The following is a 49632-nucleotide window of genomic DNA, read 5'->3' on the forward strand; positions in this document are numbered from 1 at the left end:
CAGGAGGGCGACTACCGCTGGGCCGAGCACCTGCTCGACGACGCCGCCGGCACCAAGCGCTGGATCTCCGTGGAGGAGGACCCCGACCTGGAGCTGGTGCTCTGGACCGAGGTGCGGGGCGCGACCGTCACCCCGGGCGCGCCTAGCATCGACTTCGACGGCCGCCGTTACGCCAGCGACGAGTCCGGCAGCGCCCGCTTCACCGCAGTGGGGACGACCGGGCTGAACCCGAACGGCACCATCCGCTACCACGACTACTGCGCGCCGGACGACGCCCGGCTCTCCTTCGAGTCCTACGGCGGCGCCGGCTGGGAGGTCGGCCGCGGTGAGCGGCTGCACCGGGCCGAGGTGCAGATCTACCGGCAGTCCCGGGAGAGCAGCTGATGCTGGTCAGCCTCGACACGCCGTACGCCGACACCACCGCCGCCGACCTCAGCCTCGCGCTCGACGGTCCCGAACAACCCGCCCTGCACGTGCTCGAATGCCGCCTGCCGGGGGGCGCGACGGCGGTGCTGCGGCTGCTCGGCGCCTCCCACCAGGTCCTGCTGCGCGCCGGTGACCGGCGGATCAGCGAGACCGTCGCCTGCCTGCCCGGCCGCACCCCGCAACTGCCGGAGCAGGCCGGCGGACACGACGGCCGGTACGCCTTCCGCGCCGAGGTGTGCCGGCTGGACCGCGCCGGGCTCGGCGCGCGCATCGCCGAGCTGCGCAGCACGCTCGACGACGACCCGTACGCGCTGGTCGGGGTCTTCCCCGGCGACCCGGACGCGGTGACCGCGCTGCGACTCGCCCCGGTGGACGACGGCGCGGTGCGCTGGCAGACCTGGCACGCCTATCCGCAGACCGGGGAACTGGTCACCACCTCCACGACGGTGAATCTGACATGACCTATCGCAGATGGTTCGTCTTCGGCGCCGCCTTCGCGGTGATCGGGGCGCTGGTGGCGAGCTTCGCCATCTTCTACGGCAGCTTCTCCCCGCGCGGCTTCGTCGAGGACAGGTACAGCCGCACGTCGCGCCTGGACATCGGATCGCAGGCCAAGGCGTACACCTCGCCGAAGGCGCCGAGCGTCGTCTCCAAGGAGATCACCGACGCCTGGCAGCCGGCCGACCAGTACGTCGACGCCAGCGGCGTCTACCTGCGCTACGACGACGACGCGGTGGTGATCAAACCGAACAACACCGGTTCGGTGATCCTGGTCGAAGACGCCTCCAGCGCCTACCACCGCTACCACGCCTACGTCGGCAGCGGCTGGGGCTGGGGCCGGGGCACCACCGTACGGGGCGGCGGCCCCGGTAGCGGCAAGTAGCGCAGCACCTCTCACCTCACCCCTTCCTGGAGCCCGCTCATGTCCAAACTCGTCCTTGATCTGATGGTCTCGCTCGCCTACTGCGGCATCGGCGTGCTGCTGATGGCGATCGGCTACGTGCTGGTCGACGTCGCCACCCCCGGTCGGCTCAAGGAGCTGATCTGGGTGGACCGCAACCACAACGCGGCGCTGCTGCTCGCCTCCAACCTGGTCGGCGTCGGCATCATCGTCGTCGCGGCGATCTTCGCCAGCCCGGAGACCTTCGCGCTGGGTCTGGTCGGCACCGTCGCGTACGGACTGCTGGGCCTGGTCGTGATGGCCGTCGCCTTCGTGCTGCTCGACATCGCCACGCCCGGCAAGCTGGGCGTGATCCTGGTCGACCCGCAGCCGCACCCGGCGGTCTGGATCAACGCGGTCGTGCACGTGGCGACGGGCGCGGTCATCGCGGCGGCGATCATCTGATGTCCGCCTCGCGGGGACCCAGGGTCGCCAGGGCCCTGGTCGGTGCCGTGGCCGTCATTGTGCTCGGCGGCTGCGGTATCGGGGACAACAGCACGACGGTGCCGCCGCCCACCACGCAGCAGAGCGCCGACACCGTCGAGGTGCTGCAGCGCTCCGCTGCCGAGCACGGCATCTGCTACGGCTGGAAGCTGATCGGCAACGGCAGCACTCTCAGCGCCGGCTCCAACCTCGGCGAAGGGATCCTCGTCAGCGAATCCTCCAGGTGCCCGAGCTGGCTGGAGGTGAGCGCCACTGTCATCTACACGTCGTCGTCGAGCGAGTTCGAGGACAGCGCGTCGGTCACTGTCAGCAGCAACGGCGGCATTTCGTCGGAGCAGGACGCCTACCCCTGGTTGAGCCGCTTCGGCCTCGACAAGGCCGTCTTCATCGACGACCCCGGGTGGGCGATCACCCGCGCGGCCACGCTGCTGCCGCTGCTGGCGGTGGAGGAGGGCTACGTCACCCCCGGGCCCGCGGTGGCACCGACCGCTGCCGAACCGACTGCGGCGCCGTCGAACCTGCCGAGCGCGGGCAACGACTTCCTGCGGGACCGGTGGGGCTACCTGCTCGCCGCGTTCGTCGTGCTGGCGTCGGCCGCCGCGCTGATCGCCACCGGTATCTGGCAGCGGGCGAGCCAGCGCCGCACGGCCGCGCAGGCGGCAGCCCGTCGCGGGCCACCGAACCAGCAGCCGGGAGGCGGGCCGCGGCAGAACCCGTACCGCCGGCGATGACCAGCGCCGGTACATCGGCCGGGGTCGAGCAGGCGCAGGAAGCGCCGGCGGGTTCCCGGTGGCGGCTGCGCCGGGCGGCCGTGCTCGCCACGGTCTTCGTCTGCGCCGCCTGCGGGCTCGTCTACGAGCTGGCCCTGGTCGCGCTCGGCAGTTACCTGATCGGCGACACCGTCGGGCAGGCATCGATCGTGCTCGGCGTGATGGTCTTCGCCATGGGCGTCGGGGCGCTCGCCGCCAAGCCGCTGCAGCCCTGGGCCGCCGCCGCCTTCGCCGCGGTCGAGCTGGCCCTGGCGCTTCTCGGCGGCGTGTCGGTCCTCGGCCTCTACGCCGCCTTCGCCTGGCTGGACCTCTACGGCCCGGCTCTGGTGATCGTCGCGTTCGTGCTCGGTCTGCTGATCGGCGCCGAGATCCCGTTGCTGATGGTGCTCCTGCAGCAGATCCGCGCCCAGTCCGCAGGCAGCGCCGTCGCCGACCTCTTCGCCGCCGACTACGTCGGCGCGCTGCTCGGCGGGCTCGCCTTCCCGTTCCTGCTGATCCCGGTCTTCGGCCAGCTCAAAGGGGCGCTGGTGGTGGGGGCGGTGAACGCCGTCGCCGGGCTGATCCTGGTGCTCACCGTCTTCCGCAGGCAGCTCGCCCGGCGTACCCGGGTCGCGCTGACCGCCGGTTTCGTCGTGGTCGGACTCTGCCTCGGGTACGCCTACGTCACCGCCGAGGATTTCGAGCTCACCGCCCGCCAGCAGCTCTACCGCGACCCGGTGGTGCACGCCGAACGCAGCGTCTACCAGGAGATCGTGCTGACCCGGTCGATGGGCCGGGACGCCGCCGGCAACGAGGATCTGCGCCTCTACCTCAACGGGGACCTGCAGTTCAGCTCCGCCGACGAGTACCGCTACCACGAGGCGCTGGTGCATCCGGTCCTCAACGGCGGCCGCTCCAACGTGCTGATTCTGGGCGCCGGTGACGGGCTGGCGCTGCGGGAGGTGCTGCGCTACCCCGACGTGGAGTCGGTGACCCTGGTCGAGCTGGACCCGGCGGTGGTGCTGCTGGCGCGTACCGAACCCCGGTTGCGCGAACTCAACGCCGGGGCCTTCGACGACCCGCGGGTCCGCCTGGTGCACACCGACGCCTTCGGCTGGTTGCGGGACGCCGCCGACCGCTTCGACGCGGTGATCGTGGACCTGCCCGACCCGGACGAGACGGCGACGGCGAAGCTCTACTCGGTGGAGTTCTACACCCTGGTGCGGGCGGTGCTCGCCGACGACGCCCGGGTGGTGGTGCAGTCCGGCTCGCCGTACTTCGCACCGAGGTCGTACTGGTCGATCGAGGCGTCGCTGCGGGCGGCCGGGTTCGCGACCACGCCGTACCACGTGGACGTCCCCTCCTTCGGTGACTGGGGTTTCCTGCTGGCGGCGACCGGCCCGCAGGCGCCGCCACTCGGCCTGTCGCCGCAGGCGCCGCCGCGGCGCTTCCTCGACGAGGCGACGCTCGCCCAGGCCGCGACGTTCCCCCCGGACCGGGCCCGGGTCGAGGTCTCCGCCTCGACGCTGATGTCACCGAAGGTTCTGGAGTACGCCCGCGGGGAGTGGCGCGGCTACTGAGGCCGCCGAACGGATCGAAGGGAAACCATGAACCAGGCAGGACCACCGGCGCGGCCACGACCTGGCGTCGTGAGCGCCTCCAGCTATCTGCTCTACCTGTACGCCCTGATCCAGGTGATCTCACTGGCCCTGGCGATCCCCGCGATGAACGCCACCGAGGAGGCGCTCAAGGAACTCTCCGTCGGGATGGAGAGTCTCTATACGCCGACGGTCTATCTGACGGCCGGTTGCACGATGGTCTTCGTGGTGGCGCTGGTGGTGCTGGCGGCCCTCAACAGCCGAGGGGCGAACGGCGCCAGAATCACGACCTGGGTGCTCGTGGGTCTGATGTCCTGCTGCGGTGGCCTGACCCTGACGAACTCGCTGGGCGGTGGCGTCGGACCGGTCACCGTCTCTGCCTCTGCCAATGGGCAGGAGGTCGATCCGTTGGCGGACAGGCTGCCCTGGTACCTGCCGGTCAGCACGGCGCTGGCGGCCGTCGCCCTGATCGCGCTCCTGACCGCCGCGATTCTGCTGGCCACGCCGACCGCGAACGCGTTCTTCCGCAAGCCGGGCAACGCCGCGACGCCGACCGGTAACGGCTACCCGGCGGGTGGGCAGTACCCGGGCTACCCGCAGCCGGGCTCGCCCGCACCGAGTTTCCCGCCAGCGCAGGGTTATCCGCCGGCTCAGGGCCATCCACCCGCGCAGGGTTACCCGCCCGCGCAGGGTTACCCACCGGCTCAGGGTTACCCGCCCGCTCAGGGTTACCCGTCGGCTCAGGGGCAGCAGGGTTATCCGCAGGCTGAGCCGCCGCAGGGTCCGTGGGGCGGCCCGGGCGACCAGCGGTAGTCCGGCGGCAGTGCCGGTGAGGTTGCGGCGGCCGGGCGTCCGCCGGGGTGTTGGACGGCGACGGCTAGCGTTGTCGGCCTGAAGCACCGACCAGGGAGTCAACCGTGACCGCACCACTGCATCCAGCCGCGCTGCCGGCGAACCCTCGCCCGACCGTCGTGACCATCTCCAGCTATCTGCTCTTCTTCTACGCCGTACTCCAAGTGATCTCCGTGGGCGTGTCGATCCCCATGGTGACCGCCACCCAGGAGGTCACCGAGGAGCTCTACGCGGGTACGGCGATGGAGGGCGCCGCCGTCGGTGGCGTCATCGGTTCCGTGCTGGGCATCGGGATCAGCCTGCTCTTCGCGGCCGGCGTGGTGGTCCTTGCCATCTTCAACAACCGTGGCAAGAACCCGTCGCGGATCGTCACCTGGGTCGCCGCCGGTCTCACGCTCTGCTGCACCGGGCTGGGCCTGCTGGCAACCGCGGCCAGCGGGGCGCTCTCCGGCGTCGAGACCGGCGATCCCAACCTGCCCACTCAGGCGGAGCTGCAGGAGCGAATCGAGGCGGCGCTGCCCGGTTGGTACGAGCCGGCAAGCCTGGCGATCGGCATCCTCGGCATGCTGGCGATGCTGGCCGCTGCGATTCTGCTTGCCCTGCCCGCGGCGAACGAGTTCTTCCGCAAGCCGCCGGCGATGTGGGAGCCGCCGCTGCCGGGCACCGGATACCCGATGGGCGGGCAGTACCCGGGCTACCCGCAGGCGGGCGCCGGGCAGTACCCGGGCCAGCCTCAGCAGCACCCGGCCCAGCCGCCCGCGGGCCCCGCGAATCCGGCGGATCCCGCCAACCCCGCTGATCCGACGAATCCGACGCCGCCGGCCGGCTGACGTCGTAGCGGCCACGACCGATCCTCCGGCTAGTAGGTTCCTTGAGGTACCTACCGGAAGGATCGGTCGTGGCATATCAGGACCCGGTCGCGCCCCCGGCGCCGCCGCGCCCGACGACGGTCACCCTCGCGGTGGTCGTGCTGGCGGTGCTGGCCCTCGGCGGGACGGCGTACGCGATCGTCGGGCTGGCGGTCGTCGGTGGCGTCCTCGACCGCTACCGCGAACTCGCGGCGGCCGCCGGCGCCACCGCGGCCGAGATCGACAGCCTGGCGGTGCTCCCGGTCGGGCTGGCCGTGCTCGCGACGATCCTGGCGCTGGCCGTGGCGGGGCTGCTGCTGGTGCTGGCCCGAGGGCTCGCGCGCCGCCAGGCGGTGGCCCGGCTGGTCACCTGGCTGGTCAGCGCGACCGGGCTGCTCTGCGGCGGCGTCACCCTCGCGGTGGTGGTGGCCCAGCGGGCGGTGTCGCCGGACTTCGTCTTCGACCCTGTCGACACCACCGTTGTCACCGCGCTCGCCGAGGCGTATCCCCGGTGGTGGCTGCCGCTCGGCGCGGCACTTCCGGTGGCCCAGGTACTCGGCTACCTTGTGGTGGCTCTGCTGCTCTGCTCGCCGGCGGCGAACAGGTACTTCCGTCGCACCGCCCGGCCGGCGTCACCCGCCCCGGCCGCTGATGTGTGGAGATGAGATCCCCGTGGCCGAAACGCCGGAGCCCGTCCCCGGACCCGTGACCCCCCGCGCGCTGATCACCGGCGCCACCGCCGGAATCGGTGCGGCCTTCGCCCGCCGGCTCGCCGCCGACGGTCATCACCTGGTCCTGGTGGCCCGCGACGCCCGCCGGCTCGCCGAGCACGCCGCCGAGTTGACCGAACGGCACGGTGTCGGCGTCGAGGTGCTCCCGGCCGATCTGTCCACCGACGACGGGTGCGCGGTGGTGGAGCGGTGGCTGGCGCGCGACGACCGGATCGACCTGCTGGTTAACAACGCCGGCATCAGCCTGAACCGGCCGTTTCTGCGCTCCACCCCGGAGGACGAGGCCCGGCTGCTGCGGTTGAACGTCCACGCGGTGATGCGGTTGACCCTCGCCGCGCTGCGGCCGATGACCCAACAGCGCCGTGGGGCAGTGATTAATGTCTCTTCCGTTGCCGGCTTCGGTGCCGTGATGCCCGGTTCAACCTATTCGGCCTCCAAGGCGTGGGTGACGAACTTCAGTGAATCCGTCGGTCAGTCCGTCCGGCCGTACGGTGTGCGGGTGATGGCGCTCTGTCCGGGCTACACCCGGACCGAATTCCACGACCGGGCCGGCATCAACATGTCCGGCACCCCGGGGTGGCTCTGGCTCCAGGCTGACGATGTCGTCAACGACGCCCTGCGTGACCTGCATAAAGGCAAGTTGATCAGTGTGCCGGACTGGAAGTACAAGCTGGCGGTGGCCGGACTGCGGCACACCCCGCAGCGGTTGCTGCAGGCCATCGCCCGGGACACCCGTGGGCGGATCGGCCGAGACGAATCCGACCGCGGAGACCAGCCGTCCTAACCGGACGGATCATCGGCCCGGGCCGAGTGCCCAGTCCCTGGTCAACACGTAGCGCAGCGTGTTCATGATCTTTTGGTCACCTATCCCTCATCGGGCTGAACACCGCCGACCCTGAACGCGGCTCTCAGACTCGACCGCTACCCTTACCGGCCATGGGGGACACCGACGACCTGCGCAAATTCATCACCGACCTGGCTGTTGTCCACGGCCGCGTGGTGCTGTCATCGGGCCGTGAAGCCGACTGGTACGTCGATCTCCGCCGTGTCACGCTCCATCACGCGGCGGCACCATTGGTGGGTCGGGCGATGCTCGACCTGACCGCCGATCTGGAGTTCGACGCGGTCGGTGGACTGACGCTGGGCGCCGACCCGGTGGGGATCGCGATGCTGCACGCCGCCGCCGCACAAGGGCGGCAGCTCGACGCGTTCGTGGTCCGCAAGGCCGGCAAGGCCCATGGGCTCCAGCGTCGCATCGAGGGGCCTGATGTGGCGGGCCGTCGGGTGTTGGCTGTGGAAGACACCTCGACCACGGGAAGCAGCGTGCTCTCCGCAGTCGAGGCATTGCAAGAGGTTGGGGCCGAGGTAGTGGGCGTGGCGGTTATCGTTGACCGGGGAGCCGGTGATGCCGTCAGAGCCGCCGGACTGCCGTACCGGTCGGTCTTCACGCTGGCTGACCTCGGTCTTGTGGCTTAAAAGAATGCCGATTCGGATCTGCTGATATGCAGGCGGGTCGATGCTGCTGGTGGAAGGATGGATTTCGTGGGAACCGCTTTGGCTGAAACGACTATGCCTCAGATCTCGCCGCTTGCCGGTGAGCCGATTGAACGTGCCGACGCGGAGCGTCTCGCCGGGGTCCTCAAGGCCCTCGCGGACCCGGCTCGGCTGCGCCTGCTCAGTTTGATTCAGTCCGCGCCGGAGGGCGAGGCCTGCGTCTGCGACCTGACCGCACCGCTCGGGCTCTCGCAGCCGACGGTCAGTCACCACCTTCGGATCCTCACCGAGGCGGGGCTGCTCGAGCGGGAGAAGCGTGGTGTGTGGGCGTACTACCGGCTGGTGCCGAGTGCGATCGCGACCATCGCCGATCTGCTCACCCCGCCGCGCAAGCGTGCCACCAAGAAGGCGCGCTGACCGTACTGACCGCACAGAACACCGACCGCCGGTGACCTTCCCTCGACGAGGGCGGTCACCGGCGGTCGGTGTCTGCGGTGGTTCTAGTTGCCGCGGTAGTGCTGCTGGGTCTCCTGGATCGCCCGCTCGGCCGCGGCCTTCTCCGCCAGCGTGGTGCCCCGCTTCGCCGCCATCCGCGCCCGGAGCAGCTCGAAGACGATCGGCAGGACCGAGACGACCACGATGCCGATCAGGATCATCTCGATGTTCGCCTTGACGAACGGGATCTGCCCGAGGAAGTAGCCGAGCACGGTGACGCCGGTGCCCCAGAGGATGCCGCCGATCACGTTGTAGATCACGAAGGTGCGGTAGTTCATCTTGCTCACGCCGGCCACGATCGGCGTGAAGGTCCGCACGATCGGCACGAACCGGGCCAGCACGATGGAGCGGGCGCCGTACTTCTCGAAGAAGTCGTGCGCCTTGATGACGTGCTCCTGCTTGAAGAAGCGGGAGTTGGGGCGCCGGAACAGCGCCGGGCCGACCTTGCGGCCGAAGAGATAGCCGACCTGGTCACCGGCGATCGCCGCGATGGTGATCAGCAGGCAGACCAGCCAGAGCGGGTGGGTGATGTACTTCCCGTCGGCGGTGAGCAGCCCGGCCGTGAACAGCAGCGAGTCACCCGGCAGGAAGAACCCGAAGAAGAGACCGGATTCGGCGAATACGATCGCCAGAATGCCGAGCAGGCCGAACGTCGAGATCAACCACTCCGGATCGAGCCATTCGGGTCCGAGGGCCAGGGTGGTAATGGGCGTCGGCACAGGCGACCTCCGATAGCTTCCCGTTGGGGTGTGTGAACCAGCCGAAGTCGGTGGCGGTTACCCGGGCAGTGTAGGGGCCAATCCTGAGCGATCCCGCGCGCATGCGGATCAAACAGCCGCAGTGGCTGACAAGTCCGTTTCCTGCGCTGCGCTGCGCCACCGGGCCGTCACGGCCCGCTGCGCTCGACGCGAGGTCAGCGGTAGTCGTCCTCGTCGACGCCGACGATCCGGGCCTGCTCCAGCGAATCCCAGTCGTCGACCTCGAAGCCGCGCTGCACGACCGGCTCCTCCGTCGACGGATCGACCGGGATCGCCTGCTCGACCGCGTCCCGCTCCGGGGTCTCCAGGTTGCGCTCGCCCGGCGGAAGGCTCTCGTCGGGAGTGAACTCGTCCTCGTCGGGCTGGCCCATGGGTCGCCTCCTCGCGCTGGTCGGGCTGGTCGGTCGCGGTGCGCCTCCCGGCCGGGTGGCCTCTCCCACCGTACGGGCTGTTCGTCCTTTCCGCGGGAAGCCGGCGGCAAACCGCGAGTCGCTGATTGTCCGTCGCAGTGGCCGCGCCGAATGCCAGGATGAGGGGCATGGGACTACTGGTTCGGCTCCTGATCGGGGCCCTGGCGCTCTGGGTGACGACCCTGGTGGTGCCGGGAATCGAAGTCGACGGGGGCTCCACCGCGGAGAAGGCCGGCACCCTGATCGTCGTCGCCCTGATCTTCGGCGTCGTCAACGCGGTGATCAAGCCGCTGATCAAGGTCGTCGGCTGCGTCTTCTACATCCTCACGCTCGGCCTGTTCGCGCTGGTGGTCAACGCCCTGCTCTTCCTGCTCACCGACTGGATCGCCGGGGCGCTCGACCTGCCGTTCCACATCTCCGGATTCTGGGCGGCGTTCTGGGGCGCCATCGTGATGGCGGTGGTGACCTGGGCGATCAGCGTCCTCGTGCCGGACAGCTGGGAACGCCGGTGAGATCACCTCGGTTGTACCCGAGTGGCCCGGTTACGGGATACTGCCCAGCGAGGACCACGTGCCCCGCGCACTCTCCGACGACAGCGGCCACGACGGCCGGCAGCGGTAGTTAAAGGAGTCTTCCAGATGCCCATCGCTTCCCCCGAGGTCTACGCCGAGATGCTGGACCGCGCCAAGGCCGGCCGGTTCGCGTACCCCGCCATCAACGTGACGTCCTCGCAGACCCTCAACGCCGCTCTCAAGGGCTTCGCGGACGCGCAGAGCGACGGCATCATCCAGGTCTCGACCGGTGGTGCCGAGTACCTCTCCGGCCCGAGCGTCAAGAACATGGTCAGCGGCGCGGCGGCCTTCGCGGCCTACGCGTACGAGGTGGCGAAGAACTACCCGGTCAACATCGCCCTGCACACCGACCACTGTCCGAAGAACAAGCTCGACGGCTTCGTCCGGCCGCTGATGGAGATCTCCAAGGAGCGGGTGGCCAAGGGCCAGGAGCCGCTCTTCCAGTCGCACATGTGGGACGGCTCGGCCGTACCGGTGGCGGAGAACCTCCAGATCGCCGAGGAACTGCTGACGCAGGCCGCCCAGGCCAAGATCGTCCTGGAGATCGAGGTCGGCGTCGTCGGCGGCGAAGAGGACGGCGTCGAGAACGCCATCAACGAGAAGCTCTACACCACCGTCGACGACGGCCTGGCCATGGTCGAGGCGCTCGGCCTCGGCGAGAAGGGCCGCTACATGGCGGCGCTGACCTTCGGCAACGTGCACGGCGTCTACAAGCCGGGCAACGTCAAGCTCCGTCCGGAGATCCTCAAGCAGATCCAGGACGCCGTCGGCGAGCGGTACGGCAAGGACAAGCCGCTGAGCCTGGTCTTCCACGGCGGCTCCGGCTCGCTGCTGTCGGAGATCCGCGAGGCGCTCGACTACGGCGTGGTGAAGATGAACATCGACACCGACACCCAGTACTGCTTCACCCGCCCGGTCGCCGACCACATGTTCCGCAACTACGACGGCGTGCTCAAGGTCGACGGCGAGGTCGGCAACAAGAAGCTCTACGACCCGCGCGCCTGGGGCAAGGCCGCCGAGACGGGCATGGCCGCCCGCGTCGTCGAGGCCTGCGAGCACCTGCGCTCGACCGGCACCACCCTCGCCAAGTAACCCACGAACGCCCGTACGCGCGGCCGGTCCCTGCTGGGGGCCGGCCGCGCGCGCGTTGCGGGCGTGCTTCCGTGCGGCGCTTCCGTGCCGCGTGCGCGTTGCGGGCGTGCTTCCGTGCGGCGCTTCCGTGCCGCGCGGGGGTTGCGGGCGTGCTTCCGGGCGCGGTTCGCCGACGGGCTCCGCGTCCGACCGGCTCCGTGTCCGCCCGTCGTGGGCCGGCTCGCTGCCGGCCCGCGGTCAGCCCAGGAGCAGGCGTACCGCCTCGGTGACGTCGTCGGTGAGGTGCACCGTCGGGGAGAGATCGCCGTACGGGGCGGCGGCGAGCAGGGGGCGCAGCAACGTGGCAACCGGCAGGGTCGAGGTCCAGAACTCCCGGCCGAGGAAGACGTACGCGCCGCTGGCGCCGTCGGTGCAGTAGTAGGTCTTCGTCGCCGCCTGGAACACCTCCTGCACCGTCCCCGCGCCACCGGGGGCGAAGACGATGCCGCCGCGGGCCAACCGCAGGATCGTGTCTTCCCGGATCGCGTTGGAGAAGTACTTGGCGATCCGCCCCGCGAAGAGGTTCGCCGGCTCGTGCCCGTAGAGCCAGGTCGGGATCGACAACCCGCCCTGCCGGGCCCAGTCGTGCCCCTCGCCGGCGCTGCCGGGCCGCCCGCGTCCCTCGCCGACCGCGGGGCGCCCGCGCCCGTCGCCGACCCCGGGCAGCCCGCGCCCGTCGCCGACCGTGGGGCGGGGCGCAGCCGTCGTACCGTCGGGTCCGCCTGTCATGCGGGGGTGAATGCTCGTACCGTCGGTTCCGCCCGTTGTGCGGGTGTGGTCGTTCGCTGCGCGGGCGCGGGGAAGGCCGCCGTCCGGTGACGGTGGGGCGTACCGCTGCCGGACGCGCAGCGCGACCGCGGTGTACGGGTCGGGCTCGTGGAAGTCCGGCGCGGTCGCCAGCTCGTCGATCGCGGCCTGGAGTGCCTCGGCCGGGTGGCGGGAGAGGTACGCGCCGAGGTTCGCCGCCTCCATCACGCCCGGTCCGCCGCCGGTGATGACCAGCCGGCCGGCCCGGGCCAGCTCCCAGCCCAGCACCGCCGTCTGCCGGTACGCCGGCGCGCCACGCAGCACGGCGTGCCCGCCCATCACCCCGACGACCGACTCCGGTCCGTGCTCGGCCACCCAGGCGCGGATCGTGCCGGCCAGCGCGTTGTCGATGCCGTGGTCGTGCAACCGCTGCGTGAGCGCCTCGCGGACCTCGGGCGTCGCGCCGCCGTGGGCGCGGAAGTGCTGGTAGACGCGGCTGTCGCACATCGCGTCGAAGCCACCTTCGGCGAAGCCGGCCGCCAGGTCGTCGGCGGTGTAGAGCTGCGGCGGCTGGGTCGAGTACGGCAGCGTGACGAACGGTGGCACCACGAACGCGCCGCGCCGGATCAGCTCCGCGGCGACCTCGCGGGAGGCGAACCGGCAGCCGACGAAGAGGGTGTCACCCAGGTCCACGGCGGTCAGGTCCGGCGGGTCCAGGTCGAGGCGCAGTCCCTGCACCGTCTTGCCGGCGAGCGTGCCGGCGGCGAGGTGCCGGTCGAGGTCGGCGCGGGTCTCGATCTCCAGTTCGTGGTGGGTGGAGAGGTCCAGGACATCGGCGGGTGGTGGTGTCGACACGCCGACCATCCTCCGTCAGACGGGCTCCTCCGGCACACCGGCCCCGCGGTGTAACCCGACGTTGGTCCAGGTGACAGCGGCCCCGGCCTCGCGCGTCGGGGTGGGGTGCGGGTTGAATGGACGGATGCAGAACCTGTTGCCCGAACCACCGGCCACACACCTGCCCGGGAACGACGAGATCCGTGACGCCCTCGCCACCGCGAAGAAGGCGGACACCGACGAGGCGTACGCCCAGGTCGCCGCGGCCTACCCGGCCGCGAGCGCACCCTGGGCCGCGCTCGCGGCGCGGGCCCTCGCCGCCGGTGCCACCGTCGAGGCGTACGCGTACGCCCGCACCGGCTATCACCGGGGCCTGGACGCCTTGCGCCGCAACGGCTGGAAGGGCCACGGCCCGGTGCCGTGGTCGCACGAGCCGAACCGCGGCTTCCTGCGCTGCCTCTACGTGCTCTCCCGGGCGGCCGACGCGATCGGCGAGTCCGACGAGGCGGCGCGCTGCGCGCAGTTCCTGCGGGACTGCGACCCGGCGGCGGCCGACGCGCTCTCCAGCTTCTGACCGCAGCGGTGCGTCCCGGGCTCCGTCCTGCCCGGGGCGCACCCGCATCGTCCTGCCCTGGCGTGTCCGCGTCCGCCGCGTCCCGCCCTGGCGTCTCCGCCGATCCGATCGGTCAGGGCGTCAGAGCCCCTCGGCCACCGCTGCTGCGATCTTGAGCCAGGCGTCGATGGTGGCCGAGGAGAGCTGGCCGTAGCGGATTGGTTCGCCCGAGTCGAGGAGCCGCTCGTACGGCGCGGTCAGCACCAGCCGGGTCCGGGCGGCGAAGTGCTGCTGGATCGCCGGCAGGTCGATCTCCTTGCGGGAGGCGGGCATGGAGACCACGGTGACCGCCTGGCGGACCAGGCGCTGCCGCCCGCTCTGCTCCAGGTGGTCGAGCATCCGCGCCGCAGTCTCGGCGGAGTCGTTCCGGGCCGACATGGTGACCACGAGCTGGTCGGTGGCGTCCATCGCCGCCTGCCAGTTCTGCGCCCGGACGTTGTTGCCGGTGTCCACGAAGATCAGCTTGTAGAAGCGGCTGACCACCTCGCGGATCTCGGCGAAGGCGGCGGCGGTGAGCATCTCGCCGCCGGTCGCCGACTCGTCCGAGGCGAGCACGTCGAACATCCCCTCAGCCTGCGAGCGGACGTACTGTGACAGGTCGCCGACCCGTCCCGAGGCGCCCTGGAACTGCCCCAGGTCGCGGAGCAGATCACGCACCGTACGGGAGTGGAAGTCCTGCTGGGCGCGCATCCCGAGGGTGCCCTGGGTTTCGTTGTTGTCCCAGGCCAGGACGTACCCGCCGCGCTTCTGACCGAAGGTCATCGCCAGCAGCAGGATCGCGACGGTCTTGCCGGCCCCGCCCTTGGGGTTGACGACGGTCACCTGGCGTAGGCCGCCGAAGTTGCGCCGGACCATTTCGATGTCGCGCTTGATCTCCTGCTCCTGCCGGCTCGGCGGGAGCTTGACCAACCCGATCTTGTTGACCGCCGCGCGGACACCCATCGTCGCCACCGGCTCGGCCGGCTTGGCGGCCCGGCGCCGGGCGAAGTCCTCGGCGGTCGGCGTCACCGAGTCCGAGGTCCAGTTCTGCTCGGGGAAGCCGGCGGCCGGCGGCACCCGGGTCACCCCCGGCCCTTCCTGCTGCGGCACCGGCGTCACACCCGGATGCGGCTGCTGCGGCCAGCCTGCCGCGCCGGTCTGCTGCTGCCAGCCAGGGGTGCCCTCCTGCTGCTGCCAGCCCGGGGCGCCTTCCGGCTGTTGTTGCCAGGCGGGGGCGGTCGGCTGCTGCCAGGCGGGCGGCTGTGCCACGGGCGCGCCGTAGGTGCCGGCGGCCGGACGCGGGCCCGACGCCGGATCAATCGGCACCGCAGCACCGCTCGCGGTGGCGCCGGACGTCGCCGGACCGGACGGGGAGGGCTGCGGGGCGGGCGGTGTCGGCGGGCCACTCCAGGCGGTCACCGAAGCGACGCCCTGCACCCCGGCCGCCGGACGGGCTCCGGGTGGGGTCGCGGTGCCACGTGCCGTGAGAGCAGGCCCTTCCTGGCCTGCATCGGCGTCGGGGCCGGCGTTGACGTCGGTGGCCGGCTCGGAGACACGGTCACCCGGTACGGCGTCCGCCGCTTCCAGGTCCGCGTCGCGCTCTCCAGGGTTGTCCGCCGGCGGCGTCTGCTCGGCGCTCAGCGCGGCGGACGGTCCGTTCTGCGGCGGGGCGCCGGGCGCGGCCACCTGAGGCTGTGGCGCGATTCCAGGCTGCGGCGCCGTGCCGGGCACTGGCGCGATTCCGGGCTGGGACGAGGGCTGCGGGTACGCCGGCGTCCAGCCGGGCCCGGCCCCGTACGGGGGTTGGGGCGCGCCGGGGGAAGGCTGCGGTACCGGGGCGGAGCCCTGCGAACGGGGCGGCGTGGACCAGGCGCTCGGCGCTGCCGGTGACCATCCGGGCTGGCCGGGCACGGGCTGTCCGTGCTGTCCGGGTTGGCCAGGTTGCCCGTACTGGCCGGGCTGTCCGTACTGGCCGGGCTGGTCAGGCTGGCCGTACTGACCGGGCGGGCCGGCCTGTCCCGGCTGGCCAGGTTGCCCGTACTGGCCGGGCTGTCCGTGCTGGCCAGGCGGGCCGTACTGGCCAGGCGGGCCGTACTGGCCAGGCGGGCCGTACTGGCCGGGCGGGCCGTACTGGCCGGGCGGCGGATACTGGCCGGGCTGGCCGGGCTGGTTGTACGCCCCGGGCTGGCCAGGCTGGTGGTACTGCCCGGCCTGCGAGGGCGCGCCAGGTTGGTTGGGCACGCCAGGCTGGTTGGGCACGCTGGGCTGGGTCGGCATTCCGGGCTGGTTGGGCACGCCGGGTTGGACAGGTGGGATGGGCAGGCCGTGCTGGTCGGACGGGCCGGAGTGCGCGGCGAAGGGATCCGGGGCGGCCGGTGGGTCGCTTTCATCCCAGAATGGCTCGATGTCCCGCGTCGGCACCGACGAAGTGTCCGGCTCCCGGTCAGCATTCTTTTCCACGGTTCCTCCCCTCCCGAGCCCCGAGGATATGCCTCCGCATCGAAGCGGGCCCGGTGGCGTCCCCGTCCTGTTCGTCCCCGGGGCGGACCGTCGGGACGGCGCAGCAGCTGCGTGGTGGTCGGATCAGGCGGTGCCGTGGCGCCGGTTCAGCCGGTGAAGACCGCCCAGGCCTGCGGTTCGATCCACCAGGAACGCTTGCGGTTCAGCGTCGCCTCGACCCCGTCGTCCAGGTACGGCACGTCCGAGTCGCGGGGAATCACCGCCACGGCCCGGCCGCTCGCCCGTCGGACCTCGAAGCGCATCCGCTTGCGTCCCCAGCGGCCACGGGTGACCACCGGCACCGCCACGGCCACGTCGATGCGCCCGTCGGCGGGGTCGGGGTCGGTCAGCAGCGGCAGGCCGTCGAGGCGGGCGTACCCGTCGGCGTTGCCGACGGCGCAGGCCAGCAGCGGCTCCTCCCCGGTGGCGAGGACGGCGTCGTCGACCTCCACCCGGCCGCGCCAGTGTAGAGGCCGGCCGGACTCGTCCGCGGCGCCGAGCAGCGCGCCGTCGAGCGTCACCGAACCGCCGTCGTTGCGCAGCAGGTCCAGGCGGCGGGTCCGTCCGGCCAGGACGGCGGCGGCGACCGCGGCCGGCTCCCGGGGCAGGCCGAGCTGTGCGACCAGGTCCCGCTGGGCGCCACCGCGGTCGGGGTCCAGCGGCAGGATGCCGATCGGGGGCAGGTCCGGAACGGTGCGGTTGCCGGCGAGATCGTCGGGGCGGCGGCTCGGCGGCGGGGCGTACCGGCGCACCATCCGGCGCAGCACGGCCCGCAGCTGGGCGTCGCTGCCGGTGGCGATCACCAGGCGGGTCTTGGAGTCCGGGTCGGGGAAGGTCAGGCCGTCGGGGCGGGGCGGGCCGTCGAGGCGGGCCAGCACCTCGTCGATCTCGGCGTCGGAGTACGCGGTGACGGTCTCCACCCGGGCGCCGGCGTCGGTCAGCGCGTCGGCGCAGCGCAGCACCGGCACCCGCGGCGGGTCGCCCGGGCCGGCGTCGTCGCCGCAGATGGTCGTGTCGCCGGTCGCGCAGGCCGGGGCCGGGGAGGTGTCGTCGGTCGCAGCGGGGTCTGCCGACGTCTGAGAGGGCGCTCCCGCGCTCGCGGGCGCCTCGCCGGGGGAGCCGGTGGACGTGTCGCCGGTGGCCGGCGCGGCGCAGCAGGCGCCGCCACCGCTGCCGCAGCCGGCCGCCGCTCCCCGCTTTGTCGCGAGGGTGAGCAGCACCACGTCGTACACGGCGGCCTCCTTGGACCATTCTCACGGCCCGCGATGGCCGACCGTGACCTCTTGTTAACCTGCACCTCGGGCTCGCCGCACGGTCGCCACCCGGCACCCGAGCCCCCTGGAGGCGAGAAGATGCCAGCGATCGTGCTCCTCGGCGCTCAGTGGGGCGACGAGGGCAAGGGCAAGGTTACCGACCTGCTCGGCGAGCAGGTCGACTACGTGGTGCGTTACTCCGGCGGCAACAACGCCGGGCACACGGTGATCACGCCGGACGGCCAGAAGTACGCGCTGCACCTCATGCCGTCGGGGGCGCTCTCCCCGAGCGCGATGATCGTCATCGGTAACGGTGTGGTCGTCGACCCGAAGGTGCTGCTGGAGGAGATCGACGGCCTCGCCGCGCGCGGCGTGGACGTTTCCCGGCTGCGGATCTCCGGCGACGCGCATCTGATCATGCCGCACCACCGGGCCCTGGATAAGGTCACCGAGCGCTACCTCGGCAAGGCCAAGATCGGCACCACCGGCCGCGGCATCGGCCCGGCGTACGGCGACAAGGTCGCCCGGATGGGCATCCGCCTGCAGGACCTGCTCGACCCCGGCATCCTCCGCAAAAAGCTGGAGCTGGCGCTGCGGGAGAAGAACCAGACCCTGTTCAAGGTCTACAACCGCACGGCGATCGACGTCGACACGGTGATCGCGGAGTACCTGGAGTACGCCGAGCGGCTCACGCCGTACATCGCCGAGACCCGGGTGATGCTCTGGGACGCCCTGGACCGCGGCGAGAACGTGCTGCTGGAGGGTGCCCAGGCGACCATGCTCGACATGGATCACGGCACCTATCCCTTCGTGACCTCCTCCAACCCAACCGCCGGCGGCGCCTGCATCGGCGCGGGCATCCCGCCGACGGCCATCACCAAGGTCATCGCGGTCAGCAAGGCGTACACGACGCGGGTCGGCTCCGGGCCCTTCCCGACGGAGCTCTTCGACGCCAACGGCGAGCACCTCCGCAAGATCGGCCACGAGTACGGCACCACCACCGGCCGGGAGCGCCGCTGCGGCTGGTTCGACGCCGTCGTCGCCCGGTACGCCTGCCGTCTCAACGGCGTCACCGACCTGGTCATCACCAAGCTCGACGTGCTCACCGGCCTGGAGAAGGTGCCGATCTGCGTCGGCTACGAGATCGACGGCAAGCGCTACGACGACATGCCGATGACGCAGACCGCCTTCCACCACGCCACCCCGATCTATGAGGAGCTCGACGGCTGGTGGGAGGACATCACCAAGGCCCGCACCGAGGATGACCTGCCGGAGAACGCCCGCCGCTACATCGCCCGCATCGAGGAGATCTGCCGCACCCGCGTCAGCGTCGTCGGCGTCGGCCCCGGCCGCGAGGAGAACGTCGTCCGCACCCCGCTGATCTAGCCCTCCGCGTACGTCACCGGCCCGCTCTCACCGCGAGAGCGGGCCGCTTCGCGTTCCGCCCCCGATCGCGCCCGGTGCTGCGGGGCTTGTCACGCGCCTCGGCGCGCCCCCGCGGGTCGCGTGAACGTCCCCCATGGACATTCGATCTTCGCCTATCCTTCCGGCAGTCGATGTGTCCGGGGATGACTCGGCCCGCGAACGAAAGAGGACCATGATCCGGCGACCTCGCACGTACGCGTTCCTGGCGATCTCTGCGATTCTCCTGACCGGCTGCACTTCGAGCGGGACAACCTCGCAGGAGGACGCTTCAGGTGAGGGCGATACTGCGGTGGTCAAGTTGGATCCGCTGGCGGGCGGTGAGCCGCCGCTGGATCAGTCGATTGTCGCGGCCGCGGATCCGACGACCGTTTCCATGCCCCTCATGGCCCACGCGATGGGCGACGCGAAGATTCGGCTGGTGAACCGGGCTCGGATCGTCGTCGGCGACAAGTGCATGAGCGAGTTCGGCATTTCGCCGACCCCGGGCTGGAATGCGGAGGGCGCAATCCCTGCCAATCCCTATGCGAAGTACGGCGTGTGGGATGAGAAGTCGGCCGCTGCCTTCGGCTACGACAGCCCACCGGTGACGGAGGACGATCCCGACTTTTTCCGCTTTGGCGCCGACGGGCAGAGTGTCTGGTGGGGGCAGGTGGACACCTACCAGGGCCGTCCGGTTCCCGAAGGCGGCTGTGCGGCCAGAGAAGTCGAGGCGGTCATGGGCGATTTCACTTTCGAAATGGTCGACGGCAACGGCCGGGTCGATCTGGAGAAAGAGGCGCTGACCCGCGCGACCCAGGACAGCCGAGTGGCGCCCCTGCTGGATGCGTGGCGCAGCTGCATGAAGGAAGCAGGCTGGGACTACGCCGACCCGCAGGCGCCGTTCGGGTACTGGCACGACAAGCGTGGCAGCAACAAGCACCAGGCGGTCATCAGCGACGAGGAGAAGCGCAGCGCTGTCACCGACGTCGAGTGCAAGAAGTCGACCGGTCTGCTGGGCACCTGGATCGCGGCCGAGGTGGCATACCAGAAGGTGCTCATCGAGCGCGACTGGGAGACGTTGCGGGTCTACAAGCAAAACCTCGACGCGCTCGTCAAGCGTGCCAACAAGGTGCTCGCGGAAGCAGGCCAGCATCCGTAGGAAGGTCCGGTTCATGGGTGGCAGTGCCGGCGAGACGCCGAAGGCGCCCCTCGATCGGAGCCGGCGGCGGCTTCTCGTGGTCGTGGCGGTCGCGTTGGTCGTCGCGCTCCTCGGTGTGCTCTCGCCGCTCTGGATCAGGTCCCCGCAGCAGTTGGCGGCGGAGGCCGCGCCTCCGCCGCCAACGGTGCTGACCGCCCCGGTGGAGCAGCGTGTCCTGCGGGACACCGTTGTCGTTCGCGGCGAGGTGCGGCCGATGCAGTCGGTCGAGGTGACCCCCGGCGTACGAGGTGAGGGCGCCGCGATCGTCACCGCCGTCAAGGTGCGGCCGGGGGACCGGATCAAGGCGGGGGCGGTGGCGCTGGAGGTGGCGGCCCGGCCGCTGATCGTGCTCCCCGGCCGGACGCCCGCGTACCGGGATCTGAAGCCCGGCGCCCAGGGCAAGGACGTCGCGCAGTTGCAGGTGGCACTGCGCAAGCTCGGTTATCCGACCGCCGACCCGGCGGGCTGGTTCGGCGCCGGCACCAAGGATGCACTGACCCGCTTCTACGCCGACCGGGGCTACGAGCCGCTCCCCACCACGGAGAACGACCAGCAGCAGGTGGACGAGGCCGAGCAGCAGGTCGTCGCCGCCGAGCGGGCCGTGGTCGATGCTCAGGACGAGGCTCGCGAGCTCGCCCGTACGCCGGGGACGACCCGGCAGCAGCGGTCGGCCGCCGCCAAGAACGTAACGCGGGCGCAGGAGGATCTGACCCGGGCCCGCCAGCGGCTGGCCGAGGTCCGGGAGAACACCGGCCCGATGTTGCCGCAGAGCGAGTACACCTTCCTGCCCTCGTTTCCGGCGCGGGTGGACGCGATGACGGCGGCGGTCGGCTCGGAGGTGGTGGCGCCGCTGATCACCTTCGCCGCGGGCGAGTTGGTCGTGCGGGCCACCCTGACCGAGGCGCAGCGCGCAGTCTGCGAACCGGGGCAGGCGGTCGAGATCGCCGGCGACGAAGGGCTCAACGCCGACGGGGAGATCACCTCGATCGGCCACGAGGAGCCCGCCGATCCAGCCGGCGGTAACGGCGCGCCCCCGTCCGGCGTGTCACTGCTGGTCACCCCGGCCTCCCGGCTCGATGCCAAGGCCAGCGGGCAGAACGTGCGGCTCACCATCGAGACCGCCTCCAGCGGTGGGGCGGAGCTGGTGGTGCCGGTGACGGCGCTCTACGCCGCCGCCGACGGTGCGACCTATGTGACGAAGCGCGACGCCGAAGGCCGGGAGCAGCAGGTTGTGGTCGTGCCGCGGCTCAGCGCCCAGGGCCATGTGGCCGTGACCGTCCCCGACGGCCGGCTCCAGTCCGGCGATCTCGTCACCATCGGGCTCGCATGAACCCCGAACCGCTGATCCGGCTGGAGCAGGTGGCGCTCACCTATCCCGGACCGCCGCCGGTGCCCGCCCTCGCGCCGACGGACCTCACCATCCATCCCGGCGAGTACGTGACGGTGGTGGGACGGTCAGGCTCCGGCAAGTCGACCCTGCTGAACATCCTCGGGCTCATCGACCGTCCCACCGCCGGCAGTTACCTTTTCGGCGGCGTGGACACCGCGACGATGTCGCAGGCCCGGCGGACCTCGCTGCGGGCCAGGCGGATCGGACTGGTCTTCCAGGCGTTCCACCTGCTGTCGCACCGCACGGCGGAGGAGAACGTCGCCCTGGGCCTGCTCTACCGCGGGGTTCCCCGCGGCGAGCGGCAGCAGGCCGCGCGGGAGGCGCTGGCCCGCGTCGGGCTCGGTGATCGCACCCGGGCGCTGCCGATCGAACTCTCCGGCGGCGAGCGGCAGCGGGTCGCCATCGCGCGGGCGCTGGTCGGACGCCCGGCGCTACTGCTCTGCGACGAGCCGACCGGAAACCTCGACTCGACGACCGCCGAAGGGGTGCTGGACCTGATCACCGAGCTGCACGACGCCGGGCTGACCGTCATCATGATCACCCACGACCGGGGGATCGCCGAGCGGGCGCAGCGGCTGGTCTCCATCACCGACGGCGTCCTCACCGAACAGCTCGGCCGGGCGGGCACGCGATGACCGGCGAGCCCGAGGAGAGGAGCCGGCTGCGCGCGGTCGACCTGGTTAACGAGTGCCTCGCGGGCATCCTGCAACGCCCGGGGCGCACCGTGATGACCCTCTTCGGCATCGTGCTCGGCCTCGCCGCCTTCGTCGCCATCCTCGGCATCACCGCCAGCGCGCAGGGCCAGATCAGCAAGAGCTTCACCGAACTCTCCGCCACCGAGGTCCGGGTCGAGGACCTGACCGTGACCGAGCCCGACTTCGCGGGCACCGCCTTTCCGGCCGACGCCGAGGAGCGGGTGCTGGCGATCGACGGCGTACGGCACGCCGGGGTCTACTGGGCCGTCCCGGCGAACCGGGTCGGCGCCGTGACCGCCGTCGAACTGCCCGGTGGCCCGTCGCAGAGCGCGATTCCGGTGCTCGCCGCCTCGCCGGGACTGCTGAGTGCCGTACGGGGAGAGCTGGGGCAGGGGCGCGCTCTCGACGCGGCGCTGGACAGACGGGCCGAACGGGTCGCCCTCCTCGGCGGGGTCGCGGCCCGGCAACTCGGCATCACCCGGCTCGACAACCGGCCGGTGGTGATCGTCGGGGGAATGCCCTTGACCGTGGTGGGGATCGTCGACCAGGTCGAACGCAGCCCCGAACTGCTCGCCGCGGTCTGGGTGCCCCGCGGCACGGTCGAGAAGCTCTGGCCGGTGGCGGTCGACCCGGGCCAGCCACCTCAGATGATCATCGACACCGAGCTGGGCGCCGCCGAGATGGTTGCCCGGCAGGCGCCGCTGGCACTGCGGCCAGACGCCGCCGAGCGGCTGCGGGCAAGCGCGCCCCCCGACCCCAGTGCGCTGCGCGAAAAGGTCGACACCGACCTCTCCGCGCTCTTCCTCGCCCTGGCCGGGCTCAGCCTGCTGGTGGGGGCCGTGGGCATCGCCAACACCACCCTGGTGGCGGTCCTGGAACGGGTGCCCGAGATCGGGCTGCGGCGGGCGCTCGGCGCACAGCGCCGCCACATCGTCGCCCAGTTCCTCACCGAGAGCACCCTGCTGGGGCTGATCGGCGGACTGGTCGCGACCGGCGCCGGAGCGGCGACCGTCGTCGGCGTCGCGCTGACGCAGCAGTGGTCACCGATCCTCGCCCCCTGGACGGTGCTCGTCGCACCCCTGATCGGCGGACTCACCGGGCTGCTCGCCGGGCTCTACCCGTCGGTGCGCGCCGGCCGGATCGAGCCGGTGGTGGCGCTGCGCGGCTGATCGGTCCCGCCGGCGCCGCCCGGCTGATCCCGGCCCGCCGGTATCGACCGGCTGACGTGCCGTCGGTGGTGCCGCGCGGCCGGCCCGTCCCCGGTGCGTAGGATCGCGGGGTGCGCGTACTTCTCCTGGGTAGCGGTGGTCGTGAGCATGCGCTTGCGCTGGGCCTGGCCGCCGACCCCAACGTCGAGCAGTTGATCGCCGCCCCGGGCAACCCGGGCATCGCCACCGTCGCGGACCTGCGGGACATCGACCCGGCCGACGCGCAGGCGGTGGTCGCCCTGGCCGTCGAGATCGCCGCCGATCTGGTGGTGATCGGGCCCGAGGCGCCGCTGGTCGCCGGGGTCGCCGACGCCGTACGCGCCAAGGGCATCCCGGTCTTCGGCCCCTCGGCGGAGGCCGCGCAGCTGGAGGGCTCCAAGGCGTTCGCCAAGGAGATCATGACGGCGGCGCAGGTGCCGACCGCCCGCGCGTACGCCTGCACCACGCCGGAGGAGGTCGCGGCGGCGCTGGACGACTTCGGCGCGCCGTACGTGGTCAAGAACGACGGTCTGGCCGCGGGCAAGGGTGTCGTGGTGACCGACGACCGCGCCGCCGCCGAACGGCACGCAGCCGAGTGCGGGCGCGTGGTGATCGAGGAGTACCTTGCCGGCCCCGAGGTGTCGCTCTTCGTGGTGACCGACGGGCAGTCGGCGGTGCCGCTGCTGCCCGCGCAGGACTTCAAGCGCGTCGGCGACGGCGACACCGGCCCGAACACCGGCGGCATGGGTGCGTACGCGCCGCTGCCCTGGACCCCGCCCGGTCTGGTCGCGCAGGTGATGACCGAGGTCGTGCACCCGACCCTGGCCGAGATGCGCCGCCGCGGCACGCCCTTCGCCGGGCTGCTCTACGTCGGCTTGGCGATCACCGCCGACGGGCCGAAGGTGATCGAGTTCAACGCCCGCTTCGGCGACCCGGAGACCCAGGTGGTGCTGGCGCTGCTGGAGACTCCTCTCGCGGGGCTGCTGCGCGCCGCCGCCACCGGCACGCTCGCGGTGCACCCGCCGCTGCGGTGGAGTGCCGGCGCGGCCGTGACCGTGGTGGTCGCCTCCGCGAACTACCCGGCGACCCCGCGCACCGGCGACGAGATCACCGGCGCCGAGGTGCCGGGGATCATCCACGCCGGCACTCGGGAGACCGACGACGGGCGGCTCGTCTCCGCCGGTGGCCGGGTGCTCTGCGCGACCGCCACCGGTGCCGATCTGAACGCCGCGCGCGAGGCCGCGTACGCGCTGGTCGACGGGGTGACGCTCGACGGGTCGCACCACCGCCGCGACATCGCGCTCGCCGCCGCCGAGGGGCGCATCACCCTGCCGTAGCGATGAACCGACCCACTTCCGCCGTACCCGGCGCTCGGTCCTGCGGGCGCAGGGGCTGCGCCGACGGCGCACCGGTGGTGACTCGTCCGGAGATGGAACGGGCGTACGTCCGTATCGACAACCTCCTGGAGCTTCCGGGGCGGCTACGGGCCTTGCGCTGAGCCGTGGATCGATCAGAAGAGCCGGCCCCGGTAGGGGTGCGGGCGGTTCCAGGACCGTTCCCAGTCGGCGAGGTCCGCAGGAATCCGGGAGGGCTCCGGGAGCTGGCGCCAGTAGTCCTCGGCCGCCTGCCGGACCTCCGCCAATGAGTAGGTGCCCTGCTGGTCGTCCAGGATGGTGTTCTGCACCGTCACGCCGGAGGTGGTGACGGTGCAGTGGAAGGCCTCGCCCTCCCACTCACCGTCGGAGGACCGACCAGCGGCAGCGTCGTCGACGAGCGCCAGCAGGTCCAGGCACTGGTACGGGGAGTTCCGCAGTTCCATGACGAACCAGACCCCGAGGGGGACGTAGCGGTTGTCATCGGCGCGGTAGGCCGGGAAGCCGCTCTCGTCGGTGTAAAAGCTGATGAAGCTCACGTGGGGGTCCTTTTGTCTACAGGTACGGGAAGCCGTGTTTCAGTGCTCCGGTCGTCTGGTCGTAGTAACCCATGACCCGGACACCGTTCACGGTCGACTCCCAGTGGCCGTCGGGGAACTTGGTCGCCGTGCGGAAGGCGTCGGTGACGGCGTTGTCGACCTGTTGCGGCGTCCAGTGATCCGGGAAAAAGGTGCTCCGGCCCTGACCGACCTTTGGCACCCACTGGCCCGGTGGGTCCTTGTAGAACTCTACTTTCGCCTCGTACACACCGGTCGTCGGATCCCGGCGCACGACCTGGGTGATCCGGCGGTCGGCAAAGTCCTCACCGCCGGGACGGTAGTGGTAGCCCTTGCGGTTCTCGCCCTCCATCATGTGCCGTAGGCGCTCCGGCGTCATCCGATCCGGTGCGCGGCGCTTCGCCTCCCGCCCGTCCTGCCTGCGGAGATACCGCAGGGCGGCGCGAATCAGCTTGCCGCTCTTCTTGCGCCCACTGTGTTGTGGGGTGGTGGCCGCCGGTGTAGTGGTCATCTCATCCGTCCAGCAACATCCAGAGGACCTCCTCGATCAGAAGGCCGACGATGGTTCGGCAGATTTGATGGAAGACGGGTATCAGCGAAAGCGACGCGCCGAAGGTGGCCACGGACGCGGCCACCGCCTGGGCGATCTGGATCGCCAGTACGACGAGCTGCGCGATCACCGCGATCTTCAGCGACAGGACGATCGTCGCGCAGATGATGAGCCCGCTGCCGGTGAGCAGAGCGGCGGTGGCGCCATCGGCAAGCGTTGCCGCCGGACTGTCCGGGGCGGACCACCAGCTCCGGAATGCCTGGATGTCACTGCCCTCGTTGCCGGTCCAGACCGTGGCAGCACCGGAGCCGGCCTCGGCGACCACGCTGTCGATGGTCCCGGCGAACCCGATCCATGCCTGGCCCAGTTCGAAGAGCCTGGTCTCGTCGGCCTGCGGCCAGGTGTAACCGAGGATGTCGAGCAACGACGTGAGCTCGCCAGGAAGTTGAAGCCCCATAGCCGCCTACTCCAGGACGTTCCGCAGGGATGCCAGACGCTCGGTGATGGCGCTCTCGGCAGCGTCGTACAGATCCCCCATGGTGCCGAGGTCCTCTCCCGCGAAGGTGATCTCGTCGAGGGCGCTCTGATAACACTCGAACGCGTACGAGGAGACCTCCTCGTGGGCGACCCCGATGAGCGACCCGATGTCGTCGTGACCCCACGGCTCTCCGAAGGAGGAGAGTTGAGCACGGAAGCTCGACAACTCCGCCGAGAAGCGGGCAGTGATCGCTTCAAGTTGCTGTCCCGACGTGCGCAGGCTGTCGGGATCCACGTGGAGGCCGCTCATTTTCCGCCCTGCCGGGCGATGCGTTCCTGCACTTCGATCAGCGCGGCGTTCTGCGCGCGGAACTGATGCAGGGCATTGGCCTGCACCTCTCGTAGCTGCTCCTCCAGCCGGGCAAGGTCGGGTGCGACGCTCGTGGCCGCGGCCTGGCTGCGCAGGTCGGCAAGTGCGGCGTTGACGGCGTTGCTGATCTCCTCGGCCAGGACCTCCGTGCCGAGACGGAGCGCCCGCGGTTCGATCACCAGCCCGGTGATGTGGCCCGGCGACTCGGCGGTGACATGCACCATGCCGTCGGCGCCGCTGCCGTTTCCCTCGATGGTGACCGGTTCAGGCCTGGGTGCCGCGCTGCCGTCCGCGCCGATGGAGTTGAGCACCGCCATCGCCCGGTCCAGCATCTGACCCATGCCGGCCGCGCCGAAAGGATCTGTCATCGGGTTCTTCCTCACGCTCGCCGTCAGCACGATCGATATGAGCGAAGTTCGATGTTACGCGGCCGTGGTCCGTGTGTCCGCCCTCGGCAGTCGTGCCTCCACGACGGCGGCGCGGACCGGCCCGGTAAGGCCGGCCCGCGCCGCCGTGCGCGGCTGTCGGGTCAGCTGCCTGCTGCCCGCAGCTCGCGGGCGAGGATCTTGCCGGTGGCGTTGCGGGGCAGTTCGGCGATGAAGTGCACCTCGCGGGGCACCGAGAAGCGGGCCAGGTAGTGGCGGACGTATTCGCGGACCGCCTCGGCGTCGAGGCTCTCGCCGGGGTGCAGCACGACGTATGCGACCAGGCGCTGGCCGTACTGGTCGTCGGGGACGCCGATGACGGCGACTTCCCGGACCTGCGGGAGCTGGGCGAGCAGGTTCTCCACCTCGCCGGGGAAGACGTTCTCCCCACCGGAGACGATCATGTCGTCCTCCCGGCCGTCTACGTGGAGCAGGCCGTCGGCGTCGAGGTGGCCGAGGTCGCCGGTGCTGAGCAGCCCGTCGAGGCTTTCCCGGCTGGTGCCGGAGGTGTAGCCCTCGAAGAGCATCTCGTTGCCGACGAAGATCCGCCCGACTTCTCCGGTGGGGACCGGCTTGCCCTCGCCGTCGAGGATCGCGAGCTTCGTGCCGTACGGGGGGCGGCCGGCGGTGCCGGGGTCCTTGCGCAGGTCGGCCGGGGTGGCGATGGAGGCCCAGGAGACCTCGGTGGAGCCGTAGAGGTTGTAGATGACGTCGCCGTAGACGTCCATGAAGCGGGTTGCCAGGGTGCCGGGGAGCGCGGAGCCGCTGACCGCCACGACCTTGATCGGGGGCAGCCGCTTCGGCGGTTCGACCTCCAGGATCCGCTGCAGCATCACCGGTACGGCGAAGAGCGCGCCGCACTCGTGCCGGTTGAGCGCGCGCAGCGTCTCGGCGGGATCAAAGCGCCGCTGCAGGACGATGGTTGCCCGCAGCGCGAAGGAGACCTGCAGGGCGGCGTAGCCCCAGGTGTGGAAGAGCGGTGCGGCGATGAGGATGTTGTCCTTGGCGTGCAGCGGGATCCGGTCGATGATGCTGATCAGCGGCCCGAAACCGCCCGGGGTGGGGCGGCGGGCGCCCTTCGGGGCGCCGGTGGTGCCGGAGGTGAGGACGATGATGCGGCCCGGCCGGTCCGGCGGGGTGACCTTGCCCGGCGGTGCGTTGCCGATCAGGTCCTGCTGGGTGCGTTCGTCGATGCGGATGACCTCGGCCGGCAGGCCGGCCACCCGGTCGGCGAACTCGTCGTCGTGGACGAGGGCGCGCAGTTGCTGCTCCTCGGTGACCTGGGCGAGCTGAGTGGCGGCCAGACCGGTGTTGACCAGTACGGTGTCCGCGCCGAGCATGGTGGCGGCGAGCACCGTCTCGATCAGCCCGGCGTGGTTGCGGGCCATCACGCCGATGCGGTCGCCCGGAGTGATGCCGACCCGGCTGCGCAGTGACCGGGTGAGCCGTTCGGCGTGCAGCAGCAGCTGCCGGTAGGTGATCTCACCGCGTTCCTCGTCGACTATCGCGACGAGGTCGGGTTCGCGCGCTGCGGCCTGGCGCAGTTCACCGGCGAGGCTGAAGCCCCAGCGGCGCAGTGCGTTGAGCTGGCCGGGAATGCGGTGCGGGGCGGTCGGCCCCAGCATGCCGCGGCGCGCCATGGTGGAGGCGAGGAACAGCGGGTTCATTGACGGGCCCTCCGTTCGGGTGTGCAGAAGGGCCCCTTCTGGTCGCCGTTCGGGTCAGCGGGAAGGGGCCCTTCCAGGGGTGGACGGTGCCGGGGGATCAGCGGATGTACATACCCGAGATCGCGCGCGAAATCACCAGTCGCTGAATCTCGGAGGTGCCCTCGAAGATCGTGTAGATCTTGGAGTCGCGGTACCAGCGCTCGACCGGGTGCTCCCGTACGTAGCCGGCACCGCCGAGGATCTGGACGGCCTTCTCGGTGACGGCCACGGCGACCTCACCGGCCTTGAGCTTGGACATCGAGCCCTCGCCGGCGGTGAAGGGGCGGTTGTTGCGCCCCATCCACGCCGCACGCCAGACCAGCAGCCGGGCCGCGTCGATCTCCATCTTCATGTCGGCCAGCGCGAAGGCGATCGACTGGTTCTCGATGATGGGGCGGCCGAACTGGACCCGGTCCTTGGCGTACTCCAGGGAGTACTCGTAGGCGGCGCGGGCCACGCCGAGCGCCTGCGCGCCCACGGCCGGACGGCTCAGTTCGAAGGTCTTCATCGCCGCCTGGCCGGAGCTCCGCTTGCCCGAACGGGCCCGGTCGAGGCGCTCCAGCAGCGCTTCGCGGCCACCGAGCAGGCAGCTGCCGGGGAGCCGTACGTCGTCGAGGAAGACGTCGGCGGTGTGCGAGGCGCGCAGGCCGAGCTTCTTGAGCTTGCGGGTGGAGGCGAAGCCCTTGGTGTCCGGCGGGATGATGAAGGCCGCCTGACCGCGGGAGCCGAGTTCGGGTTCGACGGAGGCGGTGACGACGTGCACCTTGGCGATGCCGCCGTTGGTGGCGTACACCTTCTGGCCGTTGAGGACCCACTCGTCGGTGGCTTCGTCGTAGACGGCGCGGGTGCGCATGGCGCCGACGTCGGAGCCGGCCTCCGGTTCGGTGGTGCAGAAGGCGCCGACGGCGGGCTCGTCGACGCTGCCGAAGCACTGCGGGACCCACTCGACGAGCTGGTCGGGGGTGCCGGAGCCGTAGATGGCGGCGACGGCGAGGTGGGTGCCGAAGATGCTCAGGGCGATGCCGGCGTCACCCCAGAAGATCTCTTCGTTGGCGATGGGGAGCGAGAGCCCGGTGGGGTCGGCCCAGCAGTTGGCGACGAACTCGAAGCCGTAGAGGCCGATCTTGGCGGCCTCCTGGATGATCGGCCACGGAGTCTCCTCGCGGGCGTCCCACTCGGCGGCGGCGGGCCGCACGACCTCTTTGGCGAAGCCGTGCAGCCAGTCGCGCATGTCCCGCTGTTCCTCGTTCAGGTCGAGCGAGAAATCAGTCATGAAAATCAGGCCTTCGGGATGTCGAAGAGGTTGGCGATGTTGGCGGCGAGACCCAGGTCGCCCTTGGCCTTGAGCTTGCCGGTCATGAACATCATCACCGGGTTGGCGCCACCGGAGACGATCTTGAGGAACTCGACCGGGCCCATGGTGAGGGCGAGCTTCGGCTCGTGCTGCGGGGTCTCGTTGACGGTGCAGACGCCGTCGGCGATGACGACCTCGTAGAGGTCGCTGCCGCCGTCGGGGCGGTCGGTGATGTTCCAGTGGATGACCGCGTTGGCGGAGCCGGCCCGGTCGGCGCGGAACATCGACGGCATCCGGCGGAAGACCTCGCCGAGGACCTGGTCCCGCAGGTCGCTCTGCATCACCTCGCGGATCTTGTCGTCCGGCGTGGACTTGACGATCTTTGCGAACTCCTTCGGCTCCACCGTGGAGAAGGTCGCGGGATCAAAGTCGGTCATGGTGGTGGCCCTCCGGTGTGGCGTTACTTACTCCGGCGTAACCTTACGGGCGAGTAGGTATGCTTGCAAGAGTGTCCACCTCTCCCACGTTCAAGCGGCTGCCGCGGGCGGTCCGTGAGCAGCAGATGCTCGACGCGGCCGTGCAGGTCTTCTCCCGGCGCGGCTTCCACGCCGCCGGCATGGACGAGATCGCCGAGCTCGCCGGCATCTCCAAACCGATGGTCTACGCCTACCTCGGCCCCAAGGAAGACCTCTTCGTCGCCTGCATCCGGCGCGAGGGCACCCGGATGATGGAGGCGATCGCGGGCGAGGTCGCCCCGGAACTCCCCCCGGACCAGCGACTCTGGCGGGGACTGCGGGCGTTCTTCGGCTTCGTCGGCGCGCACCGCGACGGCTGGGCGGTCCTCTACCGGCAGGCCCGCGGCGAGCAGCCCTTCGCCACCGAACTCGCCGGCATGCGCACCCGGGTGGTCGAGGTGGTCAGCGCGATGCTCGACAGCGCGCTGCGCGCCCAGGGGCGCGAGATCGGCCGTACGGATCTGGAGGTTGCCTCGTACGCGCTGGTCGGGGCGAGCGAGTCGCTCGCCGACTGGCTCGCCGACCACCCCGACGCCGACCCGGAGAAAGCCGCCACCCGGATGATGAACGTCGCCTGGCTCGGTGCCGGTGAGCTGCTCCGCGGCGCGGTCTGGCGCCCACCGGCATCCTGACCTGGCCGCTCGCCTGGGGTCGGTGCGCGCATTGGCGGCTCGCTTGTCGGAATCGGCGCGCCCGTGGCGTGGCTCGCCGGGGGTTGTCGCCTGTGGCGTCCGGTCAGCCGCCGGTTCCGGCCCGCGAGCGATGGCGGGCAAGTAACCGGCGGGTCAGCTCCATCAGCAGGGCGAGCCCGGCTGCCAGCCCCAGGCCGAGCAGGAGCGCCCGGCCGGGGCTGTGGCCGAAGGTCCGCCCGCCGAGATAGCCGAGCAGCCCGCAGTAGACGCCCCAGGTGATCCCGGCCGCCAGGTCGAAGAGGAAGAACGGCCGGCGTGGGTAGCCGAGCGCGCCCATCGTCAGGGTGACCGCGGTCCGCCCGCCGGGGACGTACCGGGCGGTGAGCAGGATGGTGCCGCCGCGCTGCTCCAGGGCACCCCGCGCCCACTCGGCCCCCGCCCGCCGCCGGCTGCTCCGCGGCAGCCGGCGCAGCCGCCGCTCGCCGCCGGAAGCGCGCCCGAGGGCGTACGAGATGTGGTCGCCGAGGACCGCGCCGGCCGCCGCGGCGGCGATCACCAGCACCAGGTCGGGCTGGCCGCCGGCGGCGAAGACCGCCGCGGTGATCACGGCGGTCTCGCCCGGCACCACCGGGAAGAACGCATCCAGCGCGGCGATCCCGATGATGAGCAGGTAGACCCAGCCCGAAGTCATCGTCGCCTCGAGCAGGCCCAGCAGCGAGTCCATGCCTACATGTTTCCGGTGCTCCCCCTCGTCATGCCTGCTTCCGCCGAGACCGATCCGGACAGGTGCGGCTTTCCGCTGCGGACGTCGTGCAGCGCGAACCCGCCCGGCGCCAGCCCACCGGGGCGCGGGGTGGCGCCGAGCGGAGTCGCCGCCAGGGCCACCGTCGCCGGGAGCAGGATCGGCAGCTTGAACGCCACGTCGACGGTGTACGCCTCGGGCAGCCGCTCCTCGATCGCCGCCAGGCAGCGGGCCTTGCTCCACATGCCATGCGCGATCGGCCGGGGGAAACCGAAGGCCCGCGCCCCGATCCGCGAGGTGTGGATCGGGTTGTGGTCACCGGAGACCGCCGCGTACGCCTTCGCGACGGCGGGTTCCACCCGCCACCGGGCGGTCGCCGCGGGCGGTGCCGGCCGGTCCTCGCCGCGCCGGCCACCGCGTCGGGCGTCGCCGCCCGGAGCGGTCTCGCGCCGATCGCCGGACGTGGCGCCGTCGGCCGGGCCGTCCGTGCCGGCTGCGGCGCCGTCCGCCGAACCGCCCCGGCGCAGGTACGTCGAGACGTCGTCCCAGACCACCTCCCCGTCGATCGCGGCGGTGACGACCAGGTCGAACTGCCGGCCCCGCTCGTGCGGGCGCAGGTCGGTGGCGTACCCGGTGAAGGTCAGCCGCTCGCCGGCGTCGATCGGCCGGCGCACGGTGATGCGGTTGCCGACGTGCACCAGCCCGACCACCGGGAACGGGAAGCCCGGCGCGGTCATCAACCGCATCGACAGCGCCGCCGACATCACGTGCGGGTACGTCGCCGGTAGCGTGTCGCGCAGCCGGAAACCACAGACCCGGTCGTACGCGGCCAGGTGTGCCCGGTCGACGGCGACGTCGCGGACCACCACCTGAAGCGGGGGCAGGTGCGCGCCGCGCGCCGCGCCGACGCCGGGCAGCAGCGACATCGCGGCCCGCCGGTAGAGCGGCCCGGTCGCCGGCATGGCGGGAAGCTCCAGCACCTCGGGGCCGGCTGCGGTCTCGGTCGCCGACATCACGCCCCCAGCAGGCTCTGGCCGCAGACGCGTACGACGTTGCCGCGCAGCCCGGACGAGGCCGGGGAGGCGAACCAGGCGATGGTCTCCGCCACGTCCACCGGCAACCCGCCCTGGGACATGCTGTTCATCAGCCGCCCGGCCTGGCGGATCATCAGCGGGATCTGGGCCGTCATCTTCGTCTCGATGAAGCCGGGGGCGACGGCGTTGACGGTGATGCCGCGTTCGGCCAGCACCGGGGCCATCGACTGCACCAGCCCGACCACGCCGGCCTTGGAGGTGGCGTAGTTGGTCTGGCCGCGGTTGCCGGCGATGCCGGCGATCGAGGAGACGCCGATGATCCGGCCGCCGGCCGGGATCAGGTCGCGCTCCAGCAGCATGTCGTTGATCCGCTCGGTGCTGCTGAGGTTGACGTCGATGACCGAGTCCCAGCGGGCGGCGTCCATCTTGGCGATGGTCTTGTCGCGGGTGATGCCGGCGTTGTGGACCACCACGTCGACGCGGCCGTGCCGCTGCGCCAGGTGGTCGGCGAGCCGGGCCGGTGCGTCGGCGGCGGTCAGGTCCAGCTGCAGCGCGGAGCCGCCGATGTCGTTGGCGACCCGGGCGAGGTCCTCGCCGGCGGCGGGGACGTCCAGCGCCACCACGTGGGCGCCGTCGCGGGCCAGCACCTTTGCCAGCGCCGCGCCGATGCCTCGGGCCGCCCCGGTGACCAGGACGACCTTGCCGTCCAGCGGGCGGTCCCAGTCGGCCGGTGCGGTCACCTGGGCGGGGTGGATCCGGATCACCTGCGCCGAGACGTACGCCGAGCGGCCGGAGAGCAGGAAGCGCAGTGTCGACTCCATCGCCTGCTCGGCGCCGGCGCTGACGTAGACGAGCTGGGCGGTGATGCCGCGGCCGAACTCCTTGCCGATGCTGCGGGTCAGCCCTTCCAGGGCCCGCTGCGCGGTGGTCTCCCGGGGTGTTGCGCACTCCTCGGGTGGGGTGCCGAGCACGATCACCCGGCCGGAGGGGACCAGCGAACGGGCATGGGGGTGGAAGAAGTCGTACAGCGCGCGGAGCGCGGTCGAGTCGGTGATGCCGGTGGCGTCGAAGACCAGCGCGCCGTACCGGGTGGGGGTGGTCGTCTCGGCGTCGGTGGCCGCCGCGGTGAACTCGCGGATCTCCACGCCGGCCGCGGTGAGCAGCTTCGCCGCTTCGGCGGCGAGGCGGCCGCCGGGCGCGGCGTGCAGCAGCACCGGGGCGGCCACGAGCGGGTCACCCGGCGTGTGCCGGCGCAGTCGGGGCGGGTCGGGCAGGCCGAGGCGCTTGACGAGGAGGCGGCCCGGACCTGACTGGACGAAGCTCGCGTACTTGTCACTCATAGGCGTAGCCTACTGGCGAGTAGGTTAAGGGCAACCCCAAAGTTCAGGAGGCTGGACCGTGCAGACCATTCGTCGGGTCGCGGTGATCGGCGGCAACCGCATCCCGTTCGCCCGTTCCAACTCGCGTTACGCGAGCGCGTCCAACCAGGACATGCTGGCCGCCGCGCTGGACGGGCTGGTAGCCCGGTTCGGCCTCTCCGGCGAGCGCCTCGGCGAGGTCGTCGCCGGCGCGGTGCTCAAACACTCCCGCGACTTCAACCTCACCCGCGAGGTGGTCCTCGGCTCCAAACTGGACCCGCACACCCCCGCGTACGACATCCAGCAGGCCTGCGGCACCGGGCTGCAAGCCGTCATCCAGGTCGCCAACAAGATCGCCCTCGGGCAGATCGACTCGGGCATCGCCGGTGGCGTCGACACCGCCTCGGACGCCCCGCTCGCCCTCAACGAGCAGATGCGCCGCACGCTGATCGAGGTCAACTCCGCGCGTACGCTCGGCCAGCGGCTCAAGGCCGCCTCGAAACTGCGGCCGCTGCAGCCGTTCAAGCCGGAGATCCCGCGCAACGCCGAACCGCGTACCGGGCTGTCGATGGGGGAGCACGCGGCGCTGACCGCGCTGCGCTGGGAGATCGACCGGGCGGCCCAGGACGAGCTGGCGCTCGCCTCCCACCACAATCTCGCCGCCGCGTACGAGCGGGGCTTCTTCGACGACCTGGTAACGCCGTACCTGGGGCTGTCCCGGGACCAGAACCTGCGCGGCGACAGCACCCTGGAGAAGCTCGCCAAGCTCAAGCCGGTCTTCGGCACCAAGGGGCCGGACGCCGAGCGGGCCACCATGACCGCCGGCAACTCCACCCCGCTCACCGACGGCGCCTCGACGGTGCTGCTGGCCAGTGAGGAGTGGGCCAAGGCGCACAACCTGCCGGTGCTGGCGTACTTCAGCCACTCCGAGACCGCCGCCGTGGACTTCGTGCACGGCGACGAGGGGCTGCTGATGGCCCCCGCGTACGCGGTGCCGCGGATGCTGGCCCGGGCCGGGCTCTCGCTGCAGGACTTCGACTACTACGAGATCCACGAGGCCTTCGCCTCGCAGGTGCTCGCCACCCTCGCGGCCTGGGAGTCGCCGGAGTTCTGCAAGTCCAAGCTCGGTCTGGACGCCCCGCTCGGCGCGATCGACCGGACCAAACTCAACGTCAACGGCTCCTCGCTGGCGGCCGGGCACCCCTTCGCCGCCACCGGCGGGCGGATCGTGGCGACCCTGGCGAAGATCCTCGCCGAAAAGGGCTCCGGCCGCGGCCTGATCTCCATCTGCGCCGCCGGCGGCCAGGGCGTCACCGCGATCCTGGAGCGCTGACCGCAGGCACCCGCCGAACGGGCGCCGCAGCGGACAGGCGGTGCCGGCCGGCGGAACGCGCAGCGGGGTCACGACCGTGTGGTCGTGACCCCGCTGTGTGGTGCCGGATCAGCCGGCGCTCAAGCTCCGGATTCAGCCGGCGCTGAAGATGCGCCGTCGGCGGAGGGTGGCGACCAGCAGCACCAGGCCGGCCAGGACCGCGCCGAGCCCGGCCTGGGCCGCCTGCGGCAACATGCTGCTACCGGTGACCGGCAGCGCCCCCTTGCGGTTGGCGAAGGTGCAGACAACCTCCTGCCCTGGCTGCAACGTCACGGCGTCGTCGACCACCGGCACCTGCCCGCCGTCGCCCTGCACGCAGTCGATCGAGCTCAGCCGGTAATCCTCCGGCCCGCCGGTCTCCGAGAGCGCGTACGCCACGTTGCTCCGCGCCTCGACCCCGGTCACCTCGGGGCTGCCGGAGCTGCCCTCGATCGCCGCCCCTTCCGACGGTACGGCGCGCAGCGTCCAGGCCGCCGGGTCCGCGTCACCGGTGACGACGTCCTTGACCAGGGTCAGCAGCGGGGCCACGTCGGAGTTGGCGAAGGTGCAGGTGATGTCCTGCCCGACGTCAGGCGTCAGCACGTTGCCCGGTGTCGGCAGCGGTTCGGTGGTGCCGGTGAGCACGCAGGTGACGCCGGTGAAGTCGTACCCGGCCGGCCCGTCGTCCTCGGTGAGCGTGTACGCCACGTTCGGGACGGCCTCCACCCCGGTCACCGACGGCTCGCCGCTGCGGCCACTGATCGGCGTCGCGGTCTCGGTCTGCTCCGGGGTCGCCTCAAGCAGCCAGTCCGTCGCCGTCGCGGTGCCGCCACTGGTGTTGTCGACCTCCTTGACCAGCGTCAGCGTCGCCGGCTCGGCGGTGTTGGTCGCCGTGCACGAGGCCTGCTGGCCGATGGTCAGCACGACCGTGCCGTTCTCGCCGCCGATTGTCGAACCCGGCTCGTTGGGGTTGAGGGAGCAGAACCAGCTGCCGGTCGACGGCGGGACGATGACCGCGCCCGGGACGACGTCCTGGGTGTAGCCCGGGACCGACGATTCACCCATCGCGATGACGACGTCCGGCGGGACCTCGCTGGTGACTCCGGTCGTGCCGCTGAAGGCCGGGTCCGGGCTGGGCCCGTCCGGCAGGTACGCCGACAGCGTCCACGACGTCGCCGGCTCCGGCTCGCCGAACGGGTTGACAACGGACTTGAGCAGGGTCAGCTCGGTGACACACTCGACAATGTTGACCACCTCGAAGGTGTTCAGGCCCGCGACGAGGGTCTCGGTGCCGGTGCCGGTCGTGTCCACCGTGCAGCCGGTGGGGAGCAGAGCTTCGTCGATCGTCTCCCCGATGGTGACGTCGTCACCCGCCAGGTACCCGGCGTAGACGGTCGACCACTGCGGGTCGGTCTGCCCGGTGAGTTCCAGATCGGCCTGGAACTGCGCCGGCTGGAGCGGATCGTCGTACTCCACGTCGTTGATGATCCAGGTCTTGTCCACGCGTACCGAGGCGATCTGCTCCTCCGCCTCGTTGATGACCGTGCAGCTGACGATGCCGTTGACGGTGGCGGTGACGTTGAAGCCGAGCGCGCCGTTGTTGGTCACGGCCACCGGTGCGCCGTCGGCCGTGCAGGCGGCATTGAAACCATCCTGTTGGATGAGGGTGAAGTTCGGCTGCAACGTCTCGGCGAAGGTCACCTCCCGGGTCTCGTCATTGCCGAAGTCGACGCTGAAGCTGACCGCGCCGGTGCCATTGGCGGTCTGACCGCTGGCCGGGGTGACGTCGGCCGAGGTGGTGCTGAAGGTCCAGCCACCGGTCGGCACGGCGTCGTCGACGGTGCCGCCCGCCGGGATCACCTGCTTGACGATGTTGACCGTGCCGGCGCAGGTGGCGAGGGCGATGTCGCGGAACACGTCGGCGAGTTCGGCGAAGTCGGTCTGGACGTAGTCGCTGCCCTCGACCGGGCCGGAGATGGCCTGGAGGTTGGCGGTGCTGCCGCTCAGCCCTTCGCCGACGCCGACGACGACGACCTTGGTGCCGTCGGCCTTGACCGCGTTGGCGGAGAAGATTCCCTGCTCGATCTCGGTGAACCGGGTGAAGTTGCCGGGCCCGGACCCGGTGGGGCCGGAGACGGTCGGGTTGCCGTCGGTCAGCATCACCACCGCGTCGAAGTCGGCGACGGCGGCCGCGACCTGCCAGAGGCCGTCGTCCCAGTTCGTGGTGCCGTCGGCGGTCAGCGCGTCGACGGCGTCGGTGACGATCGCGGCGCCGGCGGGGGTCGAGACGGGGGTAGAGGTGAGGATCTGGCTGCCGGTGTCGGAGAAGGAGAAGAGCGCGATCTGCGAGGGCGTGCCAGTCAGCGCGTCGACGAAGGTGTTGGCGGCGTCCTTGACGGTGTCGAGGAAGGGCTCGATGGAGCCGGATACGTCGATGAGCAGGGCGATGTTCAATCCGCAGGACTCCGGCAGGTCCGGGTTGTCGCGCGCGTCGGCCCAGACCGGACCGCGAGCCGTGGGATTCGAATTGCCCGTGGTGAGCTGGGGGAACTGGTACGACACGCCGGCGAGGACCCCGCCGGTGAACACGCCGTTGTAGTCCCTCTCGGTGGGGTCGTCGCCTCCGACGTTCAGGTCGCCGACGATGTCCCACCCCGCGGGTGCGCTCTGCTCAATGATCCAGTACCCCTGGCCCCCGCCGGAGCGGGGCGTGGCGTCCACGAAGCAGGAGCCGTCGGCACCGGTGGTGCAGGTATAGGTGGGGATGGCGCCGGGTGCCGGACGGGTGCCGGCGGTGCCTGCGAAGAAGCCGAACGTGGCTCCGGCGAGCGGCGCGACGGTCTGCGGGGCGTCGCGGTCACCGCCCTTGTTCACGACGAGGGTCGCCAGATTCGGGTCCTGCGCGAGCGCCGGTGGCGCCGCGCCGAGGAGGGGAGTCATCGTCATCGCGATGACCAGGGCGGCGAGCATGCCGCCCAAACGTCCTGTCTTCTTCCGCAAGCTACTCTGCATGCTGGGAAGTTATCATTTGGCAGTATAGATGCTGCCTTATTTGGTTATGTCCGATATGCCGTGTGTTCAGGCGGCCTAGCCGAGCGGGTCCCCGTTACCGCGCGGCGAGCTCCCGGCACCGTCTGCTCAGCGCCTCGACCTCGCGCGTCAGCCGGTCCAGGTCGGCGTCGTCCAGCGGCCGGCCGGCCGCGTCGGCGAGCAGGCCCGAGTAGTCAGCCGCCAGATTCCGGTATGTCGTCTCGTGCCGCCGCCCTCCACGGCCCGCAGGGGTGAACCGCTGGTCCAGGTCGATGATCTGTTCGGCGACGGCGGTGACGGCCGCGTCCAGGACCTTCCGCCGGTCGGTGGCCACGTCCTGCCGGACCTGCCGCGCAGCGGCCAGGCGCCCGGCCCGGCGCGCCGTCGCCCAGACGGCCGCCGCGCCGATGACGACGGCCAGCACCGCCGCCGCCGCTATCAGGTAACGCGGCAGCGCGGGGCTCACTGTGCGGGCGCCGTCCGGGATGGTGCCGACCCGCACCAGCAGGTCGTAGTTGACCACCACGACCTTGAGCGCCTCCAGCGGCCTGCCCGCCATCGCATCCACGCCGCGAGCGATGATCTCCTCCGCCGCGAGCGCCCGGCCGAAGTGCTCGTCGTCTGAATTGATCAGGAAGCAGGCGTACCGGTCGTAGCCGTCCCCGGTCGGCGTCAGGACCAGCACGAGGGTGCCGGCGGCGGCCCGTCGGACCTCGGCGCAGGCGCCGCGCCGGTCGGCCCCGGGCGGGAGCATCAGCACCACGAGCCGCCGGTTGCCGATGATCTGCTCGGCCGCCGCACGGTCCACGTCGACGCCGGGCGCGACGTAGACCGACCCGGTCCGTACCTGCCGGGCCGCCGTCGAGTCGCCGACGCCGGCCGACCAGAGCGCCCAGCCCGCCAGCAGCACGCAGGCCAGCGTGGTCATGCCGAAACCGGTGGCGAGGAACGCCGTCAGCCGCACCCGCAGCCCGCCCCTGCTCATGGCCGGTCCTCTCATGACGGGTCCTCCCGGTGCAGCGCGCCGGGCCGGTAACCCGGGAAGTCCCGGGCCGCCTCGTCCAGCTCGTCCGCGGCCCGGTCGAGCAACCGCCGGACCTGCCGGGGCGGGGCCGCCTCCGCCAGCGCCTGCCGTGCCGCTTCCAGCATCACGATGCCCCGGGCCAGCGCCGGATCGCCCTGCCGGCCGGTCAGGCCGGAGAGCTCGAAGGCGACCGCGGTGAGGGCGGTGAGCCGGGCCGATCCGCTCGACCGCGGTCCGGACGCCGATGACGCCGTCCGGACCGGACGGCGCAGCGACCGGGCGGAGAGGACGAGGAAAGCCACCACGCAGCCGGCGAAGATCCACGGCAGGGCGGGGAGGGTCACCCGCAGCGGGTCGAAGGGCGTGTACGGCAGCGGCCGGTCGAAGAGCCCCGCGTACCGCAGGTCGGTCACCCGGGCGAGGTACGCGCCGAGCACCTGGTCCTGGCCGTACTCGTACCGGCTCAGCCGCTCGCCCAGGTGGGCGTAGAGGTTGGTCGCCGCCAGGTCGGCGAACTCGGTCGCGCCGGGGCCGTGGTACTCCACCCAGGACCCGTACAGCACGACGATCGGCCGGTCCGGGAAGAGCTCGGCCAGCGCCGGGCCGTACCGGGGCAGGGGCCGGCCGTACGCCTGCCGGGGCAGCGCGACGTAGAGCGCGTCGGCGTCGGGGAAGGCGCCCGCTCCGGCGGTCGGCACCCCGGTCAGGGTGGCGCCGGCGGCGGCGTGCCAGCCGGCCGTACGCAGATCGGCGGCGACCGTCTCCACCTCGGCGCGGCTCGGCTCCCGCCACCTGAGCGTGTCCACATCGGAGTGCCCGGAGCCTTCGGTGAGGGCCGTCACCAGATGCGCCAGCTGGTCGGTCACGTCGCCGGTGGCGAGCTGGGCACGCCAGCCGGGGATGGTGTCGGGGACGCTGCGATAGATGCCGCCGGTGACATCGGTGCCGTAGATCCGCACGTCGGCGTTCTCGACGGCCCGGACCTGCTCGCGCTGCTCCTCGTCCAGACCCGGTGGGGCGACGAGGATCCGCAGATCGGCGTCGCCGATTGCCGCCCGGACCCGGTCGGTGTCCCAGTGCGCGATCGCGCCGGGCAGCCGGACCACCTTCTCCGCGGCAACCAGGGCGGTCATCTCCGCCACCGACGGCAGTGTCGCGCCGCCGGGCCCGCCGGCGGCTTCCCGGTCGGCCGTTCGCGTCGGTGACTCGCCGTAGCTGACCTCGGCGCTCTGCTGCTGGACGGCGAGGAAGACCACCAGGACGCCCACGGCGACGGCGAGCAGCAGCCAGCGCAGGCTCCGGCGCAGGATCTCCCCGGCGCGGCTACGCATCGGTGTCCCCGCGCCACATCCGGTCCGCGCGACGCGCCTGTTCGGCGGCGGTGGCGGCCGCCGACGGCCCGCCGCCGGCGGCGACGATCAGCTCGGCGCGGTGCAGCAACTCCTCGGCGGCCGGGACCGGCTCCGGCGCGGCGTCGCGGCTGATCGCCGCGCTCTCCACCGCGGCCCGCGCCGCCGTCCAGGCCGCCGCCCGCCGGGCCTGCCGGGTGCGCAGCGCGGGCAGCAGCCCGGCCGCGAAGCCGGCGCCGAGCAGCAGCAGGAGACCGGCCGGCCAGATCAACCAGGAGAGGGACATGGCCGAGCCGTCAGCGGAGCCCGGGAGCAGTGATCATTGGGGCGAGTGTAGGCAGGGGACGCCACCGCGCGCCCGCCGGCGGAGCGCGGGCGGCACGACGGGCTCCAGTTCAGCCCGTCGCTGCGCTCAGGTGAGCCCGTCGCGGGTGTCGACGACCCAGTGGTTCGCCCGCAGCAGCCGGCCGGCGAAAGGCTTGTCCTGCTCGCCGAGCAGCCGGAAACCCAGGGTGCGGCAGATCGCGTTCGAGGCAACGTTCGTGGTCGACGGGAAGGCGTGCACCTCACCCCAGCGCTCCTCCTCGTGGGCCTCCTGGAGCAGTTGGCGTACCGCCTGCTTGCCGAGGCCGCGCCGCTGGAACTCCGGCAGCACCATCCAGCCGATCTCGGAGAACGGGGCATCCTCGGACTCCTGGGTCCAGAGGACGACCGAGCCGGCCACCACCGCCGGCGCCGCCGGGTCGGGCACGATCATCCGGATCCAGGCGGTGTCCGCCAGGGCGGCGGCGACGTCGTGCCGGACCCGCTCGCGGATGCCGGCCTGCGGCAGCGGGCCGCCCAGCTCCGCCATCATCACCGGGTCGCACCGTATCCGCACGTACGCATCGACGTCCCGCAACTCCACGTCCCGCAGCAGCACGGTGCCCCCTCGATCGCCGGTCGGCCATCTGATCCAACGACCCGCGGCGGCCCGCGGTGCGCGGGGCGGCGCTGGGGCGCGTACCCCAGGACCGGCGCTCCGGTGCCCGCCGGGGGTGCGGAACAATGGCGGCGTGACGCGCATCCCGAACGTTCTCGCCACCCGGTACGCCTCGGCCGAACTGGTCGAACTCTGGTCTCCGGAGGAGAAGATCCGGATGGAGCGGCGGCTCTGGCTGGCGGTGCTGCGGGCCCAGCGCGACCTCGGGGTGCCGCTGGGCGACGGGGTGCTCGAGGCGTACGAGTCGGTGCTCGACCGGGTCGACCTGGCCTCGATCGCCGACCGGGAGCGGGTCACCCGGCACGACGTGAAGGCCCGCATCGAGGAGTTCAGCGCGCTCGCCGGCCACGAGCACGTGCACAAGGGCATGACCTCGCGCGACCTCACCGAGAACGTCGAGCAGCTGCAGATCCGCGCCTCGCTGGAGCTGATCCGCGACCGGGTCGTCGCCACGCTGGCCCGGCTGGCCCGGCTCGCCGTCGAGCACTCCGACCTGGTGATGACCGGCCGCTCGCACAACGTCGCCGCGCAGGCGACCACGCTCGGCAAGCGCTTCGCCTCGGCCGCCGAGGAGCTGCTGATCTCCTACGAGCGCCTCGACGAGCTGATCGCCCGTTACCCGCTGCGCGGCATCAAGGGCCCGGTCGGCACCGCCGCCGACCAGCTCGACCTCTTCGACGGCGACGCCGGCAAGGTCGCCGAGCTGGAGCAGCGCGTCGCCGCGCACCTCGGCTTCGCCCGGGTGCTCGACAGCGTCGGGCAGGTCTACCCGCGTTCGCTCGACTTCGACGTCGTCGCCGCGCTGGCGCAGACCGCCGCCGCCCCGTCGTCGCTGGCGACCACGATCCGGCTGATGGTCGGCCAGGAGCTGGCGACCGAGGGCTTCAAGCCCGGCCAGGTCGGCTCCAGCGCGATGCCGCACAAGATGAACACCCGTTCCAGTGAGCGGGTCAACGGCTTCGCCGTGATCATCCGGGGTTACCTGTCGATGGTCGGCGAGCTCGCCGGCGACCAGTGGAACGAGGGGGACGTCTCCTGCTCGGTGGTGCGCCGGGTCGCCCTGCCGGACGCCTTCTTCGCCGCCGACGGGCTCTTCCAGACCTTCCTGACGGTGCTCGACGAGTTCGGGGCGTACCCGGCGGTGATCAACCGGGAGCTGGAGCGCTTCCTGCCCTTCCTGGCGACCACCAAGGTCCTGGTCGCGGCGGTTCGCAAGGGCGTCGGCCGCGAGCTGGCACACGAGGTGATCAAGGAGCACGCGGTCGCCGTGGCGCTGGGGATGCGGGAGCGGGGCGCCCCCGTCAACGACCTCTTCGACCGGCTGGCCGACGACTCCCGGCTCGGTCTTACCCGCGCCGAGATCGACGAGCTGGTCGCCGACCGGGCAGCCTTCGTCGGGGCGGCGCCGGCGCAGGTGCAGGCGATCGCCGACCGGGTCGCCGCGGTGGTCGCCGCCCACCCGGAGGCCGCCGCCTACAGCCCGGCGCCGATCCTCTGACCGGCGCGACCGCCGGGACCTGTGGTGTGCCGCCGGGTCCCGGCGCCCGCTAGTCGCGCGGGGTGGGCGTCTCCAGTGACGTCCCCTGCTCGGGGGCGCTCGCCGGTGCGGCCACCCCGGCCGGTTCATGCTTGATCGGTCCGGCCTGGGCCGTCTCGGCCGCGATCACCGGGGTGTCCGGCCGCGGCGGCGGTACCGGCAGCTGCGCGGCGATCACCGCCGTGCCGTACGCGCAGATCTCCACCCAGGTCTCGCCGGCGCGCCGGCAGTCGAAGCGCATTCCGACCACGGCGTTCGCGCCGAGCCGGCGCGCCTCCTCGCCGAGCCGCACCACGGCGTCCATCCGCCAGCGGGTGAGGTTCTCGGGCGCCTTTGGGTCGTAGTCACCGCCCCGGATGTTCTTGACGCCTTCACGGAACGGGTTGCTGGTGCGGGGCTCGGACCAGACGACCTCGCCGATGAGCTGCCGGATCTCGTAGCCCGGTAAATGGTCGGTCGTGACGATGAGCACTCGTTGATGCTGGCATGAACCCTTCGTCAAGGTTCGCGAACCTTGTTCGCCTGCCCGGATGGCGCAAAACCGCGCGGCGCGGACTCCCGGCCTTAAACCGGTCGTCCGCGCCGCAACGGTACGGGCCGCGGGCGTCAGACGCCGGAGACCGAGGTGATCCACGCCCGGTTGTACGCGACGCTGCCGTAGTTCTGGATGTTGGAGCCGTCCGCGGTGGAGGCGACGCCGACCTGGGCGCCGTTGTAGAACTGCGGGCCGCCGGAGTCGCCACGCCAGGCGTTGCCGTTGATCCGGGTGCTGCGGATCGCCCGGCCGCCGTACGCGTCGGTGACGTTGGTGCTGGTCACCCGCACGGTGGCGGTCTTGAGCACGGTCGAGGCCGAGCAGCCGCTGTAGCAGGTCATGCCCCAGCCGTAGATCGAGTTGGTGGAGTTGACCGGCGGGTAGGCGCTGCTGAGCGTGACGTAGGTGGTGCTGACCGGGCTGGCCAGGCGCATCAGCGCCAGGTCGTAGCGGGTCGAGGTCGACACGACGGAGCGGGTGACGCCGCCGGAGGTGCGGTTGACGCTGCCGACGCGGACCGACATGGTGCCGCTGACGCAGTGCCGGGCGGTGAGGACCCACTCCGGGGCGATGATCGTGCCGGAGCAGGTGAAGGAGCCGTTGCTGAGCACCGCGGCGGCCCAGGGCGCCGACGAGACCGTGCCGCCACCGATGATCGGGTCCGGGCCGGCGGGGGCGGCCGGCGCTGCGGAGGGGGCGACGAGGACGCCGACGACGGCGGCGGCGGCCAGCGACAGCAGGGGACGAATGCGCATGAAGTCCTCCTTTGTGGGGGTGTCCCACACGCTAGGAGGCGCCCGATTCATTTACAAGAATCAACGTCTTGAATGATTGATACGAACTGGGTCATACCGCCGCGGTGGTGCTCGACAGGAGGGCGGTCAGCTGCGGGAGGGCCGCCCGGGCGGTGCGTCGACCGGCACCTGTGGCAGGTAGTCTTGACCACGCTCGCCCGTTGTGGGTCGGCACCCGTCTGCGCACAGAGTCAGGAGTGCCCCAGTGCCTCGCGTCGTAGTCGACGTCATGCTCAAGCCCGAGATTCTCGACCCCCAGGGCCAGGCCGTCGCAAACGCGCTGCCGCGGATCGGCGTCGACGACGTCGCCTCGGTGCGCATCGGCCGCCGGATCGAGATCGAGTTCACCGGTGAACCCGACCTGGACCGGGCCCGGGAGATCGCCGACAAGCTGCTCGCCAACCCGGTCATCGAGGACTTCACCGTCACGCTGGCCGACGACACCGCGGAAGTCGGGTCATGACCGCTCGGATCGGGGTGGTCACCTTCCCCGGCTCCCTGGACGACGGTGACGCCGCCCGGGCGGTCCGCATCGCCGGCGGCGAAGCCGTCCGGCTCTGGCACGGTGACCCCGGCCTCCACGACGTCGACGCGGTGATCCTGCCCGGCGGCTTCTCCTACGGTGACTACCTGCGCTGCGGGGCGATCGCCCGCTTCGCGCCGGTGATGGAGTCGATCGTCGACGCCGCCCGGGGCGGCCTGCCCGTGCTCGGCATCTGCAACGGTTTCCAGATCCTCTGCGAGGCGCACCTGCTCCCGGGCGCGCTCACCCGCAACCTGCACCTGCACTTCCGCAACCGGGACCAGGTGCTGCGCATCGAGTCCACCGACACCGCCTGGACCCACGCGTACGGCGAAGGCCAGGAAGTGCTCATCCCGGTGAAGAACGGCGAGGGCCGCTACGTCGCCGACACGCGCACCCTCGACGAGCTGGAGGCCGAGGGGCGGGTCGTCGCCCGCTACCTGGGCGGCAACCCCAACGGCTCCGACCGGGACATCGCCGCGATCACCAACGCCGCCGGCAACGTCGTCGGCATCATGCCCCACCCGGAGCACGCGGTGGAGGCGCTCACCGGGCCGTCCCTCGACGGCCTCGGGTTCTTCACCTCGGCTCTCAAGCACCTCACGGGGGCGTCGGCGTGATCCGGCGCGACGAGGAGATGTCAGTGACCAGCCAGCCCGCACTCGACGCCCACGACCCGGCCACCGCCGGGCCGGACACGGTCGAGCAGGCCGCCGCCACCCCGCAGGACCCCCAGCCGTACGCCGAACTCGGTCTGCTGCACGACGAGTACGAGCGGATCCGCCAGATCCTGGGCCGGCGTCCCACCCAGTCCGAGCTGGCGATGTACTCGATCATGTGGAGCGAGCACTGCTCCTACAAGTCGAGCAAGGTGCACCTGCGCCAGTTCAGCGAGAAGGCCCCGCCGAGCGCCCGGCTGCTCGCCGGCATCGGTGAGAACGCCGGTGTCGTGCAGATCTCCGACGAGCTCGCCGTCACCTTCAAGGTCGAGTCGCACAACCACCCGAGCTACGTCGAGCCGTACCAGGGCGCGGCGACCGGGGTCGGCGGCATCGTCCGGGACATCCTCGCCATGGGCGCCCGCCCGGTCGCGGTGATGGACCCGCTGCGCTTCGGCGCGGCCGACCACCCGGACACCGCGCGGGTGCTCCCCGGTGTCGTGGCCGGTGTCGGCGGGTACGGCAACTGCCTCGGCCTGCCCAACATCGGCGGCGAGGTCGTCTTCGATCCCTGCTACCAGGGCAACCCCCTGGTCAATGCCCTCTGCCTGGGTGTGCTGCCGGTCGACCGCCTGCAGAACAAGGCCGCCGCCGGTCCCGGCAACGTCGTGGTGCTGATGGGCGCCAAGACCGGCCGCGACGGCATCGGCGGCGTCTCGGTGCTGGCCAGCGCCACCTTCGAGGAGGGCAGCGAGAAGCGCCGCCCTTCCGTGCAGGTGGGCGACCCGTTCATCGAGAAGCTGCTGATCGAGTCCTGCCTGGAGCTCTACGACGCCGGGCTCGTCGTCGGCATCCAGGACCTCGGTGGCGCCGGGCTGACCTGCGCGCTGACCGAGACCGCCGACGCGGCCGGCACCGGCATGCGGGTCTGGCTGGAGCGGGTGCCGCTGCGCGAGCCGTCGATGAGCCCGCACGAGATCCTGGCCAGCGAGTCGCAGGAGCGGATGCTGCTGGTCGTCGCGCCGGAGAAGCTCGACGAGGTGCTCGCCATCGCCGACAAGTGGGGCGTGCTCGCCACCGCGATCGGCGAGGTCACCGCACCGGCGCCGGACGGCAGCCCCGGCCGGCTGCTGATCACCTGGCACGACCACCTGGTGGTGGATGTGCCGCCGGGCTCACTCGTCGACGACGGGCCGGTCTACGCCCGACCGATGCGTGAGCCGGCCGACCTGATCCTGCTGCAGGCCGACCGGGCCGAGACGCTGCCGCGTCCGGCGACGCCGGAGGCGCTGCGGGAGACCGTGCTGCGCATGATCGCCTCGCCGAACCTGGCCGACAAGAGCTGGGTCACCGAGCAGTACGACCGGTACGTGCTGGGCAACACCGTGCTGGCGCAGCCGGAGGACTCCGGTGTGATCCGGATCGACGAGCGCACCGGCCTCGGGGTCGCCCTCTCCCTCGACGGCAACGGCCGCTACGCGCGGCTCGACCCGTACGACGGGGCGCGGCTGGCGCTGGCCGAGGCGTACCGCAACGTGGCGGTCACCGGTGCCACCCCGATCGCCGTCACCAACTGCCTGAACTTCGGCTCGCCGGAGGACCCGGGCGTGATGTGGCAGTTCGCCGAGGCCGTGCGCGGCCTCGCCGACGGCTGCGCCGAGCTGGGAATCCCGGTCACCGGCGGCAACGTGAGCTTCTACAACCAGACCGGCGCCGCGCCGATCCACCCGACCCCGGTGGTCGGTGTGCTCGGCGTGCTGGAGAACGTCGCCGAGCGGGTGCCGATGGGCTTCCAGCCTCGCGGCGGCAACGACCACGACCTGATCTTCCTGCTCGGCGAGACCCGGGCGGAGCTCTCCGGTTCGGAGTGGGCGTGGGTCACGCACGAGCACCTCGGCGGCGTGCCGCCGCGGGTGGACCTGGAGCGGGAGCGGGCGCTCGGGGCGCTGATCGCCGCCGCGGGTCGGGTCGGGCACCTCACCTCGGCACACGACCTCTCCGACGGCGGCCTGGCGCAGGCCCTGGTCGAGTCCTGCCTCCGGCGCGGCATCGGCGCCCGGATCGCGCTGCCCGAGGACCACACCGAGGGCACCCTGCCCTTCGTGTACCTCTTCAGCGAGTCGACGGCGCGGGCGCTGGTCTCGGTGCCGCGCGGGCACGACAAGGCGTTCGCGGCGCTCTGCGCCGAGTACGGCGTGCCGTTCACCCCGCTGGGCGTCACCGACCCGGCCGCCGGGGTGCTGGAGATCCGTGACCAGTTCCAGATCGGTCTCGACGAGCTGACCGAGGCGTACACCTCGACCTTCCCGCGGCTCTTCGGCGCGGTGGAGTCCAGTGCGGTGGAAGCCGCCCGGGTGAACACCGCCCCGGTGGAGTCCGGCGCGGTGGAGTCCGCGACCGTGGTGGACGACTTCGTCGGCGACCAGTCGGCGCAGCCGGCCGGTGCGGAACCGGTCGCCGAGCAGCCGGCGGCCACCGCTGCCGGTTCGGCCGTGGCTCCCGCCGACGCCGACGCCGATGTGGACGCCGACGCCGACGCCGACGCCGATGTGGACGCCACCGACGAGGCCGGTGTGGACGCCGCCGCAACCGCAGGGTCCGACGTGCACGCCGATGCGCCCACTGTCACTGCCGACGTGGACGTTGCGGCGGCGGAGCCGGAGCGGGCCAAGGGCCCGGACGACAACTAGAGACGGTGACAGGCCCGGTCCACGCTCAGCCCGGCGCCGGAGTTCGCTTCGAATGGGGACTCGCGGGTGCTGCTGAGCTGAGCCGGGCCTGTGCCGTACTCGTTGTTGTCGATGTTCTCTCCTTCACCACCGCAGTCGACATCGCCGTCGGCCGGGGCATGCGGGTGCACCCGTTCCCCTGGGGTGAGCAGGCAACCGACTACGCCGCCCGGATCGGCGCGGCGGTCGCGGTCGGCCGCCGCGACATGACGCCGCAGCGGCCCTGGTCGCTCTCGCCGGCAGCGCTGCGCGCCGCGCCGGTGGTGCCGGACCTGGTGCTGCCGAGCCCGAACGGCTCGGTGATCTGCGCGGCGGCGAGCGCGACCGGGCTTCCGGTGATCGCCGGCAGTCTGCGCAACGCACCCGCCGTCGCCCGTTGGCTGATCGGCCAGGGGTACGGCTCGACCGCCGCCCCGATCGGGTTGGTCGCCTCCGGCGAACGCTGGCCGGACGGCACCCTGCGCCCGGCGGTGGAGGACCAACTCGGCGCTGCGGCGATCATGGACGAGCTGGTCGGCGCGACCGGCGATCTCTCCGTGGAGGCAGCGGTGGCGCTGGCCGCTTTCGCCGGGATCCCGGATCTCTCCGCCGCGATCCACGGCTCCGTCTCAGGGCGGCTGCTGCTCGAGCGGGGCTTCCCGGCCGATGTGGATCTCGCCTGCCGCCACGGGGTCTCGCGCACAGTGCCACTGCTGCGAAACGGCGCGTTCTCCGTCGCCTGAGTCGCCCGCGAACGCCCGGATGTGGAAGCGGGCCCCCCCCGGGGGGGGGGGGGGCGGATACCCGGTAGGGGCGGGGGGTATGAGGGGCGGCGGGCGGGGCAGGGGGGCGACCCCGCC

At 71.7% G+C, this 49632-nt stretch carries 50 protein-coding genes and 1 pseudogene (1 of these 51 cut by a window edge); 28 read left to right on the top strand and 23 right to left on the bottom strand.

All coding sequences use genetic code 11. From position 1 onward, the window contains the following. From ACK8GG_RS00560 to ACK8GG_RS00615, 12 genes are all read left to right on the top strand, one after another. On the top strand, nucleotides 1-384 hold the 3' portion of the coding sequence (locus ACK8GG_RS00560) for a DUF4178 domain-containing protein (RefSeq protein ID WP_440351417.1). Its footprint begins 252 nt before the window's first position; the window shows 384 of its 636 coding nt (coding positions 253-636); the start codon falls outside the window, past its left edge; its stop codon occupies nucleotides 382-384. After that, nucleotides 384-887: a DUF2617 family protein gene (locus tag ACK8GG_RS00565; RefSeq protein WP_440355261.1), complete on the top strand. Its 504-nt coding sequence runs from the start codon at nucleotides 384-386 to the stop codon at nucleotides 885-887. The genes ACK8GG_RS00560 and ACK8GG_RS00565 overlap by 1 nt, the downstream gene beginning before the upstream one ends. Then, the gene (locus ACK8GG_RS00570) at nucleotides 884-1309 is read left to right on the top strand and encodes a DUF4247 domain-containing protein (protein WP_440351419.1); all 426 of its coding nucleotides are present in this window, start codon (nucleotides 884-886) and stop codon (nucleotides 1307-1309) included. The genes ACK8GG_RS00565 and ACK8GG_RS00570 overlap by 4 nt, the downstream gene beginning before the upstream one ends. Before the next feature lie 39 nt (nucleotides 1310-1348). Beyond that, nucleotides 1349-1771 (top strand): DUF350 domain-containing protein, encoded by a 423-nt coding sequence (locus ACK8GG_RS00575; protein ID WP_440351420.1) that lies wholly within the window; start codon nucleotides 1349-1351, stop codon nucleotides 1769-1771. Nucleotides 1772-1818: 47 nt separating this feature from the next. After that, on the top strand, nucleotides 1819-2541 hold the full coding sequence (locus ACK8GG_RS00580; RefSeq protein WP_440354507.1) for a hypothetical protein: 723 nt from the start codon (nucleotides 1819-1821) through the stop codon (nucleotides 2539-2541). Next, the gene (locus ACK8GG_RS00585; RefSeq protein ID WP_440351422.1) at nucleotides 2538-4139 is read left to right on the top strand and encodes a polyamine aminopropyltransferase; all 1602 of its coding nucleotides are present in this window, start codon (nucleotides 2538-2540) and stop codon (nucleotides 4137-4139) included. Before ACK8GG_RS00580 ends, ACK8GG_RS00585 begins: the two co-directional genes overlap by 4 nt. Nucleotides 4140-4208: 69 nt before the next feature. Further along, a complete protein-coding gene (locus ACK8GG_RS00590; RefSeq protein ID WP_440355262.1) occupies nucleotides 4209-4970 on the top strand; it encodes a hypothetical protein in 762 nt (253 codons plus the stop codon). 104 nt (nucleotides 4971-5074) lie between these two features. Continuing rightward, nucleotides 5075-5839, top strand: a complete 765-nt coding sequence (locus ACK8GG_RS00595) for a hypothetical protein (RefSeq protein ID WP_440355263.1) — start codon at nucleotides 5075-5077, stop codon at nucleotides 5837-5839. 68 nt (nucleotides 5840-5907) lie between these two features. Then, on the top strand, nucleotides 5908-6522 hold the full coding sequence (locus tag ACK8GG_RS00600; RefSeq protein ID WP_440355264.1) for a hypothetical protein: 615 nt from the start codon (nucleotides 5908-5910) through the stop codon (nucleotides 6520-6522). Between the two features lie 7 nt (nucleotides 6523-6529). After that, on the top strand, nucleotides 6530-7372 hold the full coding sequence (locus ACK8GG_RS00605) for an SDR family NAD(P)-dependent oxidoreductase (protein ID WP_440354504.1): 843 nt from the start codon (nucleotides 6530-6532) through the stop codon (nucleotides 7370-7372). Between the two features lie 152 nt (nucleotides 7373-7524). Then, nucleotides 7525-8064: an orotate phosphoribosyltransferase gene (gene pyrE, locus ACK8GG_RS00610; RefSeq protein WP_440351427.1), complete on the top strand. Its 540-nt coding sequence runs from the start codon at nucleotides 7525-7527 to the stop codon at nucleotides 8062-8064. Between the two features lie 57 nt (nucleotides 8065-8121). Further along, entirely contained in the window at nucleotides 8122-8499 is a 378-nt protein-coding gene (locus ACK8GG_RS00615) for an ArsR/SmtB family transcription factor (protein WP_440351428.1), read from the top strand. An 83-nt stretch (nucleotides 8500-8582) separates the two neighbouring features. Here the strand turns inward: ACK8GG_RS00615 and ACK8GG_RS00620 are convergent, their stop codons facing one another. Both ACK8GG_RS00620 and ACK8GG_RS00625 read right to left on the bottom strand, forming a co-directional pair. Next, on the bottom strand, nucleotides 8583-9296 hold the full coding sequence (locus ACK8GG_RS00620) for a DedA family protein (RefSeq protein WP_440354503.1): 714 nt from the start codon (nucleotides 9294-9296) through the stop codon (nucleotides 8583-8585). A 194-nt stretch (nucleotides 9297-9490) separates the two neighbouring features. Next, nucleotides 9491-9706 (bottom strand): hypothetical protein, encoded by a 216-nt coding sequence (locus tag ACK8GG_RS00625; protein WP_440354502.1) that lies wholly within the window; start codon nucleotides 9704-9706, stop codon nucleotides 9491-9493. A 167-nt stretch (nucleotides 9707-9873) separates the two neighbouring features. Here ACK8GG_RS00625 and ACK8GG_RS00630 point away from each other — a divergent pair, with 167 nt between their 5' ends. Both ACK8GG_RS00630 and fbaA read left to right on the top strand, forming a co-directional pair. After that, complete coding sequence (locus tag ACK8GG_RS00630) at nucleotides 9874-10257, top strand: phage holin family protein (RefSeq protein WP_440351431.1); 384 nt, start codon at nucleotides 9874-9876, stop codon at nucleotides 10255-10257. A 126-nt stretch (nucleotides 10258-10383) separates the two neighbouring features. Further along, a complete protein-coding gene (gene fbaA / locus ACK8GG_RS00635; protein ID WP_440351432.1) occupies nucleotides 10384-11409 on the top strand; it encodes a class II fructose-bisphosphate aldolase in 1026 nt (341 codons plus the stop codon). 237 nt (nucleotides 11410-11646) lie between these two features. On the opposite strand, the gene ACK8GG_RS00640 is transcribed toward fbaA, so the two are convergent. Next, nucleotides 11647-13050 carry an SLOG cluster 4 domain-containing protein gene (locus ACK8GG_RS00640; protein WP_440354501.1) on the bottom strand — a complete coding sequence of 468 codons (1404 nt, stop codon included), beginning with the start codon at nucleotides 13048-13050 and terminating at the stop codon, nucleotides 11647-11649. Nucleotides 13051-13174: 124 nt separating this feature from the next. Here ACK8GG_RS00640 and ACK8GG_RS00645 point away from each other — a divergent pair, with 124 nt between their 5' ends. Next, nucleotides 13175-13603, top strand: a complete 429-nt coding sequence (locus ACK8GG_RS00645; RefSeq protein WP_440351434.1) for a DUF3151 domain-containing protein — start codon at nucleotides 13175-13177, stop codon at nucleotides 13601-13603. Between the two features lie 120 nt (nucleotides 13604-13723). Here ACK8GG_RS00645 and ACK8GG_RS00650 read toward each other — a convergent pair. Further along, nucleotides 13724-15118 (bottom strand): annotated as a pseudogene (locus ACK8GG_RS00650) (MinD/ParA family ATP-binding protein); the annotation flags it as partial. A 1109-nt stretch (nucleotides 15119-16227) separates the two neighbouring features. Further along, a complete protein-coding gene (locus ACK8GG_RS00655) occupies nucleotides 16228-17352 on the bottom strand; it encodes a hypothetical protein (protein ID WP_440355265.1) in 1125 nt (374 codons plus the stop codon). A 120-nt stretch (nucleotides 17353-17472) separates the two neighbouring features. On the opposite strand from ACK8GG_RS00655, the gene ACK8GG_RS00660 reads away from it, so the two are divergent. The 6 genes from ACK8GG_RS00660 (at nucleotide 17473) to purD (ending at nucleotide 24584) form a co-directional block, all read left to right on the top strand. Continuing rightward, the gene (locus tag ACK8GG_RS00660) at nucleotides 17473-18759 is read left to right on the top strand and encodes an adenylosuccinate synthase (RefSeq protein ID WP_440355266.1); all 1287 of its coding nucleotides are present in this window, start codon (nucleotides 17473-17475) and stop codon (nucleotides 18757-18759) included. Nucleotides 18760-19087: 328 nt separating this feature from the next. Beyond that, a complete protein-coding gene (locus ACK8GG_RS00665) occupies nucleotides 19088-19936 on the top strand; it encodes a hypothetical protein (protein ID WP_440354498.1) in 849 nt (282 codons plus the stop codon). 13 nt (nucleotides 19937-19949) lie between these two features. After that, nucleotides 19950-21305 carry a peptidoglycan-binding protein gene (locus tag ACK8GG_RS00670; protein WP_440355267.1) on the top strand — a complete coding sequence of 452 codons (1356 nt, stop codon included), beginning with the start codon at nucleotides 19950-19952 and terminating at the stop codon, nucleotides 21303-21305. Beyond that, nucleotides 21302-22000 carry an ABC transporter ATP-binding protein gene (locus tag ACK8GG_RS00675; RefSeq protein WP_440354496.1) on the top strand — a complete coding sequence of 233 codons (699 nt, stop codon included), beginning with the start codon at nucleotides 21302-21304 and terminating at the stop codon, nucleotides 21998-22000. The genes ACK8GG_RS00670 and ACK8GG_RS00675 overlap by 4 nt, the downstream gene beginning before the upstream one ends. Beyond that, nucleotides 21997-23229: an ABC transporter permease gene (locus tag ACK8GG_RS00680; RefSeq protein WP_440355268.1), complete on the top strand. Its 1233-nt coding sequence runs from the start codon at nucleotides 21997-21999 to the stop codon at nucleotides 23227-23229. The genes ACK8GG_RS00675 and ACK8GG_RS00680 overlap by 4 nt, the downstream gene beginning before the upstream one ends. A 110-nt stretch (nucleotides 23230-23339) precedes the next feature. Further along, entirely contained in the window at nucleotides 23340-24584 is a 1245-nt protein-coding gene (purD, locus tag ACK8GG_RS00685; protein WP_440354494.1) for a phosphoribosylamine--glycine ligase, read from the top strand. A gap of 173 nt (nucleotides 24585-24757) precedes the next feature. Here purD and ACK8GG_RS00690 read toward each other — a convergent pair whose 3' ends face one another. The 8 genes from ACK8GG_RS00690 to ACK8GG_RS00725 form a co-directional block, all read right to left on the bottom strand. Continuing rightward, nucleotides 24758-25159 carry a hypothetical protein gene (locus tag ACK8GG_RS00690; protein WP_440354493.1) on the bottom strand — a complete coding sequence of 134 codons (402 nt, stop codon included), beginning with the start codon at nucleotides 25157-25159 and terminating at the stop codon, nucleotides 24758-24760. Nucleotides 25160-25175: 16 nt separating this feature from the next. Next, on the bottom strand, nucleotides 25176-25688 hold the full coding sequence (locus ACK8GG_RS00695; protein ID WP_440351440.1) for an EndoU domain-containing protein: 513 nt from the start codon (nucleotides 25686-25688) through the stop codon (nucleotides 25176-25178). 1 nt (nucleotide 25689) lies between these two features. Beyond that, on the bottom strand, nucleotides 25690-26184 hold the full coding sequence (locus ACK8GG_RS00700) for a WXG100-like domain-containing protein (RefSeq protein WP_440351441.1): 495 nt from the start codon (nucleotides 26182-26184) through the stop codon (nucleotides 25690-25692). 6 nt (nucleotides 26185-26190) lie between these two features. Then, complete coding sequence (locus tag ACK8GG_RS00705; protein ID WP_440354491.1) at nucleotides 26191-26499, bottom strand: hypothetical protein; 309 nt, start codon at nucleotides 26497-26499, stop codon at nucleotides 26191-26193. Nucleotides 26500-26510: 11 nt separating this feature from the next. Continuing rightward, nucleotides 26511-26972: a YbaB/EbfC family nucleoid-associated protein gene (locus ACK8GG_RS00710; protein ID WP_440354490.1), complete on the bottom strand. Its 462-nt coding sequence runs from the start codon at nucleotides 26970-26972 to the stop codon at nucleotides 26511-26513. Nucleotides 26973-27103: 131 nt separating this feature from the next. Beyond that, nucleotides 27104-28666 (bottom strand): AMP-binding protein, encoded by a 1563-nt coding sequence (locus tag ACK8GG_RS00715; RefSeq protein WP_440354489.1) that lies wholly within the window; start codon nucleotides 28664-28666, stop codon nucleotides 27104-27106. Nucleotides 28667-28763: 97 nt separating this feature from the next. Next, nucleotides 28764-29978, bottom strand: coding sequence for an acyl-CoA dehydrogenase family protein (locus ACK8GG_RS00720; RefSeq protein WP_440351445.1), 1215 nt, complete (start codon nucleotides 29976-29978; stop codon nucleotides 28764-28766). 5 nt (nucleotides 29979-29983) lie between these two features. Next, complete coding sequence (locus ACK8GG_RS00725; RefSeq protein ID WP_440351446.1) at nucleotides 29984-30436, bottom strand: SCP2 sterol-binding domain-containing protein; 453 nt, start codon at nucleotides 30434-30436, stop codon at nucleotides 29984-29986. Nucleotides 30437-30507: 71 nt separating this feature from the next. Between ACK8GG_RS00725 and ACK8GG_RS00730 the strand changes: the two genes are divergently transcribed. Beyond that, entirely contained in the window at nucleotides 30508-31146 is a 639-nt protein-coding gene (locus ACK8GG_RS00730; RefSeq protein WP_440354488.1) for a TetR/AcrR family transcriptional regulator, read from the top strand. 103 nt (nucleotides 31147-31249) lie between these two features. On the opposite strand, the gene ACK8GG_RS00735 is transcribed toward ACK8GG_RS00730, so the two are convergent. The 3 genes from ACK8GG_RS00735 to ACK8GG_RS00745 are packed head-to-tail and all read right to left on the bottom strand — an operon-like array spanning nucleotide 31250 to nucleotide 34262. After that, entirely contained in the window at nucleotides 31250-31870 is a 621-nt protein-coding gene (locus ACK8GG_RS00735) for a DedA family protein (RefSeq protein WP_440351448.1), read from the bottom strand. A 2-nt stretch (nucleotides 31871-31872) separates the two neighbouring features. Next, on the bottom strand, nucleotides 31873-32901 hold the full coding sequence (locus tag ACK8GG_RS00740; protein ID WP_440355269.1) for a MaoC/PaaZ C-terminal domain-containing protein: 1029 nt from the start codon (nucleotides 32899-32901) through the stop codon (nucleotides 31873-31875). Then, nucleotides 32901-34262, bottom strand: a complete 1362-nt coding sequence (locus ACK8GG_RS00745) for a 3-oxoacyl-ACP reductase (RefSeq protein WP_440354486.1) — start codon at nucleotides 34260-34262, stop codon at nucleotides 32901-32903. The genes ACK8GG_RS00740 and ACK8GG_RS00745 overlap by 1 nt, the downstream gene beginning before the upstream one ends. A gap of 58 nt (nucleotides 34263-34320) precedes the next feature. Here ACK8GG_RS00745 and ACK8GG_RS00750 point away from each other — a divergent pair, with 58 nt between their 5' ends. Next, nucleotides 34321-35613 carry an acetyl-CoA C-acetyltransferase gene (locus tag ACK8GG_RS00750; RefSeq protein WP_440355270.1) on the top strand — a complete coding sequence of 431 codons (1293 nt, stop codon included), beginning with the start codon at nucleotides 34321-34323 and terminating at the stop codon, nucleotides 35611-35613. 132 nt (nucleotides 35614-35745) lie between these two features. Here the strand turns inward: ACK8GG_RS00750 and ACK8GG_RS00755 are convergent, their stop codons facing one another. From ACK8GG_RS00755 to ACK8GG_RS00775, 5 genes are all read right to left on the bottom strand, one after another. After that, nucleotides 35746-38643, bottom strand: coding sequence for a VWA domain-containing protein (locus tag ACK8GG_RS00755; protein WP_440355271.1), 2898 nt, complete (start codon nucleotides 38641-38643; stop codon nucleotides 35746-35748). A gap of 94 nt (nucleotides 38644-38737) precedes the next feature. After that, entirely contained in the window at nucleotides 38738-39646 is a 909-nt protein-coding gene (locus ACK8GG_RS00760) for a hypothetical protein (protein ID WP_440355272.1), read from the bottom strand. A gap of 11 nt (nucleotides 39647-39657) precedes the next feature. Then, nucleotides 39658-41016, bottom strand: coding sequence for a hypothetical protein (locus ACK8GG_RS00765; RefSeq protein WP_440355273.1), 1359 nt, complete (start codon nucleotides 41014-41016; stop codon nucleotides 39658-39660). Further along, nucleotides 41009-41320 carry a DUF6403 family protein gene (locus tag ACK8GG_RS00770; protein ID WP_440355274.1) on the bottom strand — a complete coding sequence of 104 codons (312 nt, stop codon included), beginning with the start codon at nucleotides 41318-41320 and terminating at the stop codon, nucleotides 41009-41011. Before ACK8GG_RS00770 ends, ACK8GG_RS00765 begins: the two co-directional genes overlap by 8 nt. Before the next feature lie 126 nt (nucleotides 41321-41446). Further along, nucleotides 41447-41956 carry a GNAT family N-acetyltransferase gene (locus tag ACK8GG_RS00775; RefSeq protein WP_440355275.1) on the bottom strand — a complete coding sequence of 170 codons (510 nt, stop codon included), beginning with the start codon at nucleotides 41954-41956 and terminating at the stop codon, nucleotides 41447-41449. 133 nt (nucleotides 41957-42089) lie between these two features. Between ACK8GG_RS00775 and purB the strand changes: the two genes are divergently transcribed. Beyond that, on the top strand, nucleotides 42090-43514 hold the full coding sequence (gene purB, locus ACK8GG_RS00780) for an adenylosuccinate lyase (RefSeq protein ID WP_440355276.1): 1425 nt from the start codon (nucleotides 42090-42092) through the stop codon (nucleotides 43512-43514). A 49-nt stretch (nucleotides 43515-43563) separates the two neighbouring features. Here purB and ACK8GG_RS00785 read toward each other — a convergent pair whose 3' ends face one another. Then, nucleotides 43564-44025, bottom strand: coding sequence for a YbjQ family protein (locus ACK8GG_RS00785; protein ID WP_440355277.1), 462 nt, complete (start codon nucleotides 44023-44025; stop codon nucleotides 43564-43566). Between the two features lie 134 nt (nucleotides 44026-44159). Beyond that, a complete protein-coding gene (locus ACK8GG_RS00790) occupies nucleotides 44160-44843 on the bottom strand; it encodes a S1 family peptidase (protein ID WP_440351459.1) in 684 nt (227 codons plus the stop codon). A gap of 244 nt (nucleotides 44844-45087) precedes the next feature. On the opposite strand from ACK8GG_RS00790, the gene purS reads away from it, so the two are divergent. Genes purS through ACK8GG_RS00810 form a run of 4 tightly spaced genes read left to right on the top strand, consistent with a single transcriptional unit; the run spans nucleotide 45088 to nucleotide 49515 of the window. After that, on the top strand, nucleotides 45088-45345 hold the full coding sequence (purS, locus tag ACK8GG_RS00795; protein WP_440355278.1) for a phosphoribosylformylglycinamidine synthase subunit PurS: 258 nt from the start codon (nucleotides 45088-45090) through the stop codon (nucleotides 45343-45345). Further along, nucleotides 45342-46025, top strand: coding sequence for a phosphoribosylformylglycinamidine synthase subunit PurQ (gene purQ, locus ACK8GG_RS00800; RefSeq protein ID WP_440351461.1), 684 nt, complete (start codon nucleotides 45342-45344; stop codon nucleotides 46023-46025). Before purS ends, purQ begins: the two co-directional genes overlap by 4 nt. A gap of 23 nt (nucleotides 46026-46048) precedes the next feature. Beyond that, nucleotides 46049-48754, top strand: a complete 2706-nt coding sequence (gene purL, locus ACK8GG_RS00805; RefSeq protein ID WP_440355279.1) for a phosphoribosylformylglycinamidine synthase subunit PurL — start codon at nucleotides 46049-46051, stop codon at nucleotides 48752-48754. A 5-nt stretch (nucleotides 48755-48759) separates the two neighbouring features. Further along, nucleotides 48760-49515 (top strand): 2-phosphosulfolactate phosphatase, encoded by a 756-nt coding sequence (locus tag ACK8GG_RS00810; RefSeq protein ID WP_440354476.1) that lies wholly within the window; start codon nucleotides 48760-48762, stop codon nucleotides 49513-49515. The last annotated feature ends 117 nt before the right edge of the window (nucleotides 49516-49632 follow it).

This window comes from Melissospora conviva (assembly GCF_049523535.1).
Lineage (GTDB): Bacteria > Actinomycetota > Actinomycetes > Mycobacteriales > Micromonosporaceae > Melissospora > Melissospora conviva.

Coding starts and splice junctions, on each gene's coding strand:
- ACK8GG_RS00565 (WP_440355261.1), top strand. CDS start 384: ATGCTGGTCAGCCTCGACACGCCGTACGCCGACACCACCGCCGCCGAC.
- ACK8GG_RS00670 (WP_440355267.1), top strand. CDS start 19,950: ATGGGTGGCAGTGCCGGCGAGACGCCGAAGGCGCCCCTCGATCGGAGC.
- purQ (WP_440351461.1), top strand. CDS start 45,342: ATGACCGCTCGGATCGGGGTGGTCACCTTCCCCGGCTCCCTGGACGAC.
- ACK8GG_RS00760 (WP_440355272.1), bottom strand. CDS start 39,646: ATGAGCAGGGGCGGGCTGCGGGTGCGGCTGACGGCGTTCCTCGCCACC.
- ACK8GG_RS00740 (WP_440355269.1), bottom strand. CDS start 32,901: ATGTCGGCGACCGAGACCGCAGCCGGCCCCGAGGTGCTGGAGCTTCCC.
- ACK8GG_RS00755 (WP_440355271.1), bottom strand. CDS start 38,643: ATGCAGAGTAGCTTGCGGAAGAAGACAGGACGTTTGGGCGGCATGCTC.
- ACK8GG_RS00630 (WP_440351431.1), top strand. CDS start 9,874: ATGGGACTACTGGTTCGGCTCCTGATCGGGGCCCTGGCGCTCTGGGTG.
- ACK8GG_RS00715 (WP_440354489.1), bottom strand. CDS start 28,666: ATGAACCCGCTGTTCCTCGCCTCCACCATGGCGCGCCGCGGCATGCTG.
- ACK8GG_RS00645 (WP_440351434.1), top strand. CDS start 13,175: ATGCAGAACCTGTTGCCCGAACCACCGGCCACACACCTGCCCGGGAAC.
- ACK8GG_RS00695 (WP_440351440.1), bottom strand. CDS start 25,688: ATGACCACTACACCGGCGGCCACCACCCCACAACACAGTGGGCGCAAG.
- ACK8GG_RS00725 (WP_440351446.1), bottom strand. CDS start 30,436: ATGACCGACTTTGATCCCGCGACCTTCTCCACGGTGGAGCCGAAGGAG.
- ACK8GG_RS00735 (WP_440351448.1), bottom strand. CDS start 31,870: ATGGACTCGCTGCTGGGCCTGCTCGAGGCGACGATGACTTCGGGCTGG.
- fbaA (WP_440351432.1), top strand. CDS start 10,384: ATGCCCATCGCTTCCCCCGAGGTCTACGCCGAGATGCTGGACCGCGCC.
- ACK8GG_RS00700 (WP_440351441.1), bottom strand. CDS start 26,184: ATGGGGCTTCAACTTCCTGGCGAGCTCACGTCGTTGCTCGACATCCTC.
- ACK8GG_RS00625 (WP_440354502.1), bottom strand. CDS start 9,706: ATGGGCCAGCCCGACGAGGACGAGTTCACTCCCGACGAGAGCCTTCCG.
- ACK8GG_RS00615 (WP_440351428.1), top strand. CDS start 8,122: ATGGATTTCGTGGGAACCGCTTTGGCTGAAACGACTATGCCTCAGATC.
- ACK8GG_RS00720 (WP_440351445.1), bottom strand. CDS start 29,978: ATGACTGATTTCTCGCTCGACCTGAACGAGGAACAGCGGGACATGCGC.
- ACK8GG_RS00585 (WP_440351422.1), top strand. CDS start 2,538: ATGACCAGCGCCGGTACATCGGCCGGGGTCGAGCAGGCGCAGGAAGCG.
- ACK8GG_RS00575 (WP_440351420.1), top strand. CDS start 1,349: ATGTCCAAACTCGTCCTTGATCTGATGGTCTCGCTCGCCTACTGCGGC.
- ACK8GG_RS00745 (WP_440354486.1), bottom strand. CDS start 34,262: ATGAGTGACAAGTACGCGAGCTTCGTCCAGTCAGGTCCGGGCCGCCTC.
- ACK8GG_RS00765 (WP_440355273.1), bottom strand. CDS start 41,016: ATGCGTAGCCGCGCCGGGGAGATCCTGCGCCGGAGCCTGCGCTGGCTG.
- ACK8GG_RS00790 (WP_440351459.1), bottom strand. CDS start 44,843: ATGCGCATTCGTCCCCTGCTGTCGCTGGCCGCCGCCGCCGTCGTCGGC.
- ACK8GG_RS00570 (WP_440351419.1), top strand. CDS start 884: ATGACCTATCGCAGATGGTTCGTCTTCGGCGCCGCCTTCGCGGTGATC.
- ACK8GG_RS00680 (WP_440355268.1), top strand. CDS start 21,997: ATGACCGGCGAGCCCGAGGAGAGGAGCCGGCTGCGCGCGGTCGACCTG.
- ACK8GG_RS00660 (WP_440355266.1), top strand. CDS start 17,473: ATGCCAGCGATCGTGCTCCTCGGCGCTCAGTGGGGCGACGAGGGCAAG.
- ACK8GG_RS00770 (WP_440355274.1), bottom strand. CDS start 41,320: ATGTCCCTCTCCTGGTTGATCTGGCCGGCCGGTCTCCTGCTGCTGCTC.
- ACK8GG_RS00675 (WP_440354496.1), top strand. CDS start 21,302: ATGAACCCCGAACCGCTGATCCGGCTGGAGCAGGTGGCGCTCACCTAT.
- pyrE (WP_440351427.1), top strand. CDS start 7,525: ATGGGGGACACCGACGACCTGCGCAAATTCATCACCGACCTGGCTGTT.